Origin of the sequence: Sphingomonas sp. PWP1-2 (genome assembly GCF_049898305.1) — a bacterium.
GTDB classification, from domain to species: Bacteria; Pseudomonadota; Alphaproteobacteria; order Sphingomonadales; family Sphingomonadaceae; genus Sphingomonas; species Sphingomonas glacialis.
Map to the genome: position 1 here is coordinate 449,551 of NZ_JAFCXM010000003.1, position 57,671 is coordinate 507,221.

At 66.9% G+C, this 57,671-nt stretch carries 51 protein-coding genes (2 of these 51 only partly in view); 30 read left to right on the forward strand and 21 right to left on the reverse strand.

The window, feature by feature from the left end:
* Window positions 1-638, reverse strand: the 5' portion of a protein-coding gene (locus ACP7C5_RS10575; protein WP_133186791.1) for an RluA family pseudouridine synthase. It extends 313 nt beyond the left edge of the window; the window shows 638 of its 951 coding nt (coding positions 1-638); its start codon is at window positions 636-638; the stop codon falls past the left edge of the window.
* A gap of 16 nt (window positions 639-654) precedes the next feature.
* Here ACP7C5_RS10575 and ACP7C5_RS10580 point away from each other — a divergent pair, with 16 nt between their 5' ends.
* The gene (locus tag ACP7C5_RS10580; RefSeq protein WP_426264201.1) at window positions 655-1,059 is read left to right on the forward strand and encodes a M67 family metallopeptidase; all 405 of its coding nucleotides are present in this window, start codon (window positions 655-657) and stop codon (window positions 1,057-1,059) included.
* 8 nt (window positions 1,060-1,067) lie between these two features.
* Here ACP7C5_RS10580 and ACP7C5_RS10585 read toward each other — a convergent pair whose 3' ends face one another.
* The 3 genes from ACP7C5_RS10585 to ACP7C5_RS10595 all read right to left on the reverse strand — a co-directional run bounded on the left by ACP7C5_RS10585 (window position 1,068) and on the right by ACP7C5_RS10595 (window position 5,815).
* Complete coding sequence (locus ACP7C5_RS10585; protein ID WP_426264282.1) at window positions 1,068-2,852, reverse strand: AMP-dependent synthetase/ligase; 1,785 nt, start codon at window positions 2,850-2,852, stop codon at window positions 1,068-1,070.
* Window positions 2,853-2,909: 57 nt separating this feature from the next.
* Window positions 2,910-4,670 carry a gamma-glutamyltransferase gene (ggt, locus tag ACP7C5_RS10590; protein WP_426264202.1) on the reverse strand — a complete coding sequence of 587 codons (1,761 nt, stop codon included), beginning with the start codon at window positions 4,668-4,670 and terminating at the stop codon, window positions 2,910-2,912.
* 98 nt (window positions 4,671-4,768) lie between these two features.
* Complete coding sequence (locus ACP7C5_RS10595; protein ID WP_426264203.1) at window positions 4,769-5,815, reverse strand: quinone-dependent dihydroorotate dehydrogenase; 1,047 nt, start codon at window positions 5,813-5,815, stop codon at window positions 4,769-4,771.
* A 260-nt stretch (window positions 5,816-6,075) separates the two neighbouring features.
* On the opposite strand from ACP7C5_RS10595, the gene ACP7C5_RS10600 reads away from it, so the two are divergent.
* The 17 genes from ACP7C5_RS10600 to ACP7C5_RS10680 all read left to right on the forward strand — a co-directional run bounded on the left by ACP7C5_RS10600 (window position 6,076) and on the right by ACP7C5_RS10680 (window position 19,150).
* Complete coding sequence (locus ACP7C5_RS10600) at window positions 6,076-6,945, forward strand: helix-turn-helix domain-containing protein (RefSeq protein WP_426264204.1); 870 nt, start codon at window positions 6,076-6,078, stop codon at window positions 6,943-6,945.
* Between the two features lie 93 nt (window positions 6,946-7,038).
* On the forward strand, window positions 7,039-7,452 hold the full coding sequence (locus ACP7C5_RS10605; RefSeq protein ID WP_133186801.1) for an SUF system Fe-S cluster assembly regulator: 414 nt from the start codon (window positions 7,039-7,041) through the stop codon (window positions 7,450-7,452).
* A 38-nt stretch (window positions 7,453-7,490) separates the two neighbouring features.
* Entirely contained in the window at window positions 7,491-8,975 is a 1,485-nt protein-coding gene (gene sufB / locus ACP7C5_RS10610) for a Fe-S cluster assembly protein SufB (RefSeq protein WP_133186803.1), read from the forward strand.
* 31 nt (window positions 8,976-9,006) lie between these two features.
* Window positions 9,007-9,339 carry a hypothetical protein gene (locus tag ACP7C5_RS10615; protein ID WP_133186805.1) on the forward strand — a complete coding sequence of 111 codons (333 nt, stop codon included), beginning with the start codon at window positions 9,007-9,009 and terminating at the stop codon, window positions 9,337-9,339.
* A gap of 1 nt (window position 9,340) precedes the next feature.
* Window positions 9,341-10,084 carry a Fe-S cluster assembly ATPase SufC gene (sufC, locus tag ACP7C5_RS10620; protein ID WP_426264205.1) on the forward strand — a complete coding sequence of 248 codons (744 nt, stop codon included), beginning with the start codon at window positions 9,341-9,343 and terminating at the stop codon, window positions 10,082-10,084.
* Window positions 10,085-10,152: 68 nt separating this feature from the next.
* Window positions 10,153-10,455: a hypothetical protein gene (locus tag ACP7C5_RS10625; RefSeq protein WP_426264206.1), complete on the forward strand. Its 303-nt coding sequence runs from the start codon at window positions 10,153-10,155 to the stop codon at window positions 10,453-10,455.
* Window positions 10,452-11,201, forward strand: a complete 750-nt coding sequence (locus tag ACP7C5_RS10630; RefSeq protein ID WP_426264207.1) for a SufD family Fe-S cluster assembly protein — start codon at window positions 10,452-10,454, stop codon at window positions 11,199-11,201. The genes ACP7C5_RS10625 and ACP7C5_RS10630 overlap by 4 nt, the downstream gene beginning before the upstream one ends.
* The gene (locus tag ACP7C5_RS10635) at window positions 11,198-12,412 is read left to right on the forward strand and encodes an aminotransferase class V-fold PLP-dependent enzyme (protein ID WP_426264208.1); all 1,215 of its coding nucleotides are present in this window, start codon (window positions 11,198-11,200) and stop codon (window positions 12,410-12,412) included. Before ACP7C5_RS10630 ends, ACP7C5_RS10635 begins: the two co-directional genes overlap by 4 nt.
* Window positions 12,409-12,870 (forward strand): SUF system Fe-S cluster assembly protein, encoded by a 462-nt coding sequence (locus tag ACP7C5_RS10640; RefSeq protein WP_426264209.1) that lies wholly within the window; start codon window positions 12,409-12,411, stop codon window positions 12,868-12,870. Before ACP7C5_RS10635 ends, ACP7C5_RS10640 begins: the two co-directional genes overlap by 4 nt.
* 125 nt (window positions 12,871-12,995) lie before the next feature.
* Entirely contained in the window at window positions 12,996-13,349 is a 354-nt protein-coding gene (locus ACP7C5_RS10645; RefSeq protein ID WP_426264210.1) for a HesB/IscA family protein, read from the forward strand.
* Window positions 13,350-13,393: 44 nt separating this feature from the next.
* The gene (locus ACP7C5_RS10650) at window positions 13,394-14,575 is read left to right on the forward strand and encodes an NAD(P)/FAD-dependent oxidoreductase (RefSeq protein WP_426264211.1); all 1,182 of its coding nucleotides are present in this window, start codon (window positions 13,394-13,396) and stop codon (window positions 14,573-14,575) included.
* Between the two features lie 36 nt (window positions 14,576-14,611).
* The gene (locus ACP7C5_RS10655) at window positions 14,612-14,803 is read left to right on the forward strand and encodes a type II toxin-antitoxin system HicA family toxin (RefSeq protein ID WP_206365625.1); all 192 of its coding nucleotides are present in this window, start codon (window positions 14,612-14,614) and stop codon (window positions 14,801-14,803) included.
* 9 nt (window positions 14,804-14,812) lie between these two features.
* Window positions 14,813-15,229: a type II toxin-antitoxin system HicB family antitoxin gene (locus tag ACP7C5_RS10660; protein ID WP_426264212.1), complete on the forward strand. Its 417-nt coding sequence runs from the start codon at window positions 14,813-14,815 to the stop codon at window positions 15,227-15,229.
* Window positions 15,226-15,363 carry a hypothetical protein gene (locus ACP7C5_RS10665; protein ID WP_426264213.1) on the forward strand — a complete coding sequence of 46 codons (138 nt, stop codon included), beginning with the start codon at window positions 15,226-15,228 and terminating at the stop codon, window positions 15,361-15,363. Before ACP7C5_RS10660 ends, ACP7C5_RS10665 begins: the two co-directional genes overlap by 4 nt.
* A 204-nt stretch (window positions 15,364-15,567) precedes the next feature.
* Window positions 15,568-17,283 carry a DEAD/DEAH box helicase gene (locus ACP7C5_RS10670; RefSeq protein WP_322160111.1) on the forward strand — a complete coding sequence of 572 codons (1,716 nt, stop codon included), beginning with the start codon at window positions 15,568-15,570 and terminating at the stop codon, window positions 17,281-17,283.
* Between the two features lie 71 nt (window positions 17,284-17,354).
* A complete protein-coding gene (hisC, locus tag ACP7C5_RS10675; protein WP_426264214.1) occupies window positions 17,355-18,449 on the forward strand; it encodes a histidinol-phosphate transaminase in 1,095 nt (364 codons plus the stop codon).
* The gene (locus ACP7C5_RS10680; protein WP_426264215.1) at window positions 18,446-19,150 is read left to right on the forward strand and encodes a haloacid dehalogenase type II; all 705 of its coding nucleotides are present in this window, start codon (window positions 18,446-18,448) and stop codon (window positions 19,148-19,150) included. The genes hisC and ACP7C5_RS10680 overlap by 4 nt, the downstream gene beginning before the upstream one ends.
* A 4-nt stretch (window positions 19,151-19,154) precedes the next feature.
* Here the strand turns inward: ACP7C5_RS10680 and ACP7C5_RS10685 are convergent, their stop codons facing one another.
* The 10 genes from ACP7C5_RS10685 to ACP7C5_RS10730 all read right to left on the reverse strand — a co-directional run bounded on the left by ACP7C5_RS10685 (window position 19,155) and on the right by ACP7C5_RS10730 (window position 29,260).
* Window positions 19,155-20,399: an NAD(P)/FAD-dependent oxidoreductase gene (locus ACP7C5_RS10685; RefSeq protein ID WP_426264216.1), complete on the reverse strand. Its 1,245-nt coding sequence runs from the start codon at window positions 20,397-20,399 to the stop codon at window positions 19,155-19,157.
* Between the two features lie 73 nt (window positions 20,400-20,472).
* Entirely contained in the window at window positions 20,473-20,760 is a 288-nt protein-coding gene (locus ACP7C5_RS10690) for a DUF3325 domain-containing protein (protein WP_426264217.1), read from the reverse strand.
* On the reverse strand, window positions 20,757-22,298 hold the full coding sequence (locus tag ACP7C5_RS10695; RefSeq protein ID WP_426264218.1) for a PepSY-associated TM helix domain-containing protein: 1,542 nt from the start codon (window positions 22,296-22,298) through the stop codon (window positions 20,757-20,759). The genes ACP7C5_RS10690 and ACP7C5_RS10695 overlap by 4 nt, the downstream gene beginning before the upstream one ends.
* Window positions 22,295-22,597, reverse strand: a complete 303-nt coding sequence (locus tag ACP7C5_RS10700) for a hypothetical protein (protein WP_426264219.1) — start codon at window positions 22,595-22,597, stop codon at window positions 22,295-22,297. The genes ACP7C5_RS10695 and ACP7C5_RS10700 overlap by 4 nt, the downstream gene beginning before the upstream one ends.
* Before the next feature lie 18 nt (window positions 22,598-22,615).
* The gene (locus tag ACP7C5_RS10705) at window positions 22,616-24,748 is read right to left on the reverse strand and encodes a TonB-dependent siderophore receptor (protein ID WP_426264220.1); all 2,133 of its coding nucleotides are present in this window, start codon (window positions 24,746-24,748) and stop codon (window positions 22,616-22,618) included.
* Window positions 24,749-24,823: 75 nt separating this feature from the next.
* Window positions 24,824-26,071, reverse strand: coding sequence for an adenosylmethionine--8-amino-7-oxononanoate transaminase (locus ACP7C5_RS10710; RefSeq protein WP_426264221.1), 1,248 nt, complete (start codon window positions 26,069-26,071; stop codon window positions 24,824-24,826).
* Window positions 26,068-26,694, reverse strand: a complete 627-nt coding sequence (gene bioD, locus ACP7C5_RS10715; protein WP_189675667.1) for a dethiobiotin synthase — start codon at window positions 26,692-26,694, stop codon at window positions 26,068-26,070. The genes ACP7C5_RS10710 and bioD overlap by 4 nt, the downstream gene beginning before the upstream one ends.
* A complete protein-coding gene (locus ACP7C5_RS10720; RefSeq protein WP_426264222.1) occupies window positions 26,691-27,812 on the reverse strand; it encodes an 8-amino-7-oxononanoate synthase in 1,122 nt (373 codons plus the stop codon). The genes bioD and ACP7C5_RS10720 overlap by 4 nt, the downstream gene beginning before the upstream one ends.
* A 209-nt stretch (window positions 27,813-28,021) precedes the next feature.
* Entirely contained in the window at window positions 28,022-29,002 is a 981-nt protein-coding gene (locus ACP7C5_RS10725) for an aldo/keto reductase (protein ID WP_426264223.1), read from the reverse strand.
* A 57-nt stretch (window positions 29,003-29,059) separates the two neighbouring features.
* Window positions 29,060-29,260 (reverse strand): hypothetical protein, encoded by a 201-nt coding sequence (locus ACP7C5_RS10730; protein ID WP_426264224.1) that lies wholly within the window; start codon window positions 29,258-29,260, stop codon window positions 29,060-29,062.
* A gap of 158 nt (window positions 29,261-29,418) precedes the next feature.
* Between ACP7C5_RS10730 and ACP7C5_RS10735 the strand changes: the two genes are divergently transcribed.
* Window positions 29,419-31,527, forward strand: a complete 2,109-nt coding sequence (locus ACP7C5_RS10735) for an AsmA family protein (protein WP_426264225.1) — start codon at window positions 29,419-29,421, stop codon at window positions 31,525-31,527.
* 217 nt (window positions 31,528-31,744) lie between these two features.
* Here the strand turns inward: ACP7C5_RS10735 and ACP7C5_RS10740 are convergent, their stop codons facing one another.
* From ACP7C5_RS10740 to ACP7C5_RS10760, 5 genes are all read right to left on the reverse strand, one after another.
* On the reverse strand, window positions 31,745-32,206 hold the full coding sequence (locus ACP7C5_RS10740; RefSeq protein ID WP_426264226.1) for a hypothetical protein: 462 nt from the start codon (window positions 32,204-32,206) through the stop codon (window positions 31,745-31,747).
* A 35-nt stretch (window positions 32,207-32,241) separates the two neighbouring features.
* Window positions 32,242-34,314: a catalase gene (locus ACP7C5_RS10745; protein WP_426264227.1), complete on the reverse strand. Its 2,073-nt coding sequence runs from the start codon at window positions 34,312-34,314 to the stop codon at window positions 32,242-32,244.
* Between the two features lie 141 nt (window positions 34,315-34,455).
* On the reverse strand, window positions 34,456-34,671 hold the full coding sequence (locus ACP7C5_RS10750) for a hypothetical protein (protein WP_426264228.1): 216 nt from the start codon (window positions 34,669-34,671) through the stop codon (window positions 34,456-34,458).
* Window positions 34,668-35,279 (reverse strand): response regulator transcription factor, encoded by a 612-nt coding sequence (locus ACP7C5_RS10755; RefSeq protein ID WP_426264229.1) that lies wholly within the window; start codon window positions 35,277-35,279, stop codon window positions 34,668-34,670. Before ACP7C5_RS10755 ends, ACP7C5_RS10750 begins: the two co-directional genes overlap by 4 nt.
* On the reverse strand, window positions 35,258-37,012 hold the full coding sequence (locus ACP7C5_RS10760) for an ATP-binding protein (RefSeq protein WP_426264230.1): 1,755 nt from the start codon (window positions 37,010-37,012) through the stop codon (window positions 35,258-35,260). The genes ACP7C5_RS10755 and ACP7C5_RS10760 overlap by 22 nt, the downstream gene beginning before the upstream one ends.
* A gap of 489 nt (window positions 37,013-37,501) precedes the next feature.
* Here ACP7C5_RS10760 and ACP7C5_RS10765 point away from each other — a divergent pair, with 489 nt between their 5' ends.
* Window positions 37,502-39,586 (forward strand): sulfotransferase, encoded by a 2,085-nt coding sequence (locus tag ACP7C5_RS10765; protein ID WP_426264231.1) that lies wholly within the window; start codon window positions 37,502-37,504, stop codon window positions 39,584-39,586.
* A gap of 132 nt (window positions 39,587-39,718) precedes the next feature.
* Window positions 39,719-42,256: a TonB-dependent receptor gene (locus tag ACP7C5_RS10770; RefSeq protein ID WP_426264232.1), complete on the forward strand. Its 2,538-nt coding sequence runs from the start codon at window positions 39,719-39,721 to the stop codon at window positions 42,254-42,256.
* 139 nt (window positions 42,257-42,395) lie between these two features.
* Here the strand turns inward: ACP7C5_RS10770 and ACP7C5_RS10775 are convergent, their stop codons facing one another.
* Window positions 42,396-43,697 carry a spinster family MFS transporter gene (locus tag ACP7C5_RS10775; RefSeq protein WP_426264233.1) on the reverse strand — a complete coding sequence of 434 codons (1,302 nt, stop codon included), beginning with the start codon at window positions 43,695-43,697 and terminating at the stop codon, window positions 42,396-42,398.
* A 250-nt stretch (window positions 43,698-43,947) separates the two neighbouring features.
* Between ACP7C5_RS10775 and ACP7C5_RS10780 the strand changes: the two genes are divergently transcribed.
* The 8 genes from ACP7C5_RS10780 to ACP7C5_RS10815 all read left to right on the forward strand — a co-directional run bounded on the left by ACP7C5_RS10780 (window position 43,948) and on the right by ACP7C5_RS10815 (window position 55,142).
* Entirely contained in the window at window positions 43,948-44,850 is a 903-nt protein-coding gene (locus ACP7C5_RS10780; protein WP_133186865.1) for a LysR family transcriptional regulator, read from the forward strand.
* 52 nt (window positions 44,851-44,902) lie between these two features.
* Complete coding sequence (locus tag ACP7C5_RS10785) at window positions 44,903-47,260, forward strand: transketolase (RefSeq protein WP_426264234.1); 2,358 nt, start codon at window positions 44,903-44,905, stop codon at window positions 47,258-47,260.
* A 27-nt stretch (window positions 47,261-47,287) separates the two neighbouring features.
* Window positions 47,288-48,577, forward strand: coding sequence for an N-succinylarginine dihydrolase (locus ACP7C5_RS10790; protein WP_426264235.1), 1,290 nt, complete (start codon window positions 47,288-47,290; stop codon window positions 48,575-48,577).
* A complete protein-coding gene (locus ACP7C5_RS10795; RefSeq protein WP_426264236.1) occupies window positions 48,574-50,040 on the forward strand; it encodes an ArnT family glycosyltransferase in 1,467 nt (488 codons plus the stop codon). The genes ACP7C5_RS10790 and ACP7C5_RS10795 overlap by 4 nt, the downstream gene beginning before the upstream one ends.
* A gap of 272 nt (window positions 50,041-50,312) precedes the next feature.
* Window positions 50,313-51,185 carry a glycosyltransferase gene (locus ACP7C5_RS10800; RefSeq protein ID WP_426264237.1) on the forward strand — a complete coding sequence of 291 codons (873 nt, stop codon included), beginning with the start codon at window positions 50,313-50,315 and terminating at the stop codon, window positions 51,183-51,185.
* 94 nt (window positions 51,186-51,279) lie between these two features.
* Window positions 51,280-51,840, forward strand: a complete 561-nt coding sequence (locus tag ACP7C5_RS10805; protein ID WP_426264238.1) for an RNA polymerase sigma factor — start codon at window positions 51,280-51,282, stop codon at window positions 51,838-51,840.
* Window positions 51,830-52,783: a FecR family protein gene (locus ACP7C5_RS10810; RefSeq protein ID WP_426264239.1), complete on the forward strand. Its 954-nt coding sequence runs from the start codon at window positions 51,830-51,832 to the stop codon at window positions 52,781-52,783. The genes ACP7C5_RS10805 and ACP7C5_RS10810 overlap by 11 nt, the downstream gene beginning before the upstream one ends.
* Before the next feature lie 73 nt (window positions 52,784-52,856).
* Window positions 52,857-55,142, forward strand: coding sequence for a TonB-dependent receptor domain-containing protein (locus ACP7C5_RS10815; RefSeq protein WP_426264240.1), 2,286 nt, complete (start codon window positions 52,857-52,859; stop codon window positions 55,140-55,142).
* 4 nt (window positions 55,143-55,146) lie between these two features.
* Here the strand turns inward: ACP7C5_RS10815 and ACP7C5_RS10820 are convergent, their stop codons facing one another.
* Window positions 55,147-57,354: a penicillin acylase family protein gene (locus tag ACP7C5_RS10820; RefSeq protein ID WP_426264241.1), complete on the reverse strand. Its 2,208-nt coding sequence runs from the start codon at window positions 57,352-57,354 to the stop codon at window positions 55,147-55,149.
* A gap of 55 nt (window positions 57,355-57,409) precedes the next feature.
* On the opposite strand from ACP7C5_RS10820, the gene ACP7C5_RS10825 reads away from it, so the two are divergent.
* A protein-coding gene (locus ACP7C5_RS10825) for an amidohydrolase family protein (protein WP_426264242.1) crosses the window boundary here: on the forward strand, window positions 57,410-57,671 show its 5' portion. 1,007 nt of this gene lie beyond the right edge of the window; 262 of the gene's 1,269 nt are visible here — the first part of the coding sequence; it begins with the start codon at window positions 57,410-57,412; its stop codon lies beyond the right edge, outside the window.

A 57,671-nucleotide genomic window follows, 5' to 3' on the forward strand; every position in this document is an offset into this window, starting at 1 on the left:
TTTCCGCCGGGGACGATCGCTATTTTCTTGCGGTTCGACGGCGAGCGCGCGAGCGGGGCGTCGACCGAGCCCGCGGTGGGGGTAGGGCGGCCCGACACCATCGCCTTGTAGCGGCGGTCGATCGAATGGTCGTGGAACTGGCGAGCGAGGCCTTCGTGTGCGCGATCGGTCTTGGCAGCGACCATCAGCCCCGACGTGTCCTTGTCGATTCGGTGGACGATTCCGGGGCGCGCGACTCCGCCGATCCCCGACAGATTGCCCGCGCAGTGGTGGAGCAGCGCGTTAACGAGCGTCCCGTCGGCATTGCCCGCTGCCGGATGGACTACAAGCCCGGCCTGCTTGTCGATCACGATCAGATGCTCGTCCTCGAAGACGACGTTGAGCGCGATGTCCTGCGCTTGGTTGGTCGATGGCGTCGCCTCGGGAACAGACACAACATACAGGCCGCCGGCGACCGCCTTGCTCGACGGATCGCTCACCACCGCGCCGCGCGGATCGGTGACCGCGCCGCCGGCGATCAGCGCCTTGAGCCGCTCGCGCGAAACCTCTGGCAGCGCGTCGGCAAGCGCGCGGTCGAGCCGGAGGCCTAATGCCTTTTCGGACACGCGCGCTTCGATGGTGACGACCCCCCGGTTCATGCTCTAGAATCTGGGAATGGCGATGGAAATTTCAAGCACTCTCGTGGCGAGACTGCTAAACGATGCGCGATTATCGCCGGCGCGCGAGATTTGCGGGCTATTGTTCGGCACCGCCGAGACGATCGACAGCGCGCAACCCTGTCCAAACGTCGCGCCCGATCCAGGCCGGCATTTCGAGATCGATCCCGCTGCACTGTTTGCGGCGCACCGTGCGGCGCGGCTGGGCGGCCCCGCGGTCGTCGGGCATTATCATTCGCATCCGTCGGGCATCGCGACCCCCTCGGTGCGCGATGCCGAGGGGGCGATGGGCGACGGCGCGCTGTGGCTGATCGTGACGGCGAGCGACGCACGGCTGTGGCGGACGCCGTCCGCGGGCGCATTCGTGCCGGTCGACTATGTCGCGGTCGATAAGGCCAACTGAGCGTCCGCTCAGGCCTTGTAGAGCGCCTCTAGCCGCGGGCCGTAGACCGCCTTCAACACATGCCGCCGGATCTTGAGGCTCGGCGTCATCTGCTCGTTCTCTATCGCGAAGGGTTCGTCGGCGAGGACGAAGCGGCGGATTCGCTCGGTCACCGCCAGATCGGCGTTGACCCGCTCGACCGCCTGGCCGAGCGCGGTGCGATACGCGCTATTCTCGGCCAGCCGCGCGAAGTTGCAGGCGCTGCCCTCGCGCGCGCACCATTGCTGCGTCCACTCGGCATCGGGAACGATGACGGCGACCATGTAGGGCCGCCGGTCGCCGAACAGCATCGCCTGCGCGATCTCGGGCTGAAGCGTCAGCATCCCCTCGACCTTTTGCGGTGCGACATTCTCGCCCTTGTCGTTGACGATGATGTCCTTCTTGCGATCGGTGATCTGGATGCGGCCCTGCGCGTCGATCACGCCGATGTCGCCAGTGTGGAGCCAGCCGTTCTGCAGCACGCGCGCGGTCTCGGCGGGGTTGCGCCAATAGCCGTGCATGACGAGTTCGCCGCGCACGAGGATTTCGCCATCGTCGGCGATACGCACTTCGGTATCGGGCATCGGCGGGCCGACGGTGTCCATCTTCAGCCCGGCCTTGGGGCGGTTGCACGAGATCACCGGCGCGGTCTCGGTCTGGCCATAGCCTTGCAGGACGGTGATCCCGACCGCTTCGAAAAAGGTGCCGACCTCGGGCGTGAGCGGCGCGCCGCCCGATACCATCGCCTTGATGCGACCGCCGAAGCGCTGCTGGATCTTGGGGCGCAACGTCGCGCCGAGCAGGAAGTCGATCGGCTTGTCGAGCAAGCCCGCTTTGCCCGCCGCCTTCTTGCTGCCGAGCGCCTGTGCACGGCCGAGCAAATAGCTCGAGAGCTTGCCTTGCTTTTCGACCGCCTTGGTGATGCGCGTGCGGAGCAGTTCGAACAGCCGCGGCACGACGATCATCATCGTCGGGCGGACCTCCTCGATATTGGTGGCGAGCTTGTCGAGGCCTTCGCTGTAATAGATCTGCGCGCCGAGCCCGATCGGGAAATATTGCCCGCCGGTATGTTCATAGGCGTGGCTGAGCGGGAGGAACGACAGGAAGATCTCGTCGTCCCAGCCGAAATCCTCCGAGATGATCGTGCAGCAGCCCTGGACGTTGTGGAGGATTGCGCCGTGATGCTGCATCACGCCGCGCGGGGATCCGCCGGTGCCGCTGGTGTAGATCAGGCAGGCGGTATCGGCGCGCGTTGCGGTCGCGGCGATGGTCGACGGTGCGGCCGCATAGGTGGCGAGCAGCGCGTCCCACTGGTGGAATTCGAGCGCGCCCGACTGGTACGCGCGCAGATCCTCGATCCCGATCACGATCTGCGCGGTGCTCGCGCGGATGGCGGCGGGGAGCAGCGTCTTGGCGAGCTTCGCGGTCGAGACGATCACCGCCTTGGCGCCCGAATTCTCGAGGATGTGGATGTGATCGCGCTCGGTGTTGGTGGTGTAGGTCGGCACGGTGATGCAGCCCGCCGCCATGATCGCGAGATCGGCGATGCAGAATTCCGGACGATTCTCGCTGATCAGCATCACGCGGTCGCCGGGCACCAGCCCGATCGCCTTGAGCGCCGCCGCCATGCTCGCGACCTGGTGCGCGGTTTCGCTCCAGCTGCGCGACACCCAGCGGCCGCCCGCTTTGTGCCACAGGAACGGCGCATCGCCCTTTTCGGCAGCGCGCGTGAGGAACATCGCGACGAGATTGGGGAAATGTTCGAGGCGGCGGATGTCTGACATACTCTCTCTCCCGGGGAGGACGCGCCGTGTTCGGCTGCGGAATAACGGTTATTCGGCCGGACGCGGCGTTGCGCCGGCGCGGACGATCTGTGTGGTCTGGCCGTCCTCGCGGACTGCGACGCCCTCGCTGCGCGGATCGGCGGCGCCGACCCAGACGCCGTTGACGCGCTCGATCGCATTGGCTTTTAGCCCCAATGGCGCGATTTGGATATGCTCGCCGAGCGCTTGCAGGGCGGGCACCATCGCATCGAGCTGCGTGCCCTTTTCGGCAACGGCGTCGAGCTTGGGCGCGTAAAGCAAGCCCATCGCGATCGCATCCTGCGCGCTGAGCTTCCAGTCGAGCACGCCGACCAGGGCCTTGGCGACCTGCGCGATGATCGTCGATCCGCCCGCCGCGCCGATCGCGATGCGGACCTTGCCGTCGGCGCCATAGACGATCGTCGGCGCCATCGAGCTGCGCGGACGCTTGCCGCCTTCGACGCGATTGGCGACGAGATAGCCGTCCTTGACGGGCACGAAATCGAAATCGGTGAGCTCGTTGTTGAGCATCACGCCGTCGACCGACACGCCCGACCCGAAATAGCTTTCGATCGTCGTGGTGACCTCGGCGACGTTACCCTGCTTGTCGACCGCGACGAGGTCGCTCGTGCCGGGAACATCGGCGTTGGGGGCGAGTGTGCGCTGCGGTGCGCCGGGCGGGGTGCCGGCGGCGATGCTCGTCATGCTGTGCTCGGGCGAGATCAGCGCCGAGCGCCTGGCGAGATAGGCCGGATCGAGCAGGCCCTTGATCGGCACGGTGACATGGTCGGGATCACCGAGATAGAGATCGCGGTCGGCATAGGCCAACCGCTCGGACTCGGCGAAGAGATGCCAGGCGACGGGCGAATTCCTGCCGAGCTTGGGCAGGTCGAAGCGTTCGAGCTGTTTGAGGATCATCAGCACCGCGATCCCGCCCGACGAGGGCGGGCCCATGCCGCATACCTTGTAGACGCGGTACATCGTGCAGACCGGCGGGCGTTCCTTGGCGCGGTAGCCCGCAAGATCGGCGAGCGTCATCTTCGACGGGTTGCGCGCGGCGGTGTTGACCGCGGTGACGATCTTCTGCGCGACCGCGCCTGTGTAGAAATAGTCGGCGCCGTGCTTGGCGATCGCGGTGAACAAAGCGGCCTGTTCGGGGCTCTTGAGCAGCGTGCCGACGGGGAGTGGCGTGCCGTCTGCCGCAAGGAAGTGCGACCGCGCCCAAGGATCGATGTGCCCCCCGAAATTGGCGAGCCCATTATGCAGCCGCGGGGTGACCGCGAAGCCCTCCTGCGCGAGCTTGATCGCCGGGCCGAACAGCGTCGCCCAAGGCAACTTGCCGTAGCGCTGGTGCGCCAGTGCCATCATCCGCAGGTTGCCGGGCACGCCGACGCTGCGCCCGCCCGGAAGGGCCGCCATGAATGGGAGCGGCTTGCCGTCTGCGCCGTAGAACCATTTCGGGTCGGCTGCCGCTGGCGCGGTCTCGCGCCCGTCGAACCCGGCGACGGCGTTGGTCGCGGCGTCGTGGTGGAGCATGAAGCTGCCCCCGCCGATCCCGCTATTCTGCGGCTCGACGACATTGAGGGCGAGCATCGTCGCGATCGCGGCGTCGGTCGCGCTGCCACCCTCGCGCAGGATCTCGGCCCCGGCGGCGGCCGCGCGCGGGTCGGCGGCGCTGACCATTCCGAGCGCAGGGCTATGCGCTGGCCGTGGTGGCGGAGCCGGGCGCCGGGCTTCCGCAGCGGCGGGCGCGATCAGCAGGAGCAGGTAAGCAACAAGCGGTCTGGTCATGACGCGACCCTAGCGCGCTGTACCGTGCAGGCAAGAACGGGATCGAGCCAAGCTTGCGCTTCTCATATCCTCTCCGCGTCTCTGGCCGGCGCGCAGGCTCAGGCGGCTCGCGTGCCGACCGCCTCGGCGATGCAGGCAAACCCGTCGCGCGCAAGGTTTTTTGCGAGCCCGCGGAGAATCCGCTGCGCGAGCCCTGGACCGTGGAAAACCAATGCCGAGTACAGCTGGACGAGGCTCGCACCCGCGCAGATCCGCGCATAGGCTTCGTCGGCGCTGTCGATCCCGCCGGCCGAGACGAGCGGCATCGTCCCGCCGGTCGCGCTGCGGAAATTGGCGAGCCGCTGGCGGGCGAGGCTTGCCAGCGGCGCGCCCGACAGGCCGCCGGTTTCGCCGGCATGCGCCGATCGCAGCGCGGGGCGCGAGATCGTCGTGTTGCTGACGATCAGCGCATCGACATGGTGCGCCGCCGCGGCGCGCGCGATGAAGTCGATTGCCGACGGGTCGAGATCGGGCGCGACCTTGAGGAACAGCCGCGGCCGCTCGACCGGTGCGCGGCGCGCCTCGTCGGCGGCGGCGAGCACGTCGAGCAATTCGTTGCCGTGCTGCAAGTCGCGCAGACCCGGCGTGTTGGGCGAGCTGATATTGACCGTGACATAATCGGCAACGCGCGCGGCGGCGGCGACGCCGTGCGCATAATCGGCGACGCGGTCGGGCGCGTCCTTGTTCGCGCCGACGTTGATGCCGAGCACGCCGCGCCGCTTCGCCGCGACCGCACGCGGCAGTGCCGCGGCGATCCCGCCATTGTTGAATCCCATCCGGTTAATCACCGCCTGGTCCTCGACCAGCCGGAACAACCGCGGCTTGGGGTTGCCCGCTTGCGGCAGCGGGGTCAGCGTCCCGATCTCGACGCTGCCGAAGCCCAGCGCGAAGAACCCGTCGATCGCGCTGCCATTCTTGTCGACGCCGGCGGCGAGCCCGAGCGGGTTGGCGAAATCGAGCCCCGCGACGTTGGTGCGCAGGCAGGCCGGGCCTTCGCTCCGCGCGACGCCGGTGCGGCTCACCGTCGCAAGAAGCTTGAGCGTCATCTCGTGCGCGCGTTCGGCATCGAGCGCGAAGAGAGCGGGGCGGAGCAGGGGGAACAGCATGGCGGCGTGATGACAGCGCAGGGCGGCTGCGTCAAAGCGCTCCCGCGCTCGGGCAGACTTCTGTGTCACGCCGTTTGACGGGAAGTCCGGCGACTCTGTCCAATACTGACGACGGCGAATCACGGTATGAGAAAGTGCGACCCGGGGAGCCCCAAATTGGAGCTTCCTGCCTTGGGCCGGTCAGTTTGCTGACCGGCCCACTTTTCTTTGTTCGACGAACGCGATACGCTCTGTTCCCAAGAACAGAGGGGTCCGCAATCGTGGAGAACGTTCGGCTAGACTATGCCGTTCCGGCAGCGGATCTGGCCGACTATGTAACGCTATTTTATGATTTTTCCGCCGCCGTCGCCGTGTTCGATGATGTCGAGCGCGCCGACAACGCGCAGATTCGCTTTCGATTGTCCCCAGGCGGCGCCTGTTATCGCTTCGCCGACGGGACCGAGCAGGATTCGAGCGACATCCATGTGATCGGCCCGACCAGCGGCGCGGTCCATGTCCATGCCGAGGGACCGATCGCGCTCTTCGGGATGGGCGTGACCGCGGTCGGCTGGGCGGCGATGATCGGCGCGGATGCCTCGACCATGGTCAACCGCGTCGTCGATGCGGGCAAACTGTTCGGCCTCGGGCGGTTGCAGGTCGCGACCGCCGCGCTGCGCAAGACCGAGGGCATCGCCGCGCGCGCCGCGGTGGGCGAGGAATTGGTCCGCGACTTGATCCGCAGCGCCGATGGCCACTGTACGCTCGGCGCGATCGGATTCGTGCGTGAGGTCGATGCCTGGCTGGCGGCAAGCCCCTCGCCCGAAATGGAGGAGCTGCTTGCCACTACCGGTCTGTCGCGGCGGCAGGTCGAGCGCAAGTGCAACGCCCTGTACGGCGCGCCGCCCAAATTGCTTGCGCGCAAGTACCGCGCCTTGCGGGCCGCGGTGGCGATGGCGGCCGATGCCGAGACGATTGGCGACGCGGTCGACCGCGGTTTCTACGACCAGTCGCACATGATCCGCGAGATCAAGCAGTTCACCGGCCTGACCCCCGGGCAGATCCGCGCCGATCCGGGTGTCCTCCCACGATTGACGATCGCGCAGCGCACCGCGCTCGACGGTGTCGTCAGCCCCCTGGTGAGCGGAACCTAGCGCGTCTTTTCCAGGGGAGGGCAGGCGCAGGGGTTGACCCGACTCGTGCGCGCGCCCATTTGCAATCGGAGCAATTCCATCCGATTGGACCCGATGCGTCTTTCCAGCCTTGCCGACTATGCCGTCGTGATGATGTCCGCCGCTGCGCGGCATTGCGGTAGCGTGGGTCGGCTCAATGCGACGATGCTCGCCGAGGAGACCGGACTGCCGCTGCCGACGGTGCAGAAGCTCGTCAGCCGGCTGTCGGCGGGCGGGCTGATCGAGAGCGCGCGCGGCACCGGCGGCGGTTTCCGTCTGTCGCGACCCGCGGCGGCGATCAGCCTGGCCGATATCATCGAGGCGATCGAGGGACCGATCGCGCTCACCACCTGCGTCGACGAGGCGCGGCACGATTGCGCGCTCGAGGGCGATTGCCGGGTCAAACCGCATTGGGGCGTCGTCAACGGCGCGGTGCGCGGTGCGCTCGACGGGGTTTCGCTCGCGAGCCTGTCGAGGATCCCGGCATGACTGATTTTAACGAGCCGCGTGACGGCAGGGATGATGTAATGGCTACCAAGAACGCCGAAGCTTATGAAGCCGTCAGCAAGACCTACGAATGGGGCTTCCATTCGGACATCGAGCAGGACTTTGCGCCCAAGGGCCTGAGCGAGGACACCGTCCGCTTCATCTCCGCCAAGAAGGGCGAGCCCGCGTGGATGCTCGACTGGCGCCTCAAGGCGTTCCGCCTGTGGCTCACGATGGAGGCGCCCGATTGGGCCAAGCTCCAGATGGACCCGATCGACTATCAGGACGCCTATTATTACGCCGAGCCCAAGGTAAAGCCCAAGCTCGGCTCGCTCGACGAGGTCGATCCCGAGATCCTGCGCGTCTATGAGAAGCTCGGCATTCCGATCGAGGAGCAGAAGATGCTCGCCGGCGTCGAGGAGCTCGATGCCGAGGGCAACCCCAAGCGCCGCGTCGCGGTCGATGCGGTGTTCGACAGCGTCTCGGTCGCGACCACCTTCCGCAAGGAGCTCGAGGCCGCGGGCGTGATCTTCCGGTCGATCTCCGAGGCGATCAAGGAATATCCCGATCTCGTGCGCAAGTGGCTCGGCAAGGTCGTGCCGCAGCACGACAATTATTTTGCGACGCTCAATTGCGCGGTCTTCAGCGACGGGACCTTCGTCTACATCCCCGAGGGCGTGCGCTGCCCGATGGAGCTTTCGACCTATTTCCGCATCAATGCCGAGAATACCGGCCAGTTCGAACGCACGCTGATTGTCGCCGACAAGGGCGCGTACGTCTCGTATCTCGAGGGCTGCACCGCGCCGATGCGCGACGAGAACCAGTTGCATGCGGCGGTGGTCGAGCTGGTCGCGTTGGACGACGCCGAGATCAAATATTCGACGGTGCAGAACTGGTATCCTGGCGACGAGAACGGCAAGGGCGGGATCTACAACTTCGTCACCAAGCGCGCGCTGTGCCAGGGCAAGAATTCGAAGGTGTCGTGGACGCAGGTCGAGACCGGCAGCGCGATCACCTGGAAGTACCCGTCGTGCGTCCTCGCGGGCGAGAACAGCGTCGGCGAATTCTATTCGGTGGCGGTGACCAACAACCGCCAGCAGGCCGATACCGGCACCAAGATGATCCATCTCGGCAAGGGCTCGCGCTCGACGATCGTGTCGAAGGGCATTTCGGCGGGGCGTTCGGACAACACTTATCGCGGGCTGGTGCGCGTCGCGCCGACCGCGGAGGGCGTGCGCAACTTCACCCAGTGCGACTCGCTGCTGCTCGGCGACCAGTGCGGGGCGCATACCGTGCCGTATATCGAGGTGCGCAACCCGTCGGCGCAGATCGAGCATGAGGCGACCACCTCGAAGATTTCCGACGACCAGATGTTCTACGCGATGCAGCGCGGGCTCGATTCCGAGGCGGCGGTGGCGCTGATCGTCAACGGCTTCGCCAAAGAAGTGCTGCAGCAGCTGCCGATGGAGTTTGCGGTCGAGGCGCAGAAGTTGCTGGGGATTTCGCTGGAGGGCAGCGTGGGGTAACCACGGGTGTCGGTCGAGGGAGTTTGATCTGATGTCGATGGCGCAGATTTTGCGATTGAAGCCCGCTTTCACCGACGAACAGGCGCAGGCGCTTGCCGGGCTGTTCGACGAGGAAATCGCTACCAAACGCGATCTCGAAGCGCTCAGGATTGCCGCGAAGACAGACCTCGACGCGGTCAAATTTGAACTGAAAGCAAGTCTCGAGGCGGTTAAGGCCGAACTCAAAACCGATATCGAAAAGCTTCACCTCAAGGTGCAACGCGACATCAAGGGTACCGAAGCAAAACTTGTGACTTGGGTGGTCGGACAAGGCGCGGCGACGATCGGTATCCTCTTCGCGCTGCTACATTTTTTTGGGAAATAACGTGCTGAAAATTACCGACCTCCACGCCGAAATCGACGGCAAGGAAATCCTCAAGGGCCTCTCGCTCAGCGTCAATGCGGGCGAGGTTCATGCGATCATGGGGCCGAACGGCGCGGGCAAGTCGACGCTCGGCTATATACTCGGCGGGCGGCCCGGGTATGAGGTCACCGCGGGCTCGGTCGAGTTCGACGGGAAGGATTTGCTCGAAATGGCGCCGCACGAGCGCGCTGCCGCCGGGCTGTTCCTCGGTTTCCAATATCCGGTCGAGATCCCCGGCGTGTCGAACTTGCAATTCCTGCGCGAGGCGCTAAACGCCCAACGCCGCGGGCGCGACGAGAAGCCGCTGTCGGGCGCTGAGTTCCTGAAGCGCGCGCGCGAGCAGGCGGCCGCGCTGTCGATGGATGCCGAGATGCTCAAGCGTCCGGTCAATGTCGGCTTCTCAGGTGGCGAGAAGAAGCGCAACGAGATGGTGCAGATGGGCATCATCGACCCCAGCCTCGCGATCCTCGATGAAACCGACAGCGGGCTCGACATCGATGCGCTGCGCGTCGTGGGCGACGGAATCAACCGGATCATGCGCAAGCCCGACAAGGCGGTGATCCTGATCACCCACTATCAGCGCCTGCTCGATTACGTTGCGCCTGATTTCGTCCATGTGCTGGCCGGCGGGCGGATCGTGCGCTCGGGCGGACCGGAACTGGCGCTGGAGCTGGAGCGTGAGGGATACGCCGGGGTGGCGGCGTGATCTTCGCCTTGGCCCTGCTCCAAAGTGTCGCCCCGTCGCCGCCACCAGCCGCCGACCCCGATATCGTCGTGATCGCCCGCAAGCTGCAGGATTGGCGCGCGTCGGTCCGGATGAAGAAGGGCAAATATGTCTGCGCGGTGACCCGATCGACCGGTGACCCGGAGATCGACGGGGTTGCTTGCGAGGCGATGCGCGTCTGCGCGATTCCGGCGATGCCGCGCTATACCGCGACACGCGCCAAGGGCGTGGATGCGGCGACGCGCCAGCGGCTCATCGAAGGGATCAATGGGGAGATGGCTATGTGCGTGCGCGACCAACGCCATCAACTGATCGCCGAGTTGGCCGATCGTCGGGCGGGAGCGGTGCAATGACGCTGGCTCTTCCCACCCGCCGCGATGAATCCTGGCGGTATTCCGATCTCGAAGCCGTCGCCTCGGTGTGGCCAGTGCCTGCGGCCGAAGTGATCGAGGTCCCCGCCGGCCAGTCCATCGCCCGCGTGATCGTGCAGGATGCAGCGATCGACGCCGTCGCGATCCGCGATTTCCAGGTCATCCTGCGCGCCGGTGCGACCGCGACCTTCCACGTGCTTAACGTCGGCGGGCAGCTCGGCCGAGTGACCATCGACGTGACGTGCCACGAAGGCGCGCACTTCGAGCTTGGCGCGGCGATGCTCGGCGGTGGCGACCAGACGCTCGAGATCGTCACCGTGCTCAACCATATCGAGCCCAATGCCACCTCGAACCAAGTGGTGCGATCGGTGCTCGGCGGACGCGCGACGGGGTCGTATCTCGGCAAGGTCGCGGTCGCGCGGCATGCGCAGAAGACCGATGCGTCGCAATCGGTCAAGGCGATGCTGCTCAGCCGCACCGCGACCGCGAACGCCAAGCCCGAGCTCGAGATTTTCGCCGACGACGTGAAGTGCGCGCATGGCGCGACGGTCGGCGAGCTCGATGCGAATGCGCTCTTCTATCTTGCGTCGCGCGGGATCGCGCCGCCGCAGGCCAAGGCGAGATTGCTGCGGGCGTTCATCGGATCGGTGTTCGAGGGGATCGCGGACGTTGCCGAACGCGAGCGCGTCGAGGCGGTGGCGCAGGCGGCGTTGGAGCGGATGCTGTGAGCGCGCTGATCCAGACCCGTCCGCTAGACCATGTCGCCGATTTTCCGGCGATCCCGGCCGGCTGGGCGTATCTCGACACCGCCGCCACTGCGCAGAAGCCGCAGGAGGTGATCGACGCGATCACGCGCGCCTATGACACCGATTACGCCACGGTGCACCGCGGCGTGTATCAGCGCTCGGCTGATATGACGCTCGCTTATGAGGCGGCGCGTCGCAAGGTGGCCCAGTTCCTCAACGCCGGCTCCGAAAACGAGATCGTCTTCGTCCGCGGCGCGACCGAGGGGATCAACCTCGTCGCGCAATGCTGGGCGGGAACGCAGCTCAAGGCCGGCGATCGCATCCTGCTCTCGCAGCTCGAGCATCACAGCAACATCGTGCCGTGGCAGATGGTCGCCGAGCGGATCGGTGCGCAGATCGACGTGCTCCCGCTTACTGCCGACCATCGCATCGACCTCGACGCGATGGCCGCGATGATCACGCCGCAGCACAAGCTCGTCGCGTTGGGGCATGTCTCGAACGTGCTCGGATCGGTGCTCGACGGCCGCCGGGCGGCGGACATCGCGCATTCGGTCGGGGCGAAGATCCTGCTCGACGGCTGCCAGTCGGTCCCGCGCATGACGGTCGACGTCGCCGCACTTGATTGCGATTTCTACGTCTTTTCGGGCCACAAGCTCTACGGCCCGACCGGGATCGGCGTGTTGTGGGCAAAGCCAGCATTGCTCGAGGCGATGCCGCCGTATCAGGGCGGTGGCGCGATGATCGACAAGGTCAGCTTTGCGGGCACCACCTACGCGCCGCCGCCGGGCCGCTTCGAGGCGGGGACGCCGCATATTGTCGGCGTGCTCGGGCTCGCCGCCGGGATCGACTATGTGACGCGGATCGGGCTTGAGCGCATCCATGCGCACGAGACCGCGCTGGTGAAACTGACACGCGACGCGCTGTCGCAGTTCAACTCGCTGACTTTGTTCGGCCCCGAGGATTCCGCAGGAATCGTCAGCTTCAGCATCGCGGGGGTGCATCCGCACGACATCGGCACCATCTTGGACGAAGCCAAGGTGGCGGTGCGCGCGGGCCATCACTGCGCGCAGCCGCTGATGGAGACGCTCGGCGTCGATGCGACGGCGCGCGCGAGCTTCGGGGTCTATAATAGCGCCGCCGACGTCGAAGCGCTGGTGCGCGGAATTGAAAGAGTAACGAGGATTTTCGGATGAGCGACCGGATCGAGATTCAGGAAGTCGGCGCCGTCGAGCAGCCGCCGCGCGCGCGCGTCGAGGATGTCGCGGTCGAGGCAGGGACGCGCAAGCGCGACTATCTCGAGGGTTTTCTTAGCCAGAAGCCCGCAGGCGATGTCGCCGGCGAACCGGGCGGAGCGCTGTACGAGGCGGTCGTCGACGCGCTTAAGGAGATTTATGATCCGGAGATTCCGGTCAATATCTACGATCTCGGACTGATCTATGGCGTCGAGGTGACCGAGGCCGGCCACGCCGTTGTTACGATGACGTTGACCACGCCGCATTGCCCTGTCGCCGAATCGATGCCGATGGAAGTCGAACTGCGCATCGGCGCGGTGCCGGGCGTCGGCTCGGCCGAGGTCAATCTGGTATGGGACCCGGCATGGGATCCCGCCAAGATGTCCGACGATGCCAAGCTCGAATTGGGCATGCTGTAATGCACTAAGCCCCTTCCTTTCAGGGGAGGGGCTGGGGTGGGGAAGTCCCATACGCAGGTCTCTGCGAGGCTTCCCCCACCCCCTACCCCTCCCCTGAAGGGGAGGGGCTTTGGAGGAAGAAGCCGATGACCACCATGACCCGCGTTCGCCCTGCTGCGCTGATCCTCACGCCCACGGCCGAGGCGCGGATCGCCACGCTGATGGCCAAGGCGCCCGCGGACGCGATCGGCGTCAAGCTGTCGACGCCGCGGCGCGGCTGTTCGGGGCTTGCCTACTCGGTCGATTACGTCACCGAAGCCAAGCCGTTCGACGAGCGGATCGATACGCCCGGCGGGACTTTGTTCGTCGACGGCGGGTCGATCCTGTATCTGATCGGCTCGACGATGAATTGGGTCGAGGACGATTTTGCGGCAGGCTTCGTGTTCGTCAATCCCAACGCCAAGGGTGCATGCGGGTGCGGCGAAAGCTTCACCGTCTAAGCCGTGCACTGGCTTGAGCGCCGATTTGCGTCCACAGGCGGGCGATGACGACCCAAACGACCTACGACACTATCATTCTCGGCGCCGGCGCGGCCGGGCTGATGTGCGCTTTCACCGCCGGCCAGCGCGGGCGCCGCGTGCTGCTGCTCGATCATGCCGAGGCGATCGGCAAGAAGATCCTGATCTCGGGTGGCGGGCGGTGCAATTTCACCAATGTGCACACGGCGGCCGATCGCTACATTTCGGCCAACCCGCATTTCGCCAAGTCGGCGCTCGGGCGCTACACCGCGCAGGATTTCCTGGCGCTGGTCGAGGCACACGGGATTGCGTGGCACGAGAAGACGCTCGGGCAATTGTTCTGCGATGGGTCCGCCAAGCAGATCGTCGCCTTGTTGCAGGACGAGTGCGACAAAGGCGGGGTGGAGATCGCGCTGGGTGAAGCGATCCGCGACATCGACCACGCCGATGGACAGTATCGCGTTAGTTTCGGCGATCGCACCGCGAGTGCGCCGTCGCTCGTCATCGCCACCGGCGGCCCGTCGATTCCGCAAATGGGCGCGACCGGCTTTGCCTATGATCTCGCACGGCGCTTCGGGCTGAAGGTGGTCGAGCCCCGCCCGGCCCTGGTGCCGCTGACGCTCGGTGGCGACGAAACCTTGTTCCGCTCGCTTTCGGGTGTGGCGGCGGAAGTGGTCGCCAAGGCGGGCAAGACCAAATTCCGCGAGGCCGCGCTGTTCACGCACAAGGGGCTGAGCGGGCCCGCGATCCTGCAGGTCTCGTCTTACTGGCGCCATAGCGAGCCGGTCGGGATCGACTTCCTGCCCGATCTCAAGCCCGGCTGGCTGGTCGGCGTGAAGCACGCCCGGCCGCGCGTGTCGCTCGCGTCGGTGCTGTCGAACCATCTGCCCGGGCGGCTTGCCGAGACGCTCGCCGATCGGCTCGGGATCGAGGGCGAACTGGGCGCGGCGACCGACAAGGTGGTCGATGCGGCAGCGCGGCAGTTGGCCGATTGGCGCTTCAGTCCGAACGGCACCGAAGGCTTCGCCAAAGCCGAGGTGACGGCAGGCGGCATTTCAACCGCTGAACTGTCGTCGCAGACGATGGAGGCGCGGAAGGTGCCGGGGCTGTACGCGATCGGCGAGGCGGTCGATGTGACCGGGTGGCTCGGCGGCTATAACTTCCAATGGGCCTGGGCGAGCGGCTGGGCGGCGGGGCAGGTGGTGTAGGTCGTCTACCGAATTGCTTTTTAGCTGGCGGTGTGTATGATGCGCACGATGAAAAGCGCCGATCTCATTCGTGAGTTGAAATCGGCAGGGTGGACACTCGATCGGGTGCGGGGATCGCACCACGTTTTCACCCATCCACAGCACGGCGGGCATATCGTCGTGCCGCATCCCAAGAAGGATCTCGGGCCGGGGCTGGTCGCTGCGATCCGCAAGCAGGCAAAGGTCTAGGTGTTCTCCATGCGGTATCCCATCGCCATCGAACCTGGTAGCAACAGCACCGCCTTCGGCGTCGTGGTGCCCGATCTGCCGGGGTGCTTTTCCGCGGGTGATACGCTCGACGACGCGCTCGTCGGCGCCGAGGAAGCCGCAGCGGCGTGGATCGATGCTGCGCTCGACGCGGGCACGGCAATTCCGCCGGCGCGAAGCCTCGATACGCTGCGGCTGGATCCGGACTTTGATGGCTGGGCGTTCGGCGTGATCTCGGTCGACCCCGCGCTTCTCGAAGACACGATCGAGCGAGTCAACGTAACCCTGCCAAGGCGAGTCCTGAAGCGCCTCGACGCGATGGCACGCGCTGCGGGGCAGAGCCGGTCGAGCTATATCGCTTCGCTGACGCTCGACTCGCCGGTCCCGTCGGTCGAGCGAGCCGCGTGACGCTCGCGTTGATGCCTGCCGATATCGCGCGCGTCATTTTCTACAAGCGCGACGAACTCACCACCGATCTGATCTGCTGCGACATTGAGGCGCTCGGGCAAACATGGATCTTCCATGAGGAAATGCGCGAATGACCGGGTCTGATTGCAACCCTCGAGACGCTTCCCGGATTCCGCAGCGATTGGTTCGCAGCCGTCAGCCAGCCGCCTTTCGCCACGAATGCGACGCTCGCCTACCAACGCGTCTGACGGAATCCACACCCCCCGTGCTTTTCTCCAGCACCCGTGCTAAGGGCCCTTTTTGGCGCGCGAACCCGCCGCCCCCATATTCGGAATACCATGCCCTTTTCACACCTCCCCACGCTTCTTGCCGAAGCGCTCTCTGCCCGTGGCTATGAAGCCCCGACTCCTGTCCAGGCCGCCGTCATCCAGCCCGAGGCCGAAGGCCGCGACGTCATCGTCTCGGCGCAGACCGGGTCGGGCAAGACCGTCGCATTCGGCCTCGCCATCGCGCCGCAGCTGCTGACCGAGGACGGCCTGCTCCCGCCGCCGCGCGCGCCGCTCGCGCTCGCGATCGCGCCGACGCGCGAACTCGCGCTGCAGGTCAGCCGCGAGCTCGAATGGCTCTACGGCAAGGCCGGCGCGCGCATTTCGACTTGCGTGGGCGGCATGGACGCGTCGCGCGAGCGCCGCAGCCTCGCGCATGGCACGCATATCGTCGTCGGCACGCCGGGCCGTCTGCGCGACCATATCGAGCGCGGCGCGCTCGATCTGTCGAACCTCAAGGCGGTCATCCTCGACGAAGCCGACGAGATGCTCGACATGGGCTTCCGCGAAGATCTCGAGCTGATCCTCGACGCTTCGCCGTCCGAGCGCCGCACGCTGCTTTTCTCGGCGACGATGCCCAAGTCGATTGTCGCGCTCGCCAAGCGCTACCAGAAGGATGCGTTGCGCATCTCGACCGTCGGTGAGGACCGTGGTCATGGCGACATCGAATATCAGGCAGTGACCGTGGCGCCGGCCGATATCGAGAATGCTGTCGTCAATCTGCTCCGCCTCCACGAGGCCGAGACCGCGATGCTGTTCTGCGCGACGCGCGACAATGTCCGTCATCTTCACGCTGGCCTGATCGAGCGTGGGTTCGCCGCGGTCGCTCTCTCGGGCGAGCATAGCCAGAACGAGCGCAACGCCGCGATGCAGGCGCTGCGCGACAAGCGTGCGCGGGTTTGCGTCGCGACCGACGTCGCGGCGCGCGGGATCGATCTGCCGTCGCTGTCGCTCGTCGTTCACGTCGAGCTGCCGCGCGATGCCGAGACGATGCAGCACCGCTCGGGTCGTACCGGTCGCGCGGGCAAGAAGGGCACCGCGATCCTGATCGTGCCGTATCAGCGCAAGCGCCGCGTCGAGATGATGCTGCGCGGCGCGCGGATCGCGGTCGAGTGGATGAACGCGCCGACCGTCGACGACATCCGCAAGGCCGACAAGTCGCGGCTGATGACGATGCTAATGGAAGACGTCGAAGTCGACGAGGACGATCGCGCATTGGCGGCACAGCTGCTCGAGAAGAAGACCCCCGAGGATATCGCGGCGGCGCTGGTGCGCAGCTATCGCGCGCGGATGCCGGCGCCCGAGGAAATGATCGAGGCGAGCGGATCCGCGCCGCGCGAGGCGGGCAAGGAGCATCACCGCGAGGGCTTCGACGATATCGTCTGGTTCCGCATGGACATCGGGCGTCGCCAGAATGCCGATCCGCGCTGGATCCTGCCGCTGATCTGCCGTCGCGGGCATATCACCAAGAACGAAGTCGGCGCGATCCGCATCGCCGCCAACGAGACGATGTTCCAGGTGCCGAGCGGCATCGCGGGCAAGTTCATGGCGGCGGTAAAGCGCACCGCCGGCGAGGAAGCCGAAGGCGGCGTGCAATTCGAGCAGGTCCAAGGCGGCCCGGTCGAGGCCGAGCGCAGCCCGCGGCGTGCCAATGGGCCGGCACCGGTGCGGCATCAGCCGCGGCCGACATTGCGGCCCGGTGGGCCGAACAAGCGCCCGCAACGCTAACCCCGTAAATCCTCCCTCGCTGCGCGAGGGAGGATTTGAAGTGTCGCTCTTTCCCCGCTAACCCACGCGGCATGAACGCACCCCAGCCCAAGCCATGGATCATGGCCATCGCCCCCTATGTGCCCGGTCGCTCGACGAGCGAGGGTGGGGCGCCCGTCATCAAGCTGTCGTCGAACGAGAATCCGCTCGGCACCAGCCCGCAAGCGGTCGACGCCTTCGCCGCCCATTCCGCCGATCTCGCACGCTATCCCGATGCCGGCGCCGCACTGCTGCGCGAGGCGATCGCGGCGCATCACGATCTCGATCCCGCCCGCGTTATCTACGGCACCGGATCGGATGAAGTGCTCCACCTCATCGCCGGCGCTTATGCCGGGCCGGGCGACGAGATCATCCAGGTGCGCTACGGCTTCGCGGTCTATGAGATCGCCACGCGTCGTGTCGGCGCGACGCTCGTCATCGCCGACGACCGTGACTATGCGACCGATGTCGATGCGATCCTCGCTGCGGTCACCGAGCGCACGCGCGTCGTGTTTGTCGCCAACCCCAACAATCCGACCGGCACCTTCACGCGCAAGGAAGAGATTGCGCGCCTCCATGCCGGGCTTCCGGCACACGTGATGCTCGTGCTCGATCAGGCCTATGCCGAATATCTCGCGCCCGAGGATGACGACGGCGGGCTCGACCTCGCGCGGAACGCGCCGAACGTCATCGTGACGCGCACCTTCTCGAAGATCCACGGCCTTGCCGCCGAGCGAATCGGCTGGGGGTACGGGTCGGAGGACGCGATCTCGGCGATGCACCGCATCCGGGCGCCGTTCTGCTGCACGACCGCGGGGCAGGAAGCCGCGATCGCGGCGCTCGGCGCGGCCGATTTCATCGCCGCCTCGCGCGAGCACAATCGCGAATGGCGCGCGTGGTTCGGCGCGGAGATGGGCAAGCTCGGCAACGCGGGCCTGCGCGTCGTCCCGAGCGAAGCCAACTTCCTGCTCGTGCTGTTCGAAGGCGCCGTCACCGCCGAGACCGCGTACAAGGCGCTGCTCAGCCGCGGCTATATCGTGCGCTGGCTGCCGGGGCAGGGGCTCGCCAACGGCTTGCGCATGACGATCGGCACCGAGGCCGAGACGCGTGGTCTCGCCGAGGCGCTGCGCGAGATCGTCGCCGGGTGACGATCAAGGCGCTCGCCTTCGACGTGTTCGGCACCGTCGTCGATTGGCGGACGAGCATCGCGCGCGAGGCTGCGGCGGTTTTCGCGAGGATCGGGCGCGAGGATATCGATCCCGCGCGCTTCGCCGATGACTGGCGCGGGCTGTATCAGCCGGCGATGGAAGCGTGCCGTTCGGGCCGGCGCGCTTATACGCGGCTCGACGTGCTCAACCGCGAGACACTCGACGTGCTGGTCGAGCGGCTCGGGATCGCGGCGGATGAAGCGACGCTCGCCGATCTCGCGCTGGCGTGGCGGCGGCTCGATCCGTGGCCCGATGCGGTCGCGGGATTGACGCGGCTCAAGACGCGCTTCCCGGTCGTCACGCTGTCGAACGGCAATGTCGCGCTCATGCTCGCGCTGGCGCGGCATGGCGGGCTGCCGTGGGATGCGATCCTCGGGGCCGAGGCGACCAGGATCTACAAGCCGTTGCCGCAGGCCTATCTCGGCACCGCCGATATTCTGGGAATTGCGCCCGAAGCGCTATGCCTCGTCGCCGCGCATCACAGCGATCTTGCCGCGGCGCGGGCGTGTGGGTTGGCGACCGCCTATGTCGATCGGCCGATGGAATTGGGCGGCGCGCCCAAGCCCGACCGCGCCGCGGAACAGGCGTGGGATTACAGCGCCGAGTCGCTGACCGAATTGGCCGACCGCCTCGGCTGCTGACGCGTCAGCCCGCCGCCAGCATTTCCTTCAACGGCACGTCCGCATCGGCCAGCAATGCGGGATCGATCACGGCGCGTGCCATCACCAGCGCACGGCCCTGGACGTAATCGCGCGTCATGTTGACGCAATCGAGCGCGATCACCTTGCCGCGCTTGAGATAGACGACCGAGAAGCGCCGCGTGGAGACATCGCCGCGGAGCACCGCCGTATCGAAGCCGGTCGAAAGCCCGACGGTCTGCAGCTTCAGATCATATTGGTTCGACCAGAACCACGGCACCGCATCATAGGGCTGCGGATCGCCCGTCAGCACGCGCGCGACGACCGTCGCCTGATCGTTGGCGTTCTGGACCGATTCGAGCCGGATCGTCGCGCCATCGGCATAGGGGTTGGAGTGCGCGGCACAGTCGCCGATCGCGAACACGTCGGGAAGCGAGGTGCGGCAGAAGGCATCGACCGTCACGCCATTGCCGCCAGCGGCGCCCGCCTCGATCAGCGGCGCGACCGCTGGGACGATCCCGATCCCGACGACCACCATGCTACCCGCCACCACGCTGCCATCGGCGAGCCGTACCCCCGTCGCAGCGCCGTCTTGGCCCTCGATGCTTGTGACCGTGACGCCGGTGCGCAGGTCGACGCCGTGCGCGCGGTGCTCGGCCTCGTAGAAATGCGAGAGCGCTTCGCCGGCAACGCGCGCGAGCACGCGCGGCGCGGCCTCGAGCACGGTGACGTGCTTGCCGAGCTTGGTCAGCACCGCCGCCGCCTCAAGCCCGATATAGCCGCCGCCGATCACGATGACGTGGCGCACGTCGGGCAGTTCGGCGATCATCTGGTCGACATCGGCGCGGGTGCGCACGCCGTGGACGCCGCGTAGGTCATGCCCCGCGCACGTCAATCGGCGCGGCGGACCGCCGGTCGCCCAGATCAGGCTCGAATAGCCGATGGTCGCACCCTCGGCGGTGGTGACGACGTGCGCGGCAGGATCGACCGATACCACCGTGCGGCCCGGCAGTAGCGTGATCGTGCGCTCGACCCAGAAGGCCGCGGGTCGGATCAGGATCCGCTCGAAGGGCTTTTCGCCAGCGAGATAGTCCTTCGACAGCGGGGGGCGCTCATAGGGAGGCTCGGGTTCATCGCCGAGCAGCGCGATCGTCCCCTCGAAACCGCGCTGGCGTAGTGCGATCGCCGCTTGCGCCCCGCCATGCCCCGCACCCACGATCAAAACATCGAACGAAAGCGCGGTGTCGGTCATGTCGGCCCCTCTTGATCCTCGTGGCGGCTGACGTGCGGGCAACGCGCCGATCTGTCCAGCCCGAAGCGCGATATCAGCCGCGAGGCCGCCGCGCCGGGAGCGGGATGAAGTTCAAGGCGGCAAAGGCCAGCGCGGCCCCGCTGATGATCGACGCGAACCAGCCGATTGGGCCGAACACCGCGCCCCACGCGATCATCGACAGCGCGAATGCCAGCGAGAGGAGCGTCCACGCGGTTGCGCGCAACCTAGTGGCGCGGCCCCGCGGGCACGCGCGCCGGAAGCGCTTGCCGTGATGCTGGTCGGTCGCCAGCCCGAACAGCACGAAGGCGAGGATAGCGGCAAGGAAGGGGAGCGCGGTCATCCGCGCGCCTGGCTGCGCGATCGGCGTCGCGCGGGCACATGCCGGTGAACGCCGCGCGCGATCGCGGCATAGGCAAGCCCGAGCGCGATCAGCGTCAGGTCGACACCGGCGAGCGTGGCGTCCCCCGCCGCGATCATCGCCGGCAAGCCGCGCGCCGTCGCCAGCATGTCGAACAGCGGGAGCGCGAGCAGCAGCGCTGCGGTCAGCGCGAGTTGCTCGACCCAGGCACGCCGCGGGCGGCGGAGAAAGGCGTGGAGCAGCAGCGCTCCCCAGAGCACGAACATCGCATTGATCTCGGCCTCGGCGCGCGCCGGGAGGGTGAGCGGCAGGAGGCGGTTCGCCCACAGGAAGCCGACCATCGCCGCCGGGAAGCCCGCGACGAAACCGATATTGAGCCGCTCGACCAATCGGAAGCCGAACGGCGGGCATGCTGGATCGGGCAATTTCTCGCGGCGTTTGACGCTCCACAGCAGCAGCCCGCTTGCGACCATCACCGATCCGCCGATGCCGCACAGGAAATAGACCCAGCGGATCGCGGCGTCGGCGAAGCGCCCGGCATGGACCCCGATCATCGCGCCCGCCGTCACTGCGGCCGCGCCCGGCAGCGGCGAGGCCCAGAGCAGGCGTCCGCTCACGCCGTCATAGGTCAGCCGCGGCGTCAGGCTCGACAGCGTGCCGTGGTTGCTTTGCGACAGCAGGATCCGCGCCGAGGCATCGCCCGGTGCGGTGACGCTGATGACATCGACCGGCGCGCGGAGCCGCCGCTCGCCATCGCGCAGCACCGCGGCAAGATCGACCAGCCGGGCGGGCCGGTCGGCACGCGGGACTGCCGGAGCCTCGGGATAGAGCAGGCGACCCAAGCTGAAGGGGGCGCTGTAATTGGCGACCGCCGCCCACGGCATCAGCAGCGTCATCAGCGTGACGAGCCCGGTATAGGTGATCATCAAGTGAAACGGCAGGCCGAGCACCGCGACGGCATTGTGCCCGTCGAGCCACGAGCGTTGCCCCTTGCCGCCGCGAAAGGTGAAGAAATCGCGGAAGATCTTCTTGTGCGTCACGATCCCGCTGAGGATCGCGACGAGCATGAACATCGCGCAGATCCCGACGATCCAGCGCGCGACATAAGACGGCACGTAATGCAGGTCGAAGTGGAAGCGGTAGAAGAAGTCGCCGCCGAGCGTCGCGCGCGCCACGACCTTGGCGCCATTGGCATCGATGCGCGCGCTGGTCTCGCCGGGCGTGGGCGGCGCTTTGGCGCCCGGCATCCAGAAGACGCTGCCGCTCGCCGAGCGCGTGCTCGGCACGGTGATGAACCAGCTTGCGGCGTCAGGGGCTTCGCGGTGCAGCAGCAGCTGCGCGCCGCGGACGACGCGCGCTGGCTGCTCGATCGGCGGGAGTTCGGGTTGCGCCCAGCGGTTGATCGCCTCGCGCCAATAGGCGGCGGTGCCCGTCACGAAGACGATGAACAGCACCCAGCCGACGAGCAGCCCCGACCAGGTGTGGAGCGTCGCCTGGCTCTGCCGAAAGCCCTTGCTCACGCGCGACCCGTCAGCGCGATCGACCCGAACGCGATCGCGGCGGCGATGCCGCCGCCTATCAGCGTCGTCCATGCCGCGCGCCAGCCGCTGCGCGCGGCGAATGCCCACATCGCGGTGAAGGCGCACAGCGCGAACGCGACGAGCGTCGCGGTGAAGGTCGCCTCGGCTGGCCCGCCGGGCAGGATCCGCGCGAGCGCCATCGCCCACAAGCTCGCCACCGCATAGCCGCCGGGCATGGCGACGACGACGCGCAGCGCGGTGTCGGCGCGGTGTCGCCAAACGCGTCGGTCGTGCTTCATGCCCTGCCGCATCTGCCCTCAGAACCGATAGGCGATCGTGCCCTGCACGGTGCGGCGGTTGCCGTACCAGCACCAGGCATAATCGAGATAGCAGGTCGTGACATATTTCTTGTCGAACAGGTTGGCGGCGTTGACCCCGAGCGACACGCCGGCGAAGCGCGGCGCGATCGTGCCGAGATCGAAGCGCACCAGCGCATCGACCAGCGTGAAACCCGGCGTGCTCGTCCGCGCAGCACCACCGGCATAGATGCTGTCGACATGGCGCACCGCGCCGCCGATCGCGAAGCCCTGCCACTTGCCGCCGCGCGGCGCCCATTCGAGATTGCCCGACACGCCGCCGCGCCCGACGCCGAGGATCCCCGCGCCGATATTGGCGGGGTTGGCGTCGGCGGTGGTGCGGACCTTCTGCCGGCTATAGGCGAGCTTGGCGTTGAAGCCGTAGGGCAGCGGCGCGCTCGCCTCGACCTCGACGCCGCTCGAGCGGACCCGGCCGCTCTGCGTCGAGACGTTGGTGAGCGGGTTGGTGGTGATGAGGTTGGTCTGGTCGATCTGGAACCACGCGCCGGTGACGAGCATCTGCGTGCCCGGCACGGTATATTTCGCGCCGGCCTCGATCTGCTTGCCCTCGGATGGCTTGGCGACGGTGATCACGCCGTTCGGCTGCGACAGCGTGCCGTTGGGCTCGAACGAGGTCGAGTAGCTGACATAGGGTGCGAGCCCGAACGGCAGCGTGTAGAGCGCGCCGGCGCGATAGGTGAACTTCTGCGAGTCCTGCGACGCGGTGCCTGGCGCGGTGCGGACCGACGCCCAGTCCTGTCGCCCGCTGAGCAGCACGCGCAACGCGCCGTACGAGAGCTGATCCTGCGCATAGACGCCCGCCTGGTTTGAGCGGGGCTTGTTGTCGTTCAGGCTGAAAGAGTTCGGCACCGCGGCAGGGCTCTGCGGCACGACCATCGTGCCATAGACGGGGGCATAGCCGTTGAGCGGCGTCGCCGAGCCGAAGGCGTTGATCGAGCGCGCGTTGCCGGTCTGGTAATCGACGCCGAACAGCACGTCATGCTTCACCGCGCCCGTGGCGAAACGGCCGTGGACCTGATTGTCGAACACCCACGAGTCGCTGCGCTCGCGCGTCGCATAGGACGCGCGGTTGTAGAGCGTCGAATTCGGGTTGCCGACATCGACCAGCGATCCCGATGCGTAGACGATCCCGAGCCGCGAGGTGCCGTGCTGGTAGCGGCCCGACGCGCGGATGTTCCAGTCGGGGTTGATCTCGTGCGTCAGGATATAGGTCGCGGCGACCTGCGCGCGCTTGAAGTAGTTGCCGGGCTCGCCGAAGTCGGTCGAGGTCGACAGCTTGCCGTTAGGGTTGGCGAGGAAGGTGCCCGATGCCGGGAACACGCCGTAGCTGCCGTTCTGCGGATCGTTCGAATAGGCGCCGAGCAGGGTCAACTTGGTCGCGTGGTCGAGATTGAAGGTCAGCGCGCCCGAGACGGTCTGGCGCTCGCGCGCGCTGAAGGTTTGCTGCGTGTGTGCGCCGTTGACGCTGCCGTTGACGCGCCACAGCACCGCATCGCCGATCTTGCCGCCGACATCGGCGTCGGCGCGGTACAGGTCGTAGCTGCCGTAGGTCCCCGACACCGCACCGTAGAACGGCTTGTCGAGCGGGAGCTTGCTCGACAGCGCGACGAGGCCGCCCGGGCCCGACTGGCCGTAGAGCACGGAGGCGGGGCCCTTGATCACTTCGATCCGGTCAAGCCGCGAGACGTCGATCTGGGGCTCGAGATAGCTTGCCCCGCCGATCAGCTTGAGCCCGTCGAGAAATTGCGGCGCGTCGAACCCGCGCAGCTTGAACTGGTCATAGACTTCGGCGCTCGACCCGCGCTGCTCGGTGGTGACGCCGGCGACGAAACGCAGCGCCTGGTTGAGGTTCGACAGGCCGAGGTCGGCGATGTCGGCGGCGCTGATGACGCTGATCGATTGCGGCGTCTCGGCGATCGGTGCCGAGCTCTTGGTGCCGGCGGTGGCCTCGCTGCTTGGGCGCGCGCCGGTGACGACGATCGCGGGGCCGTCCTCGGCTTCGTCCTCCGCCATCGCCGGTGCGGCATAGACGGCGGAGCTCAGCAGCACTGCGGAGATGACAAAACGCTTCATTCACTGGTCCCTTTGGTGTCGCGGGGCCTAGTGACGTATTTGCGAACGCTTATCAATAGCGTTATCAAGAAGGCGTCAAAGCGTCTCGCTTGCCTCGGCGATCGCGCTGTAGATTTCGCCCAGGCTGGCATCGTCGATGCAGTAGGGCGGCATGACGTAGACGGTGTTGCCGAGCGGACGGAGCAACAGGTCGCGCTGCTTGAAGAACGCGAGCAACCGCGGGCCGAGGCCATCGAGATAGGTGCCCGTCGCGCTCGCCAGTTCGAATGCCGCGATCGTCCCGCAGACGCGGGCATTGTGGATCGTCGGCAGTAGGCGCAACTGCTCGGCCCAGCCCGCCTGGCGCTGCGCGAGATCGGCGATGCGATCGAGCACGGGCTCGGTGCGCCAGATTTCGAGATTGGCGTTGGCGGCGGCGCACGCGATCGGGTTCGCGGTGTAGCTCGACGAGTGGAAGAACATCCGCGAGCGGTCGTCCGAATAGTGCGCGTCGAAGATTTCGGCGGTTGCCATTGTCACTGCGAGCGGAACCGCGCCGCCCGTCAGGCCCTTCGACAGGCACAGGATGTCGGGCACGACGCCGGCTTGCTCGCACGCCAGCAGCGTGCCGGTCCTGCCCCACGCCGTCATCACCTCGTCGGCGATGAACAGCACGCCGTGGCGCGCACAGATCGCGCGCATCTCTGCGAGCACGCGAGGCGGATAGAAGAGCATCCCGCCCGCGCCGAGCACCAACGGCTCGACGATGAACGCGGCCGGGGCGGCGCGGCACGCTTGCTCGAGCGCATCGAGCGTCGCCTGCTCGGCGCCCGCGGCGGGGTAGGGGATCGTGCCGACATCGAACAGCAGCGGCGCATAGGCCTGGTTGTAGACGCCGCGCGCGCCGACCGACATCGCGCCGATCGTGTCGCCGTGATAGCTGTGCTCGAGCACGAGGATGCGGTTGCGCGGTTCACCGCGATTGGCGAAGAACCCGAGCGCCATCTTGAGCGCGACCTCGACCGCGGTCGATCCCGAATCCGAGAAGAAGACATGCTCGAGTGCGGGCGGCATGATCTCCACCAGGCCTTGCGCGAGCGTCTCGGCGGTCTCGTGCGTCCAGCCGGCGAAGATGATCTGGTCCATCTTGCTCGCTTGATCGGCGATCGCCGCCATGATCGCGGGATGGCAATGGCCATGCGTCGTCACCCACCACGACGAGATCGCATCGATGATCCGGCGGCCGTCATCGGTGTAGAGAAACGCGCCCTCGGTGCGCGTGACACGCGGGATCGTCTCGCCGAGGCCGTGCTGCGTGAAGGGGTGCCAGACGGGCGAGCTCATCGGAAATCCTCGAGCGAGAAGTGCGCAGCAAAGGCGGCGGCAAGCGTCGCGCGGTCGAGCGTCGGCAGCAACGGCAACCGGCCGAGGCGGCGGACGCCCCCGATCCGCGCGATCGTCGCCTCGCTGTCCTCGACCGGCTCGCCGATAAAGGCCACGCCGAGGATCGGCACGCCGCGCGCGCGCAGCGCCTCGATCGAAAGCAGGCTGTGGTTGATCGTGCCGAGCGCGGTGCGCGCGACGAGCACCACGGGATCGCCCCAGCGCGCGAAGATATCGGCGTAGAGCGTCGTGTCGTTGACCGGCACGAGCACGCCGCCCGCGCCTTCGATCACCAGCGTGCCATCGTGCGGCGGCGGATCGAGCGCGTCGGCATCGATCGTCACGCCGTCGATCCGCGCGGCGCGGTGCGGCGAGCACGGTGTGACGAGCCGATACGCCTCGGGCAGGATATGGCTCGCGGGCAGGCCGCTCAGCGCCGCGACGCGCGCGGCATCGCTGCCGTCGTCGAGCCCGGCTTGCACGGGTTTCCAATAGGCCGCGCCGAGTGCGCCAGCGAGCGCGGCGGCAAAGACGGTCTTGCCGATGTCGGTATCGGTGCCGGTGACGACGATGCGGGGGATCATGACAAAGCTTCCAGGCAAGTGGCGAGACGGTCTATATCGGCGATGTCGACGTTGAGCGTGATCGAGATGCGCAGGCGCGCGCTTCCCGGCGGCACCGTCGGCGGGCGGATGCCGCGCACGTCGAAGCCCGCCGCCTGCAGGCGCGCGGCGAGCGCCATCGTCGCTTCGGGGTCGCCGACGATCAGCGGAACGATCTGCGAGCCCGTCACCGTCGCGCCGAGCGGCGCGAGCACTTGGCCGGCATGGACGATCAGCGCGTCGAGCCGCGTACGGCGCTCGGGTTCGTCGGCGAGGATGGCGAGCGCGGCGCGCACCGCGCTCGCCATCAGCGGAGAGGGGGCGGTCGAGAAAATGAAGGCGCGTCCGCGATTGATCAGGAAGTCGCGCACGATCGCGGGCCCGCACACGAGCGCGCCTTCGCAGCCGAGCGCCTTGCCGCAGGTGCGCATCGTGATCACGTCGGCGCGTCCGTCGAGCGCGGCAGCCAAACCGCGGCCGTCGGGGCCGAACACGCCGGTGGCATGTGCCTCGTCGATCAGCAGCATGGCGTCGTGGCGTTGCGCGATACCGGCGAGATCGGCGAGCGGGGCCTGGTCGCCGTCCATGCTGTAGAGGCTCTCGACCGAGATCCACGGCGTGCCCGTTCCGCCTGCGCGGCGCCAGGCGGAGATCGCGTCGTCGAACGCCTGTGCGTCGTTATGGGCGACGCTTTGCGCTGGCGCACGCGCGAGCCGCATCCCGTCGTGCGCGCTGGCGTGGATCAGCGCGTCGTGGACGATCAGGTCGCCGGTCTGCGGCAGCGTGGCGAACAGCGCGGCATTGGCGGCGAAACCGCTGGAGAAATAGAGCGCTGACTCGCTCCCGAAAAAGGCCGCGGCTTCCACCTCGAGCGCTTCGTGCTCGGGATCGTTGCCGCGCAGCAGGCGCGATCCGCCCGAGCCGATCGGCACGCCGCGCGCCAGCGCCGCCGCCACGGCTTCGCGCAGCCGCGGCGACGCGGCGAGGCCGAGATAATCGTTCGAGGCGAAATCGAGCCCGGTGCGCGGGGTCAGCGTGCGTCGGCGGTGGGTCTGCCCGAGCGACTCAAGGTCGCGGGCGTGGGCGGCGAGAAGGGACATCGCGCACGCCCTAACGCGGTTGGCGGCGTCGCGCGATGGGGTTGCGCTTTTGGGGCGGGGTTCACCCGCGTTCCCCCCGTCATCCCCGCGAAAGCGGTGATCCCGCTTCTGGCCCGCGGCGCGCAGAAGAAGCGGGACCCTCGCTTTCGCGAGGGTGACGGCGGGAGTGTATGACGGGGCAGGCGGGATGACGGAAGGCGCGGGGCCCGTTAGGAAAAACCAACGACCGCGTGCGGGACGTACGGCTCTTCGAGCCGCGCGATCTCGGCCTCGGTCAGCCCGGTCTCTAGCGCCGCCAGCGCATCGTCGAGATGCGCGACCTTCGACGCCCCCACGATCGGCGCCGAGACCTCAGGTTTCGCCAGCACCCAGGCGAGCGCGATCTGCGCGCGCGGCACGCCGCGTTCCTTGGCGATCTCGGCGACGCGCTCGACCACGCGGCGATCGGCGTCGGCGGTGTGGCTGTAGAGCGTCGCGCCGAATGTATCGGTCTGCGATCGCTCCGTCGCATCGTCCCAGTCGCGCGTCAGCCGGCCGCGCGCGAGCGGGCTCCACGGGATCACGCCAATCCCTTCGGCGGCGCAGAGCGGCAGCATCTCGCGCTCCTCCTCGCGGTAGAGCAGGTTGAGATAATCCTGCATCGTCGCAAAGCGCGTCCAGCCATTCGCCTCGGACGTGTGAAGCATCGTCGCGAACTGCCAGGCGAACATCGACGAGGCACCGATATAGCGGGCCTTGCCGGCCTTGACGACGTCGTGGAGCGCCTCGAGCGTCTCCTCGATCGCGACCTCGGGGTCGAAGCGGTGGATCTGGTAGAGATCGACATAGTCGGTGCCGAGCCGCTCCAGGCTGGCATCGATCTCGGTCAGGATCGCCTTGCGGCTGAGCCCGGCGCCGTTCGGGCCGGGACGCATCCGGCCGTGCACCTTGGTCGCGATCACGACCTCGTCGCGGCGCGCAAAGTCCTTGAGTGCACGCCCGACGATCTCCTCCGACGTGCCGTCCGAATAGACATTGGCGGTGTCGAAGAAATTGATCCCGGCTTCGACCGCCTTTTGCAGGATCGTGCGGCTGGTCGCTTCGTCGAGCGTCCAGGCGTGGGTGCCGCGATCGGGGACGCCGAAGGTCATGCAGCCGAGGCACAGCCGCGAGACGTCGAGCCCGGTCGCGCCGAGTTTGATATAATCCATGTGCGTTCCTCGGTTGGTGTCGGATGGCCAACGAACCAGCGGCGAGAGCGCTCCGGCTTATTTCTTCGGCGTGACCCACACCGAAACCGGCACGACGAACTTGCCGGGGGCAGGCTTGCCGACATCGACGCGGTCGGCGGTGACGAGTTCGCCCGAGCTGAGCGTGAAGGACGCCCAGGGCTTGGGCATGCGGCCGAAGACCATCTTCTGGATAGGCTCGCCGGTGGCGGAATTCATAATCGTTGCGGTGACACTCATAGCGGCGCGTTAGCGAGCGAGCGGCGCGCCTGTCCAGCGGTGTGCGACGAGCCGGCACTTTTCCGGTCAAGCGGCGTTCAGTTGCCGCGGCTATGGCTGTGTTCAGGACCAGGGCGAATGCCCGAAACGAAGAAGCCTCGCGCCATGCAGACCAAACCGTGACCGAGATCCCTGCCGCCACGGCCAACACGCCCGAGGGCGACCGCGCGACCGTCGAGACACCGGCGCGGCGCCGCTGGCGCCTCGTGCGCAACGTACTGCTCGCGATCCTGGCCGTGCTCTTCGCGATCTGGCTGGTGCTCTACATGACCAAGGGGCGCTTCCTGAAGCCGACCTTCGAACGCGTGGTGGGATCGCTGACGCATCGCACCGTCGGCGTGCGGGGCGATTTTCAGCTGTTCTTCGACCCGTTCCAGATCAAGTTCCTCGCCGAGGGGCTGACGATCTCGAACCCGTCCTGGGCGAGCAAGCCAAATCTGTTCGAGGCGAAGAAGATCGACACGCGGATTGCGCCGCTGTCGCTGCTGTTCGGCAAGCGTCGGCTCTATTTCCTCGATCTCGCCGACGGCGCGGTCGATCTCGAATGGAGCCCCGACCATAGCACCAACAGCTGGACTTTCAGCCAGACCAAGGGCGGCAAGCCGCTTGCCTTCCCGACGATCGACCGCGCGACGCTTGCGGGGACGACGGTGCGCTATCGCGACACGCGGATGCGGCTGCTTGCCGATCTGAGCTTCGCGACGATCAAGTCGACCGACGCGAAGATCGGCGACAAGGTTGATTTCACCGGCAATGGCGTGGTGCGCGATACGCCGTTCACGCTGAGCGGCGCGTTGCTCTCACCCGACCAGACCGTCGCGCGTGGCGCCAACACGCTGACGATGACCGCGCACGCCGCACACAACGTGATCGATGTCGCGGGCACGCTGCCGAGCCTGGCCGAGATCGAGAAGGTGCCGCTCGACGTGACGGCGCGTGGGCGCAACATGGCCGAACTGCTTCATATCATCGGCGTCACCATTCCGCAGTCGCGCACCTATGTCCTCAAGGCGCAGCTGGTGAAGACCGGCACCACCTATGCCTTCACGCATCTGCGCGGCCGCTTCGGCGCGAGCGATCTGGCAGGGCGCTTCACGGTCGAGAATATTGCGCCGCGCATCCACATCGATGCGACGCTGGCGAGCAAGAAGGTCGACATCATCGATCTCGCGCCGTTCATCGGCTACAATCCTGATCTGATCGCGGCCAAGGGCGTCCAGGCGGCAGCCGCCGCTACGGGTGCCGCACCGGCGCGCCTGCTGCCGGACGCGTCGCTCGATATTGCCGCGCTCCACGCGTTCGATGCGGATCTGAAATGGACGGTCGGCACGGTGCGGTCGAAAAACGTGCCGGTCTCGAACATCGACCTGACGCTCGCGCTCAAGGACAGCGTGCTCAAGCTTTCCCCGCTGACCTTCTCGATGGCGCGGGGCAATGTCGCGTCCGACATTATCCTCGACACGCGCCGCCGACCGACCAAGGCAAGCTATGACATCCGCCTGGCGTCGACCCCGATGGCGCGGCTGCTCGCCGGCTTCGGTGTTGCCGAGGCGGGGACGACGGGGACGATCAAGGGGCGGATCCAGCTCGTCGGCAGCGGCGACAGCCTGCATGATTCGCTCGCCAATGCGAACGGGCGGATCGCGTTCGTGATGCCCGCCGGCAGCTTCTGGACGCGCAATGTTCAGTTGAGCGAGCTCGATATCGGCACCTTCGTCCAGAAGATGTTCCAGGACAAATTGAAGGAGCCGGTGCGGATCAATTGCGGGCTGGTCGCCTTCACGGTGCGCAAGGGCGGGGCGGCGGCCGATCCGATCCTGATCGACACGAGCAAGAACGTCATCGCGGCGACAGGCGGGTTCAGCTTCGGGACCGAGGCGCTCGATCTCGCCTTCCGCGCCGATGGCAAGAAGTTCAGCCTGCTTTCGGCGCAGTCGCCGGTCGGCCTCAACGGCCATTTCGCCAAGCCGGGGATTTCGGTGATCAGCCCCGATTTGATCGGTCGCGCGGGGACCGGGCTTGGGCTGGCGCTGCTCGCGACGCCGCCGGCAGCGTTGCTCGCGTTCATCGACGTGGGGGATGCCAAGGCCGCAGCCTGCGCGCCGATCCTTGCGGCGAAGCCCGCTGCTGCGCAACGCACGACCAAGGGGAAGCCGCGGGATGATGTCGGCAACGGCACGCCTGAAAAGGGCGCGGGCAAGCGGAAGAAGTTCCTGGGGATTTTTTGAGGATGGGGGGCGGAGTGCGGACCGCTGTCTCGCCACCGCTCAGATCGGGGTTTCGCCGAGCCGAGTCCCGACGCGCGTCGCCCCAGCGAAAGCTGGGGTCTCCATGGGGTGGGGGTAGCGCTCGACACTCGGGAGACCCCAGCTTTCGCCGGGGTGACGCCTGGGGGTGGTGGAGCGGGAATTACGCCGCATAACCGCAGAAGGCGCTCGGAATTGCTTACCGCGCCTCGCGCAGCCGCTTCGCATTCCCCGTTGCAGCCTTATGTACGGGCGCGACGACGTCGCGGCCCATCTTCGCGCTCGTTTCGAGCGCGGTCAGCGCGTGCATGCTAGAGCGTTCGGACAGCGCCGCCAGCTCGAACAGCGTCGGTGGGCGGCCGCGCAGCCACATCGCGCCGAGCTCTTGTGCCTGCGCAACATAGCCCGCCTGCAGCGCCATCAACGCCTGCATGCCCGCCGTCCCGGATGCCGAGAACGCGGCGAGTTTCTCGGGCACCATCCGGCCGAGCTCGGCATAATCACCACTGAGCGGCGCGCGCATCGCTTCGCCGATCGTGTTGGTGCGCGAGGCGATCACCGCATGTGAGGCGGTCGCCGTTTCGCTCAATCGCTCGCCGGTCGCACCGACCGACCCCCATGCCGACATGACACGCGTCCAATAGGCAAAGGGGTCGATCATAGGTGCATCCCGATAAAGGGCCGCAGCCCTCGCGGTTAGGCGAGGGTGCGGACGTTGGGTTCGCGCGCGTAGAAGCGCTTGGCCGCAGCGGCGATGAAGCCGTCGTCGAGCCCCGTCACGCCTTCATCGGCCTCGACGCCGGCCTTGTCGAGCAAAGGCTTTGCCGCGTCGCTCGCGCCGACTGCCTTGAGATGCCCGAACGCGTCCATCACCCACTGGACGGCAGCGCCTTCCTTGAGCATCGCCGCGGCTCCGTCCTTCGACAGCACGACCGCTGCCGCATCGAACAGCTGCGACGGCGAACCGGGGAGCTGGCCATCGGCCTTCTTCATCGTCCCGTCGGACAGCTTTGCGCCGCCGACCTTGGGCGCGACGAGGAAGGGTTTCGCCTTCGCCTTGGTGATTGCCGCGACCAGCGTCTCGAGCTCGCCCGCATCGGTGCCATCCGCGATCAGCACGCCGACGGTCCGCCCTTCGAGCGTCGCCTTCATGTTCTTGTGGATCGACAGCGCGTCGGACGGCTTCATGTCCACCGGCTCGCGCGCGGCTTTCGCCTTCTTGGGCAGCGGGATGCCCAGCCCGTCGGCGACGCGCTTGGCGAACGCCTCGTCGACATTGCGCAGGTTCGCCAGCATCCGCGGCGGGACCTGATCGAGCGTCCCGACCTTCGACAGCTCGAACACGAACGACGATGCGATATGTGCCTGCTCGCTCTCGGTCTGCGAGTTCAGGAACAGCCGTGCCTGGCTGTAATGGTCGCTGAACGTCTCCGAGCGGATGCGCAGCTTGTCGCCAGTCTCGTTCGGACCCGTCGCGGCGTTGACCGTGGCGAACCCCTTCGGGCTCTCGCGCGGGCCGCCTTCTTCGCCATGTGCGCCGAGGCTGTTGGGCTCGTAATTCGCCCGACCCTTCGGCACTTGCGTCTGCATCATTCCGTCGCGCTGGAAGTTGCCGAACGGGCAACGTGGCGCGTTGATCGGGATCTGGTGGAAGTTGGTCGTGCCCAAACGCGACTTCTGCGTGTCGAGATACGAGAACAGCCGGCCCTGGAGCAGCGGATCGTTCGAGAAATCGATTCCCGGCACGATGTTGGTCGGCAGGAAGGCGACTTGCTCGGTTTCGGCAAAGAAGTTGTCGACGTTGCGGTTGAGCACCATCCGACCGATGATCCGCACGGGGATGTCGTCCTCGGGAATCAGCTTAGTCGAATCGAGCACGTCATAGGGCTGCGCGTCGGCGAAGGCCTGGTCGAATACCTGGATGCCGAGCTCCCATTCGGGGAAGTCGCCACCATCGATCGCCTCGAACAGATCGCGGCGGTGATAGTCGTTGTCGGCCGCCTGAAGCTTGAGCGCCTCGTCCCAGATCGTCGACTGAATGCCGAGCTTGGGCTTCCAGTGGAATTTGACGAAGCTCGCCTTGCCCTCGGCATTGACCAGCTTGAAGGTGTGGATGCCGAAGCCCTCCATCATCCGCAGCGAGCGCGGGAGGGTACGGTCGGACATCGCCCAGAACAGCATGTGCGTCGCTTCGGGGGTGAGCGAGGCCCAGTCCCAGAAGGTGTCGTGCGCGCTGCCGGCCTGCGGATAGCCGCGATCGGCCTCCATCTTCACCGCGTGGATCAGATCGGGAAACTTGATCGCATCCTGGATGAAGAACACCGGGATGTTGTTGCCGACCAGATCCCAATTGCCTTCGCGCGTGAAGAGCTTGACCGCGAAACCGCGTACGTCGCGCGGGGTATCGACCGAACCCGATCCGCCCGCGACGGTCGAGAAGCGGACGAACACTTCGGTCTTCTCACCCTTGGTGAAGACGGCGGCCTTCGACAGATCCGAAATGTCGTCGGTCGCCTCGAAATAGCCGTGCGCGCCCGACCCGCGGGCGTGGACGATCCGCTCGGGGATGCGCTCATGGTCGAAATGGAAGATCTTCTCGCGCAGCACGAAATCCTCGAGCAGCGTCGGCCCGCGCTCGCCCGAGCGCAGGCTGTTCTGGTTGTCGGAGATCGGCACGCCGTGGTTGGTGGTCAGCACGGCATCGCCCTCGCTGGCCTGTTGGTGGGTCTCGCCCGCGTTGCCGCGGATTGTCTCGGGGGTGGTGGCCATCTCATGTCTCCGGGAAAAATATCGTGCGCTGTCGACAAGCGCGCCAGCGCGCCCATTCAGAAAACCTCGCGGTCAAGGAACGACCCGGCCGCGGATTCTTTCCGCCGCAATCGCAATATAGTACCAAAGGCTCGCCTCGCCTCAGCGAGCGAGGGCATCGTGCAGGCGGTCGACCACGGCGCGCGCTCGCGCCGTCTCGCACACGGCAGATCCGAGCAGATTTGCGATCGTTTTGCACGCATCGCCATGGTCGATCGCAATTTGCATCGCGGCGAGGTAGTTGGTCAGTGCAGTCAATGGCTGGCTGAGATCGTGGACGATCTCGGCCAAGTCTGCGTCGTCGTCGATCGTGCTCAATGGACGAGCCCGGCGGCGAACGCGATGCGCAGCGCGTCCGGCAGCGATTGGACGTGAAGCTTGGTCATCATGTGCGCGCGATACACTTCGACCGTGCGCGGGCTGATGGCGAGGTCATGTGCGATCACCTTGTTGACCTTGCCGGCGATCAACCCACACAGCACATCGACTTCGCGCGGCGCCAGCCGGGCGATTTGTTTCTGCGCCGCGGCGATGCGAGCGGCATCCTCGCCAGCGCGCGTCAGCCGATCGAACGCGCGTTCGACCGTTTCGAGCAGCGTCATGTGGTCATACGGCTTTTCGAGAAAGTCGATCGCGCCGCGTTTCATCGCCTCGACGGCGACGGCGATGTTGCCGTGCCCGGTGACGATCACGCACAGAAAGGGCAGCGCTTCGCGGCGCAAGGTAGCGAGTACCTCGAGCCCGGTCAGTCCGGGCATGCGCAAGTCGAGCAGGACGATCCCGGGATCGAGCTTGGGCGTCGCGTCGAGAAAGGCGTCGCCCGAGGCGAAGCATTCGGCATCGAAATCCCTGCGGAGGGTAAGCAATGTCAGCAGCGAGCAACGGACCGGTTCGTCGTCGTCGACTATGTAGATGCGCTTCGCCATGGAGCCTCGCTTGCGGGAGTGGAGTGCGACAGGTTGGGGGAAGGGGGGCCAGAAACTGGCCGAGCGACGGGGAACAGCAGATCGAACCGCGCGCCCTGGCCCAGGTTGCTCTGGACGGAGATCACCCCGGAATGGGTCTGGACGATACGGCGGACGATCGCCAGACCGATCCCGCTTGCCTCATTGCCATCCTTGGAGCTGGCGAACGGCTCGAAGATGTGATCGATGATCTCCGGCCGAATCCCCGCGCCATCGTCGCAGACAAACAGCCGGACCGACCGCGCGCGCGCATGCCCGCTTGGCTCAGCCGCAGTGCCAATCGTGATCGTGCCACCGCGCGGGCCGATCGCCTGTGCTGCGTTGACCGTCAGGTTGAGGACGATTTGATAAAGCTGGCACACGTTTCCTTCGATCGCGGGCACGGGTGCGAGCGCGTCGACGATCGTGATCCCGGCAGGGAAGCGCGCGCGCAGCAACGCCAGCAAATCGCGGACCAGTTCGTCGAGCCGGACCCGCTCGAGCGCGGTGGGTTCCTCGCGCGTAGAGGCCAGCATGGCGCGCGCCAGTTCGCGTGCGCGCGTCGCCGATTCGATGATCAGGTCCATGCTATGCCGATCGGTTGGGTCGGTGATCGTCTCCAGCACGAGCGGCGCGAGGGTTCCCAGCGGGACGAGCGTGTTGCTGAGGTCGTGCGCCACGCCGCCGGCCAACAGGCCCAGCGTTTCGAGCTTCAGAGCGTCGTCCAGTTTGGCGCGTAACTCGGCACTGCCGCGTTCGCATTTTCGCTGCAGGGTCACATCGTGGACGATGCCGGTCAGGCTGACGATCACCCCGTGCGTGTCGCGCGTCGGCACCCAGCGCAGCAGCGCATCTCCCGTTTCGCCGTCGGGGCGCTGGAAGCTGTATGCGACAGCGTCGGTGCCCCGGCCGTGATGCGCCGCGGCAAGGCTGGCCGCCAGCGCGGCCTGTTGCTCGACGGGAATGTACGCTGCGACGAACGATCGCCAATCGTTGCGCACCCGTGCGGTCCGGCCGTGGAGCGAATCGAACGCGGGACTGGGGACGAAGGCCATGCTTGCCAGATCGAGTTCGAAGCACGTCGTCGCCGTCATCTGCTGTATCGCGGCGAAACGCTCGGTCATTTCGCGATGGTCTTGTCGCGCCTGCCACTGCCGATCGACCAGCACTCCTGCCAATACGATCGCGCCGATCGCCAGGGCGGCGTCGAGGAGGCTGGCGACGCTCGCACTCTCGCTCCGTTGCGATGCCACCAAGCCGAACAGTGCAAGACCGACCGATACGGTGGTCAGCACGCGCACGAAGACGCGTTGCGGGAGCAGCAAGCCGCACGCGACGACCAGGACATACCCCCATCGCGCCGCGCTGCTGTGCGTCGCGAGCAGATCGGTGCTGGCGATCGCTACCGCCAACACCACGGGCAGCCACAGCCTCGGTGCAGCGGCCAACGCCGCATCGTGCCGGAGCCCATACGCACCCATCGCGCCTGCCAAGAAAACCAGCGAGGCTGCCATCGTGAGGAGCGTCAGGTTCGACGAGTCCAGTCCGGCGACGAGCATGACGAGCGCTTCGGCGGTGAGCGCGATCGGAACGAACAGCATCAGCGCGATGCGGAGGTCGCGCGATCCGTGAAGCCGGTCGAGGCCGAGTTCGAGACAGGCAATACCGACCACGATCTGCAGGAGCGCCGCGCTCGGGAGCAGGCGGCCCGGCATGGCCGCGGCAAGCCAATGAGAGAACTGGCCTGGACTGACGAACATCTCCGAAACGGTCGCCCAATCCCGCAATATGAAGGCGCCGAACAGCACGACAACGCCAGCGACGGGTGCCGCGCGACGCGGGCGATCGAGCAGTAACGGTACGACCGCGACCGCGCAGCCAGAAAATCCGACTGACGCGGCAAGGCTGTAGCCCGCATGAACTCCAAAAAATGGAGTATTTTCAATTATATAAATTGTCTCATTTAAGACAATTGCGATTGTAAGTCCTATTGAAACTATCGCAAAGGTAAGACCAGTTGCTTTCATGGGGTCCTATTTATCATCCGCCGTCTGTGTTTTGAAACTATTGGCGAATGAATTGGCAAAATTTATCACAAAGACTGCCAATTGATATGTGTTAATTTATTTCTAAAGAGCAAATTTAAACTAATCTATTATAAGTTTTCCCGCAGTTTCAGCCGGTGCCAAGGGCGGGTCAAATCCGTGGCGGGTCTGCGCCTTGGCATCGGGAGCCAACTCGCGTTCGATGGATTTGGCGCGGCGGTACGGCTAGGCTCGCCGAACGGTATCGCAGCGGGGACCAAGCGGCTGGACAATTCGACGATGCAATCCGCGCTGGCGGACGCCAAGCGCTTGCTGGGTCACGATCCGCTAGCAGCGCTTGCTCGTGTCGACGGCGTCTTGGCGGGGGGACGTGATTCGGTTGAAGCGCGCGTCCTGTTGGGCGCGGCGCTGCGCCGGGTCGGAAAGATCCGCGAGGCGCGCGATGTGTTAGCGCCGCTTGCCGCCGCCATGCCGCAGGCGTGGGGGATTCATTACGAGTTCGGCATGGCGCTTGCCGCACTGGGGGCGGGGGAGGCCGCCGCCGATGCGCTCGACCAGGCCACGCGCGCCAATCCGCAATCCTCGCTCGCATGGCACGCGCTTGGCGACCAGTTGCTGCTGCTCGGGCGCCCGATCGATGCGAACGCGGCGCAGGCGCGGATGGTGCCTGGCTGCGTCGCCGATCGCGCACTCGACGAGGCGGCTGCGGCGTTCTTCGAGCGGCGCGATACGGCGGCGCGCGGCGCGCTCCAGCGGCGGTTCGGGATCGATCTCAACGATCTCGGCGCGGTGCGCCTGCTGTCCGATATCGGGCTGCGGCAGGGAAATTTCGCGGCGGTCGCGGACTTGCTGGACCAGGCGCGCCGCGCTGCGCCCGACTTCGTCCCCGCGCAGTTCGCACACGCGATCGCGCTTCACCGGCTCGAGCGTGGGCAAGAGGCGCTTGCGGCGATCCATCTCGCGCTCAAGGCGCTGCCGGGTCTTGCCGCTTTCCTTATGCTCGAAGCGGCGATCCACATGCAGCTTGGCGATGCGGCTGCGGCGATCCGTGCCTATCAGGCGGTCCTGGCGGCGACGCCCGACGATGCCGAGGCCTGGCATGCGTTCGGCCACGCGCTCCGCGCGGTTGGCCGGCAGGACGAGGCAGTCGCCGCCTACCGCCGTGCGGTCGCACTCCGGCCGGGCTACGGTGAAGCATATTGGAGTCTCGCCAACCTCAAGACCGTCCGCTTCGACAGCACCGAGGTCGCGCACATGCTCGCGCTTCCGGCGGAGGCGAGCTCCGATCCGGCCGACCGCGCGTATCTCGACTTTGCCTTGGGCAAGGCGCTCGAGGACGAGGCACGCTACGCCGAGTCGTTCGTCCACTATGCTCGCGGCAATGCTGCGCGCGCCGCGCTCGAGCCGCATGACGCCGCAGCGTTGCATCGCTTCGTGACCGACTCGATCGCGGCGTTCGACGCCGAGCTGTTCCGCCGCAACGCCACCGCGGGGTGCGCGGAGGCCGGGCCGATCTTCGTGCTCGGCATGCCACGGTCGGGATCGACGCTGGTCGAGCAGATCCTCGCCAGCCACAGTGCGGTCGATGGCGCGTCCGAACTGCCCGACATCACCACGCTCGCGCGCGAACTGGCGCAGCGCCACCCGGGCTATCCGTCGTCGATCGCGCACGTTCCCGAAGCCGTCTTTGCCGCGCTCGGCACCGCCTATCTCGAGCGGACGGCAGTCCACCGCGCGGGGAAGCCGTGGCTGGTCGACAAGTTTCCGGGCAACTTCCTCCATACCGGGCTGATCCACCTGATGCTGCCGGGCGCGCGGATCATCGATATCCGGCGCGATCCGATGGCGTGCTGCTTCTCGCTGTTCAAACAGGCGTTCGCGCGCGGGCAGGCCTATAGCTACGACCTCGGCGATCTCGGGCGATATTACGCCGATTACGTCGCGCTGATGGCGCATTTCGATGCGGTGCTGCCGGGCCGGGTATACCGCATCGACTATGAGGCGCTCATCGACGATCCCGAGACCGAAATCCGCCGGTTGCTCGCGTATTGCGGCCTGCCGTTCGAGCCGCAGTGCCTGCGGTTCTTCGAGAGCGAGCGGACCGTCCGCACGCCGAGCTCGGAACAGGTCCGCCAGCCGATCAATCGCGACGGCCTCGACCAGTGGCGCCCTTTCGAAGCGTGGCTCGCCCCGCTCGTCGATGCGCTCGGACCGCTTGCCAAGGCGACCGCCAATCGGCATTGATGCCTAAATTGGATGCCCCTATCCGATTTTTGGTATCGAACGGGGATCAAGGACAGCGTCGAAGGCATGAGCCGGCAATGGCTTGCACGACGGCTGCCTTGGTGGGGCAGCTGGGTTGCAAAGGGGACTTTCGTGGTGAATCTTTCTGTCGGTCACAGCGTTTCGGCGCGTCCTGCGCGGATCGTCGCGCGGCTCATGGCGTCGGGGGCAGCGCTTGCGCTGATCGCGCCGGGCATCGCGCGCGCCGCGCCCGAGCCGCAGGCGCCTGCCGGTGCGCCGCAAGCCGCGCCGCAAAGCGAAGGACTCAACGATATCGTCGTCACCGCGACGCGTTCGGGCGCGCAATCGCTGCAGACGGTGCCGATCGCGGTGTCGGTGGTGAACGTCGACCAGATCACCAAATCGGGGCAGGGCAATCTGTCCGATCTCGCGAAGTTCACGCCGTCGCTTGTCATCACCGAGGGCGCGCCGGGGTTCAACAAGTTCAACCTGCGCGGGCTTGCGACGGGCGGCTATGTCACCTCGGATACGTCGGATCGCCCACTCGTCGCGGTCTATCTCGACGATACGCCGATCTCGGTGCAGGGCCAGACGCCCGACCTCAAGGTCTATGATCTCGACCGCGTCGAAGTGCTGCGCGGGCCGCAGGGCACGCTGTTCGGCGCGGGCTCGATGGCGGGCACGGTGCGCTTCGTCACGGCCAAGCCCGATGCGCGCAGCGTCTTCGGCACCGCCGAAGCGAGCGGATCGACCACCGAATATGGCGCTGGCAGCTATAACGTCCGCGGGATGGTCAACATCCCGCTGATCAAGGATGAGCTCGCGGTTCGCGGCAACATCTTCGTCGGCAACGATGGCGGCTTCATCGACAATATCGGCCAGCACCGTGTCGACAATGCCAACAGCAACCGCTCGACCCAAGGCCGCGTCGCGGTGCGCTGGACGCCGACCGACAGACTGACCGTCGACGGTAGTTTCACCTATGAAAACAGCCGTGCCAAGGGCCTCAACACCGGGCTCGATGGGCTGAAACCGTATCAGTACGAGAGCAACGGGGCCGAGGGCACGCGCGATCTGTTCAAGCTCTACACCGGCGGGTTCGATTATGACGCGGGCTTCGCCAATTTGATCGTGACCGGCGCCTATACCGACCGCAAGATCGGCTTCAACGCGAGCCCCGATCCGCAGATCGGCTATTACTTCGCCAATTATTACGCGCCCTATACCGGCGCGGGGAAGTATCCGCTCTACGCTCCGCCCGCACGCTACGACCATGCGGTCACGAGCCTGATCCCGGCCGAGAACTATACGATCAACCAGAAGCTGAACGACTTCATGGCCGAGGCGCGGCTCGTCTCGAAGAACGACGGCCCGGTCAAATGGACCGTCGGCGCGTTCTACGAGAAGCAGAACCGGCATCTGATCCAGGACATTCCGGTCGCCGGGTTCGACACGCTGTCCTATCAGAACACGGCGTTCGGCCCGTTCGCGACGCCGACCGGCCGCTACGATTCGAAGACCGTCGACGGCGCGTTCAGCTCGAACGACATCTTCTCGGGGCTGCAGGACGTGCACGAGCATCAGTTCGCTGCCTATGCCGATGGTACGTGGCACGTCACCGACCGGCTCGATCTGACCGCAGGCCTGCGCTACTTCAACTTCAAAGAGAGCTATTATCTCTACGAAGGCGGCGCGTTCGGCGTGCTGCTCGGCAAGGACGCGCAGGGGCGCACGACCGGCATCACCCAGTCGATCCGCTCGACGCTCAAGTCGAACGGCGTCAACCCGCGCGCCAACATTTCGTACAAGCTCAACGACAATGTGCTGATCTATGCCGAAGCCGCCAAGGGCTTCCGCTATGGGGGTGCGAACCAGCCGGTGCCGCTCGGCACCGCGGGGCTTGCCGGGCGCTGCACGACGCAGCTCAATTCGTATGGGTATAGCGCGGCACCGGGGACGTTCGGGCCCGACAAATTGTGGAACTACACGATCGGCGAAAAGGCCAAGTTCGCGGGCGGTCGCGTGACGCTTAATGCGAGCGCGTATTATATCGACTGGTCCGACGTGCAGACGCGGTTGCGGCTCAACTGTTCGTATTTCTTTACCGACAACAAGGGCAAGATCGCGAGCAGGGGCGTCGAGCTCGAGGCGGCGGTCAAGGCGACGCGCAACATCACGCTCAACGGCAGCTTCTCGTTCAACGATTCGGCCGCGCGTGGCGACATCCCGACGGTCGGCGCGTTCGACGGCGACCGCACGCCCTATTCGCCGCGCGTGACGGCGTCGGCGGGGGCGTTCTACGATGCCGATCTTGGGCGCGGGTCGCTCCATCTGCAGGCGACGTACAAATATATCTCGTCGCAGCAGACGACCTTCAACGACTTCTCGACCACGCTCGACCCGACGTCCAAGAAGCTGATCGTCGACCGCGCGAGCAATGGCGGGCGTAGCCAGACCTATGCGGTGATCCCAGAGAGCCACAATGCCAGCGCGTCGATCGCCTATGACATCGGCAATTACGAGTTCGGTATCTTCGGCAACAATCTGTTCGACGGCGTCAAGGTGATCGATATCCAGCGCGCGACCTATTACGCGATCTACCAGGCCGGCTCGCGGGTGACCTACGCGCGGCCACGCACGATCGGGGTGCGCGCGAAGGTGAAGTTCTAATTCTCCCACGTCACCCCGGCCTTGTGCCGGGGCCCACCGGGCGGCACGCGCTTACGGCGTAGCACGCGTGGCACGGTGGACCCCGGCACAAGGCCGGGGTGACGGTGGTGGCGCGTGACCACCGCCTTTCGTGCTTGCCTCAAGCGGTAACGCCCGTCCCCTGGATCCGTGCATCGTCGGCGGCATAGGTCCGCACGCTCGTCCAGTAATGATACGCCGCCCAGAAGCCGGTCAGCGACAGCGCCAGCAGCGCATACCGCAGCGACTCGGCATTGCTGCCGAGCCGCCCGGCAAGCGTGTCGCTGAGCCAGCCGACCGCGGTCGGCGCGATGATCAGATTGGCGACATTGGCGGTGAGCAAGCTGATCGCCATCCCCTGCGCGCGCATGTTGGCGGGCAGGAAGTTGAGCAGCAGCGCCATCGTCGGGCCGACATAGAGATAGATCGCCGGCACGACGATCCACAGCATTGCGGTCGCGAGGCTGAGCGAGTGCGTCCAGTAGATGACGAACGACGGGATCGTCGACAGCGCGACAATTGCGGCGAGGCCGTAGGCGATGCGCTTGGGGTCCTGCATCTGCGGCAGCGCGAGGATCGCGCCGGTGGCGATCGTCGCGGCGGTCCCCGCCCAGAAGTAGATCGTCCCGAGCCGCGCGCCCGCCTCGGCGGTCGACAGGCCATAGGCGCGCTCGAAATAGGTCTGCGTCCAGAACAGCAGGCCCCAACCCCACAGGCAGATGACCGTGCCCGCCGCATTGATGTGCCAAGCCGAGCGTTGCGACCAGAGGAAGGCGCAGGTTTCGCGGAAGGTCGCGCTCGGCACCTTGGCTTCGCTGATCCGCTCGAACCGCCCGCGCACGGGCTCGCGCACGGTGAGCAGGATGATCAGACCGAACACCACGCCAGGAACGCCGAGCGCGATGAAGCCCGCGCGCCAGCTGTGGAAATGCTCGACGATCGCGCCTGCGACGCTCGACCCAAGCCACGCGCCAAGCGGCAGCCCGAGCGCGTAGACCGTCAGCGCGAACGCGCGTTGCCGACGCGGGAAGTTATCGGCGACGATCGAGGTCGAAGGCGGGGTGCCGCCCGCCTCGCCGACGCCGACCGCGATCCGCGCGACGAGGAATTGCCAGTAATTCTGGGTGAGCCCGAGCACCGCAGTCGCCGCCGACCACAGGATGATCGCGGCGGCGACGATGTTGCGGCGGTTGGCGTGGTCGGCAAGCCGCGCGATCGGCAGCCCGACAAAGATGTAGAAGAACGCGAGCGACACGCCGGTCAGCCATGCGACGCCCGAATCGGACAGGCCGAATTCCTTGCGGATCGGCTCGAGCACGGTCGACACGACATAGCGGTCGGCGATGTTGAGCGCGTAGACGAGCCCGAGCACGAGCACGACATACCAGCGCGCCGATTCGAGCCGCGGTGTCGTCGTCATCATTCGGGGCCCCATCTTTTCGTCGTCCGTCACGCCTTGCGGGCTGCCACACGAGCGCGCCGCAAGATCGACCTTCGTAGCGGCGGAAGCGCGTGGCAGATAGACCTTGTGCACCCTCCCGGACCGATCGGCGCGGTGCGACGCCGTTGCATCGCGTGGCGAAACGCGCTTGGTATTTCCCATCGGCATGGCCCGCATCGCTCAGGAGTTCGCTATTCCTCGCTCATCCCCGGACAATCGGCGCTGGCTTCCGTTGAATGCGCTCCGCGCATTCGATGCGGTCGGCCAGCGGTTGAGCTTCACCGCCGGCGCGCAGGCACTCGACGTCTCGCAAAGCGCGGTAAGCCGGCACGTCATCAGCCTCGAGGAGCAGCTCGGCCACAAACTGTTCGACCGCTCGGGGCCGACACTCGCGCTGACCGCGGCGGGACGCACGCTGTTGCCCGAAGTGCGCAAGGCGTTCGACCGGATCGAACAGACGATGGATGCGATCAGCGGCAATCCCGACACCAGCCGCCCGATCCGCCTCCACATCCCGCCGACGCTATTGCAGCAAGTCGCGATGCCGATGATCCAGGCGTTCCACGCCGAGCATCCCGCGATCCGGATCGACATTTCGAGCTCGCCCGCGGTCGGGCTGCCGAGCGGCGAGACCGACATGGCGATCGTGTTCGACCGGCCCAACATCGATGATCGCGTGACCGATCTGCTGTGGATGGTGCGCGTCGCGCCGGTCTGCTCGCCGCAGGTGGCGCAGCGCAACGCGGGCAAGACGCTCGAGCAGTTCCTGGCGGACAATCCGCTGCTCCACGTCAAGCTCGAGGGGCAACCGCGCGGGTTGTTGTGGAGCACTTTTGCGAATCAATGCCGGATCAGCCTCGACGTCGAGCGCGGGCTTGCCTTCGACGCGAATGCGCTCGCGGTCGGCTATGCGATACATTCGGACGGCGTTGCGCTCGCCGATATCGACATGTTCGCGCCCGAAATCGCCGCCGGGCGGCTCGTTTTGCCGTACGACAGCGTGATCAACGACGGCTTTGGCTATTACCTCAAGTTGCGCGCGGAGGATCTTGCCGATCCGACGATCAGCCTGGTGCGCAGCTGGTTGATCGCACAATTCGCCGCGCGCCAGGGGGTACCCGTCGCCGCGGGATGACGCCGCGCCAAAAGGGGCCTCGCGGTCGCGCGCCAATCGGCTATGGGGCGGCATGGATATGATCGCTACCCCGCCGGCGCACCCCGCCGATCCCGCCACCATCGCCGTGCTCGAGACGATCGAGACGCGGCTGCGCTGGCTGTCGTCCTGGACGATCCACAACGCCAACCATCTGCGCGACAGCCGCGACGGGCTGAAGGTCGGCGGACATCAGGCGAGCTGCGCGTCGATCACCGCGATCATGACCGCGCTCTATTTCGGCGCGCTGCGCCCGAACGACAAAGTCGCGGTCAAGCCGCATGCCGGGCCGGTGTTGCACGCGATTCACTATATGCTCGGCCAGCAGAGCCAGGACGCGCTCGAACGCTATCGCGGGATGGGCGGCGCGCAGAGCTATCCGAGCCGCACCAAGGATTCGATCCCGGTCGATTTCTCGACGGGCTCGGTCGGATTGGGCGTCGCGATCACCGCGTTTGCCTCGCTGATCCAGGATTATCTGATCGCGCATGGGGAGATGGCCGAGGCCGATGCCGGCCGGATGATCGCGCTGATGGGCGATGCCGAGCTCGACGAGGGCAATATCTACGAATGCCTGATCGAGGCCTATAAGCACGACATCCGCAATTGCTGGTGGATCGTCGATTACAACCGCCAGTCGCTCGACAGCACGACGGCGGACCGCATGTTCCGCCGCTTCGACGATATCTTCGAGACGTGTGGCTGGCGCGTCGAGACGCTCAAGCACGGCAAGAAGCAGCGTGAGGTGTTTGCGCAGGCCGGCGGGCAAGCGATCGCCGACTGGATCGACGCGTGCCCCAATGCCGAGTTCGCGGCGCTGACGTATCAGGGCGGAGCTGCCTGGCGCGCGCGGTTGAACGCCGATCTGGCCGGGCAAAGCGAGACGCTCGCGCTCATCGCGGCGCAGGACGATGCCGCGCTTGCGGCGTTGATGACCAATCTCGGCGGGCATTGCATCGCGACCTTGCTCGAGGCGTTCGCGCGCTGCGACGATGACGTGCCGACGCTGTTCATCGCCTATACCGTCAAGGGCTACGGGCTGCCGTTTGCGGGGCACAAGGACAACCATTCGGGGCTGATGAACCCCGGCCAGATCGCGCAATTGCGCGGCGACCTCGGCATCGTCGAGGGCGAGGAATGGGCGCCGTACGGCGGGCTCGGCGACAATGCCGCCGCTTCGGCGCGCGCGGTGGTCGAGGCGAGTGCGCTGGCACAGGCGGTCAAGGCGAAGCCGGCTCAGGCGGTGGCGGTGCCCGAGCGCCTGCCGGTGCCCGATGGGGCCGAGCTTTCGACCCAGGCGGCGTTCGGGCGGATCCTGCTCGATCTCGCCAAATCGGGGCATCCGCTCGCCGACCGGATAGTCACGACGTCGCCCGACGTGACGGTCTCGACTAATCTCGGCGCGTTCGTGAATCAGCGCGGGCTGTTTAGGCGGCAGGAACTGAAGGACGTCTTTTCCGCCGCGCGCATCCCGACCGCGCAGAAATGGGCGGGGCACGGCGCGGGCCAGCATATCGAGCTGGGCATTGCCGAGAACAATCTGTTCCTGATGCTCGCGGCGCTCGGGCTTGCCGCGCCGCTGTTCGGCACGCGGCTGATGCCGATCGGCACGGTGTACGATCCGTTCATCGCGCGCGGGCTCGATGCGCTCAATTACGCTTGCTACCAGGACGCGCGCTTCCTGCTGGTGGCGACGCCGTCGGGGCTGACGCTCGGGCCCGAGGGCGGGGCGCACCAGTCGATCAATTCGCCGCTGATCGGGATCGGTCAGCCCGGGCTCACCTATTTCGAGCCTGCCTTCGCCGACGAACTCGCGCTGATCATGCGCTGGGCCTTCGCGCACATGCAGGCGGAGGACGGCGGATCGGTCTACCTGCGGCTGACGACGCGCGCGATCCCGCAGATCGAGCGGGCCGACGATGGCTGGCAGGACGATGCGCTGCGCGGCGGCTATTGGCTGAAAGCACCTTCCGGCGACGCCGACATCGCGATCGTCTTCACCGGCGCCGTGACGCCCGAGGTGCTCGAAGCGGCTGCCCTGCTCGCCGACGACGTGCCGGGTCTGGGGCTGCTGTTGGTGACGTCGCCCGATCTGCTGCATCGCGGTTGGTCGGCGCGGCATGCCGGGCGCTGGACCGGGGCGGGCGCGTCGAGCCATGCCGACACGCTGCTCGGCGCGCTCGCGCCGCACGCCAAGCTTGTCACGATCATCGACGGCGCGCCGTCGACGCTGTCGTGGCTCGGCAGCGTGCGCGGGATGCGCGTGAGCCCGCTCGGCACCGATCGCTTCGGCCAGACGGGTGATCTGCCAGATCTGTTCCGCGCGTATCGGCTCGATGCCGAAGCGATCGTCGATGCGGTCGCCGAGCTGTGCCTCGGGCCAGTGGATTAGCGGCGGCGATTGCGGTAGCTGCCGAGCATGCGCGAGATCAATTTCGACGGGCTGGTCGGGCCGAGCCACAATTATGCCGGGCTGTCGTTCGGCAACATCGCCTCGGCGAGCAATGCCGGTGCGGTGTCCTCGCCGCGCGGGGCGGCGCTGCAGGGCATCGCCAAGATGCGCCACATGCTGGCGCTCGGCTTGCTGCAAGGTCTTTTGCTGCCGCACGATCGGCCCGATGCGACGTGGCTGCGCCAGCTCGGCTTTGCCGGCGACGACGAGGCCGTCCTCGCTGCGGCATGGCGCGAGGATCCGGGGCTGCTGCGCAACGTGATGGCCGCATCGGCGATGTGGACCGCCAATGCCGGCACCGTCTCGCCCGCGCCCGATACCGGCGACGGCCGCTGCCACATCTCGGTCGCCAATCTCTCGACGATGCTCCACCGCAGCCTCGAAGCGCCACAGACCGCGCGGCAGCTGCGCCTCGCCTTTGGCGACACGCGCCACTTCGCGGTGCACGACGCGCTGCCATCCCCACTCGGCGACGAGGGTGCGGCGAACTTCATGCGGATGGCGCCGCGCCACGCTGCGCGCGGAGTCGAGCTGTTCGTCTATGGCGTGCGGCAGGAGAGCGGCTTTCCCGCGCGCCAGAACCGCACCGCGAGTGCGGCGGTCGCGCGACGCCATGGCCTCGATCCCGCCGACACGCTGCTCATCCAGCAAAGCGCCGCCGCGATCGCCGCGGGCGCGTTCCACAACGATGTCGTCGCGGTCGCCAACGAAAGCGTGCTGTTCACGCACGAGCAGGCGTTCGAGGATCCGGCATCTGTCTATGCCTTCATCCGCAGCCGGTTGCCCGAGGCGATCATCCTCGAGGTGCCCGCGGCGCAAGTGTCGCTCGAGGCGGCGATCCGATCGTATCTGTTCAACTCGCAGCTGGTGACCCTGCCCGACGGTGCGATGGCGCTGATCGTGCCGGGCGAGTGCCGCGAAGTGCCGGCGGTGTGGGCTTGGCTGCAGACGATGCTCGCGGGCAATGGGCCGATCCGCTCGGTCGAGGCGCTCGATCTGCGCGAGTCGATGCGCAATGGCGGCGGGCCGGCGTGCCTGCGGCTGCGCGTCGCGGTGGAAGATGCGGACTATGCGACGATCGACCCGCGCTTCCTGCTCGAACCGGCGCGCTGCGATCTGCTCGCCGATCTGATTGAGCGGCATTGGCCCGAACGGATCGCGCCCGACGATCTCGGCGACCCGGCGATGTGGCGGCAGTGCCGTGCGGCACGGGCTGCACTGCTCGACGGACTCGGCTTCGGACCCGGCGAGCTTTGAGCCTCGCCGAGCGGCTGCGTTCGGCGGGTCCGTTGCTGGTGCTCGGGCTACTCGCGCTTGCGCTGCGGGGCGCCGATTTCGGCAATCCGATCATCCACACCGACGAGCAATATTACGCGCTGGTCGGCAGCCGGATGTGGCACGGCGCGCTGCCGTATATCGACCTGTGGGACCGCAAGCCGATCGGGCTGTTCCTGATCTATGCCGCGACACGGCTCCTGCCGGGCGACGGGATCGTCGCCTATCAAGGCGTCGCGCTGCTTTTTGCGGTGGGGGCGGCCTGGGCGATCGGCCGCGCGGCGCGGATCGCGGGGGCGAATGCAGCGGGCGCGCTGATTGCGGGGGCGGCGTACCTCGTATGGCTGCCAATGCTCAGCGGCCGCGCCGGGCAGTCGCCGGTGTTCTTCAACCTGTTCATGGCGCTCGGCGCGGTCCTGCTGCTGCGGCTCCCGGCGCTTGCGGAGCGACGCGACAGGCGTGCGATCGTCTGGAGCGGGGCGGGGGCATGCCTGCTCGCCGGGCTGGCGATCCAGACCAAATACACGCCTGCGATCGAGGGCGCGCTGTTCGGTCTCGCGCATCTTTTCTATTTGCGGCGCGCCGGGGCAAAGCTCGGCATGCTCGGAGTGGCGGGGCTGGTGTGGCTGGCGCTGGGGCTTGCTCCGACGCTCGCGGCGATCGGCTTTTACTGGCAGCTCGGCCCCGCGGCCTTCCGCGCGTTCTGGTACGATAATTTCAGCTCGATCTTCGCGCGCGGCCATTACAGCTATCCGATCGACCTCACGCTGCGCCGGCTCGCCGGGATCAGTGCGCAACTCCTGCTGCTCGTGCTGTGTGCCGCCGCGGCGCTGCGGCGCGATTGGCAGCGGCCCGAAATCCGCCTGGCGGCAGCGTGGCTCGGCGCTGCGTTTGTGCCGTTCGTGCTGCTCGGCGTGTTCTTCGATCATTATGCGCTGCCCTTGCTGCCACCCCTGCTGACGCTGGCGGCGGTGACGTTCGGGCGGCATCGCCGGATCGCGCTCGCGATCGTTGCCGCCGGGCTCACCGTCTTCGCGGTCGAGGCGGCGATCCGCCCCGACGACGCGCCCAGCGTCCGTGCGCTGGCGCGCGTGGTGAAGGCCAATAGCGGACACGAATGCCCCTATGTCTTCATCGGCGACGCGATCGTCTATCAGCTCGCGGACGCCTGCATCCCGACCGCTTATGCCTTCCCCTCGACGCTCGCGTATGCGCCCGAGCAAGGCGCGACGGGGATCGACGAGGCCGCCGAGGTCCGTCGTATCCTCGCGCACCGTCCGCCGGTGATCGTCAGCGCCAGCCGCCCGCTTGCCGATTGGAACGAGCAGAGCCATGCCGCGGTCGAGGCAGCGCTTGCGCGCGATTATCGGCCGGTGTTCGGCACGGCCCGGAACGACTATCGCGCAGTCGTCTATCTGCGCAACGATCGTCCCTTCCGACGGTGATCGCACGCCTGACGTAAGAAAAAGTTCCGCAGCGCAATATTTCCCGTCCGGTTATCCGGCATCGGTATCGTTCTGTTAACGAGGAGATCTCGTTTGCCGATGCCGACCGCGAACCAGTTTATGGGACTTAACGCCCGTATCGCGTCCGGCATCGTGTGCGGTTGGCCGGGGGGCGGCCGCATTATCGCAAACCGAGCGCGGGCCATTCCGGCGATCCGCGCTCTCTCCGCTTCTTTCTAAGACCGTCTGACAGACGCTTACAGGAAACGGCCATGTTGCTCGAATCGCAATACTATCCCGAGTGGGGAGCTCCGGGTCAGCGTCCGGCCGCGACCGCTTTGCCGCGCTGGAGCGTTCTGATCCCGTTCTTCAACGAACGCGATTTCCTTGACGGCACGCTCGCCAGCCTCGCTGCGCAGGACGTGCCGTTCGAACTGATCCTGATCGACAATGGGTCGACCGACGGCAGCGGCGCGGTCGCCGCGGCGACGTGCCGCCGGCTCGGTCTCGCCTTCACGCTGTTGGTCGAGCGGCACCCCGGCAAGGTCAACGCGCTCCAGACGGGCGTCCAGCGCGCCCGCACGCGGTTCGTCGCGACGTGCGACGCCGATACGCTGTATCCGGTCGACTATCTGCGCCAAGCCGAGCGTCTGCTCGAAACCGGCGCAGTCGCGGGCGGCGCCTATTTCGTCACGCCGACTGCCACGGAGCAGGATCATGTCGAGGCCGCCAAGCGCATGGCGCGGGCGGCACGGCTGTTTCCCGCGCAATGCCACACGGGTGGGGCAGGGCAGGTGTTCCGCACCGACGTGTTGCGCCGTGCGGGGCAGTTCGATGCGCTGCGCTGGGGGTACGTGCTCGAGGATCACGAGATCATGCACCGCATGGCGAAGTTCGGGCGGCTGGCATATGGCGAAGGCCTGTGGTGCGCGCCCTCGCCGCGCCCGCGCGACCGTGAGTCGATCCGCTGGACGCTCGCCGAGCGGATTCTCTATCATGCGACGCCCGAGCCTGCGCGCGACTGGTTCTTTTATCAGTTTCTTGCGCGCCGCCTTGCCGCCCGGCGCCTGTCGAGCGATCGCATTCGCGAACGACAATTCTACGCCGAGCCCGACTGCGCCGTCAAGCTGCAAAAAGCCGCGTAATCGGACGCTGCCGGACTGTCCGCGCGGCACGGGGGTTGCGGGCGGGGACGTTCGGCGCTTTAGGCTATAGTATGTTGCAAACCCCAGCGATTCGGTGACCGAAAGCGGTCTCAAGGCCGTCTTTTTGGCCGAGCAGCCGATGTTGCTGCGTTTGCTCGTGGCGCGGCTCGGCAATCGCGCCGATGCCGAGGACGCGCTGCAGGACATGTGGATCAAGCTCGACCAGCTGCCGACGTCGCAGCCCGTCGCGCAGCCCGCGGCCTATCTCTACCGCATGGCGTCGAACCACGCGTCCGACCGGCGGATCGCCGCAACGCGGTCGGGCGCGCGCGATACCGCGTGGATGGAGGTCCAGCCCGCCGCCGACGAACAGCCGACGATCGAGCGCGCCTTGCTCGACCGCGAACGGCTGACGCGGCTCGAGAATGCATTGGCGGCGATGCCCGAGCGGATGCGCACCGCGCTTCGGTTGTACCGGCTCGAGGACGTGCCGCAAAAGGAGATCGCCGCGCGGCTCGGCATGACGTTGAGCGGGGTCGAGAAGCTGTTGCGACGCGCCGTCAAGGAAATACAAGCGTACAAGATCGCGAGCGAGGCGGATTCGGAAGCGCCACATCGTCTACCCAGCGAAGAGGAATCGAATCGTGACCGCTGAGCCAGCGCACATCGTCGATCGCGCCATCGACTGGCAGATGCGCCAAGCCGATATGGACGATCAGGAATGGCATGCCTTCGTGGCATGGCTCGAGGAAGATCCTGCGCATGCGCGCGCGTTCGACGCTGTCGCGCTCGATATGGCGCTGCTCGCCGATCATCCCGAACTGTATCCCGCCGATCCTGTCGTGGCACCGATCGAGGTTCCGATTGTCGCGTCGCCGCGGCGCCGTGTCTGGGCCTGGGCAGGCGGCGGCGTGGCTGTCGCGGCCGCAGCGTGCCTGACGCTGGTGCTCGTGCCCGCCGGCGGTGGGCCCGCCCCCTATGCGATCGAGACGAAACCCGGCCAGCGGCAGGACATCGCGCTCAACGATGGCACGCGGATCGAGCTCAACGGTGCCAGCTGCTTGGTTCTCGATCACAACAATCCGCGCGTCGCGACGCTCGATTCGGGCGAGGCGACGTTCCATGTCCATCACGACGCGGGTGCGCCGTTCACCGTCCGCTCGGGCGCGCAGGTAGTCCAGGACGTCGGCACGGTGTTCAACGTCGAGCGCGACGGCAAGCGGCTCGACGTGCAGGTCGCCGAAGGATCGGTGCTGCTTCAGCCGCAGCGCGAGGCGGTGGCGTTGCGCGCGGGTGCGGCGGCGACGGTGCATGAGGATGTCGGCAGCATCGTGCTGTCGAAGGTCGATGTCGCCAAGGTCGGGGCGTGGCGCAGCGGTGCGATCGCGTTTGCGGGCGAGCCGTTCGGTCGCGTCGCGAGCGCGGTCAACCGGATCGACGGCGTCACGCTTTCGATCGACGCAAGCTTGTCGCAGCGTCCCTTTAGCGGCATGGTCCGCCTGACGGGGACGGCGGCGCGGGATGTTCCGCATCTGGCCGCATTGGTTGGGGCTGAGTGGCATCACGATGGCGAGCGATGGTCTATCTCGCCTAACTAAGAGTCTGCGCACCGCTGCTCCGTTTGCGCTCGCCGTCTGCGCCGTGCCTTCGGCGCCGGCGAGCGCGCAAAGCGTGCGGATCACGATCGCACCAGAACCGCTCGATCGCGCGCTCACCTCGCTCGCGCGTCAGAGCGGGTTCGACATCATCAGCACCGAGCCAGGGCTCGCGCGGATCCAGGCGCGCGCGGTGCGGGGGCAGATGGCGCCGCGCGAAGCGCTGCAGCGCTTGCTCGACGGGACGGGCTATCGCGCGGTCGCGATCGATGCGCGCAGCTACCGCGTCGTCCGCGCGCCCAAGACGGTCGGCGCGCTGATCCGGCGCGTCGCCGTCCGCAAGCACGCCGACGTGACCGAGCCAGGCGGCGACATCGTCGTCACGGCGAGCAAGCAGGGATCGACGCTGCTGCGTTTTCCGGGCAGCGCGTTGCTGATCGGCGGGTTCGCGCCGGGATCGCTCGCCGCGCGATCGGTGACGATGGACGATGTCGCGCGCGATACCCCGGTGCTGCAGAACACCGAGCTCGGCGAGGGGCGTAACAAGATCTTCATCCGCGGGATCGCCGACAGCAGCTTCAACGGCCCGACGCAATCGACCGCGAGCCTCTATTTCGACGAGGTTCCGCTGGGTTTTGCGGGGCCCGAGCCGAGCCTCAACCTGTACGACATGAAAAGCGTCGAGGTGCTCGAGGGGCCGCAGGGTACGCTGTACGGATCGGGTGCGATCGGCGGGATCATCCACCTCGAGCCCAACCCGACCGATCTTGCCAAGACCGCGGCATCGCTCAGCGCGGGCGTTACGCTGACGCAGGGCGGCGCGGCGGGCTATGATGCCGCGGGCATGGTCAATCTGCCGATCCTGAAGGATCGCATCGGCTTGCGTGTGGTCGGCTATAGCGAGCGCGACGGCGGCTACATCACCGACTCGATGCGTCGGCTCGGCAACATCAACCGCGCCGATCGGATCGGCGGCCGCGCGAGTCTGGTGATCGCGCCGGGCGATGGCTGGAGCATCGAGCTCGGCGCGCTCGGCCAGAAGATCGATGCCGCCGACGGGCAATATGCCGAGACGATGAGCGGACCGCTTGAGCGTCGCTCGGTGCTCGCGCAGCCCTATAGCAGCCATATCAAGCTCGCGCGTGGCGTGGCGCGCAAGCATTGGGACAGCGGTCTCGATCTGGTGTCGGCAACGGGTTACGTCGATCTGCGCACCTTCGACACGTTCGACGCCTCTCGCACGATCGGCGCGACCGGGCCGACCGTCTACACCACCGAGCAAAGCGACAAGCTGTTCGTCCAGGAAACGCGACTGTCGCGCGCGGTGCCCGATAAGATCGGCTGGCTGGTTGGCCTCGCCTTTCTCGAGGATCGCGACGTCCAGGCGCGCACGCTCGGCATGCCCAACCAGACTCGCGACATCATCGGCGTCAGCAACCGTACCGACAGCGTCTCGGTGTTCGGCGAGGCGAACTGGCCCGTTACTGAGCGGCTGACGGTAACTGGTGGCGCGCGCGTGACGGCGGCGCGGACCGATGGCGAGCCCTCGGTCACGCCGCGCAGCAACAGTTTCGTCAAGGGGCGCGCGACGCGACGGATCGATCCGACGCTGGCGCTGTCATGGCTGGTCGGGCCGCGCCTTGCGCTGTTTGCGCGTGTGCAGTCGGGCTATCGCACCGGCGGGCTGGCGGTTGCGAGCGGGGTCGGGCGCGTCCAGGATTTCGGCTCGGACTCGATCACGGTCGGTGAGCTTGGCTTACGCAAGCAACGCACCGGCGCGACCGGGCTGGAGCTCACGGTCGCGGCCTCGTACGCGCGCTGGCGCGACATCCAGGCGGATCTCTACACGCGGCGGGGCCAGCCCTACACCTCCAATATCGGCAATGCCGACATCATCGGGCTCGAAGCTACGGGGGATTGGGTGCCGGTGCGCGGGCTGCACGCCAATTTCGCCTTTCTCTACACGCACAACGTCGTCGACGGGCCGCTCGCGCAATCCTCGACCAAGGCCAATCGGCGCTTGCCCGAGACGCCGGCGTTCGCTGGCAATGCCGGGCTGAGCTATCGTTGGACCCTGCGCGATGCGTCCATGTTGAGCATCGCGACGTCGGGGCGCTATGTCGGGCGATCGGTGCTGGGGACCGGGGATTTTCTCGACGTCAGCCAAGGCAATTACGCCGTGCTCGACGCGCAGATCGCGTGGCATTGGCACACGTTCGACGTGACGCTGGCGGGCGACAATCTGACGAACGCGACCGCCAACCGCTTCTCGCTCGGGAACCCGCTGATCCTCGCCTCGCGCCAGCAGACGACCCCGCTGCGCCCGCGCAACGTGCGCTTGGGCGTGTCGGTCGCCTGGTAGCCGCTCAGCGGTCGCCCGGGCGATAGCGGCGTTCGATGTGCCCTGCGAGATCGTCCGGATAGAAATAGACCGGCCGCAACGCACCCGCGGCATAGCGCTCGGCCTGGTCGTTGAAATGCGGCGAGGCGGGGTCGCCGCTTTCACCGCCCGCGGTCACCGCCCAGGCGCGCAGCTTGGGGCCGAATTCGACCACCGCGACGAAGCTGTTGCCGCTCGAGCCATAGAGCTTGGTCGTGCCGGGATAGAATTTCGCGCCGAACGAAGCGAGGCTGCCCCATTGCGCCGAGGCGAAGGGGACGGGGATGCTTGGCTTGGCGTCGTCGAAGTGTGGTTGGATCGAATCGTCGATCCGCTGGAAGCGGTTGATCCGGCCCCAACCGACGCGCCAATCGCCAAAGTCGCGCGTCAGTTGGTCGACCGCCGCGCCGAGCGCATCGAGCTTGGCGCTGTCGGACACGCGCGTGGCGATGTAGCGCGGCACGTTGATCTGTTCGGAGAGGATGAAGCTGCCGACATCGCGCCACATCTGCCCGGCCCACAATATGCCGAGCGTGGTGGGGACCGAATCGGTGCCCCAGCGATTGTCCCAGCCGCGCAGCATCGCGATCGGCGCGGCGAGCTTCGCACGGCGCGGGTCGCTTGCCGGGAGCGCGTCATACGCCTTGACGAGCGGCGGGATCAGCGTCGCGAACGCAGGCATATAGCTGTCATAGGCAGCCGTGATCAGCCGTTCGGGCGTGAAATCGTGGCGGTCGGTGAGCAGCAGGTCGGCGTGCACGCCGCGCTGATTCTCGCCCGCGCTGTCCATGTAGCGCGGATAGTCCTTCGCCTTGGGGCTATCGGGCCCGGCAGCACTCCACGGCCAGTCATTGGTATTGCGCGCCCAGCCGACCTGCGGGTTGATCGCATTGGGCAAGCTCGCGACGGTGTGGAGCCCATGCCAGTCGGTCGCGGGATCGGCGCCGTCGACGGGCTTGGAATAATCGAAGCGGTCGTCGCGCAGCGGCACGAATTGCGGGTGGAGATAGGCGATCTCACCGTGTGAGTCGGCGAACAGCGTGTCGTTCGACGAATTGGCCTTTCGCTCGGCGACCTTCATGTAGCTTGCGAGATCGTGCGCCTTGGTGCGCAGCCAGCTTTGCTCGAGCGCGGGGATCGGTTTCCACATCAGGCCTTGCGCGATCCATTTGCCGTTCTGTTCGGTAACGATCGGGCCGTGGTGCGAGGCAAAGGTGGTGAAGCTGCGCGCTGCCATCGTTCCATCGGGCTTGCGATAGGAGAGCGTCACCACCGCAGTCCGCAACGGACGCATCGCCTTGCCGTAGCGATACGCGGCGGTCTTGCCCGAGCGGCTGATCTCCTCGGCGAAGCTGTCGACGTTATCGACGCCCGACGAGGTGTGCATCCACCCGGCTTGCTCGTTGAAGCCCTGATAGATGAAGAACTGCCCCCAGGTCGACGCGCCGTACGCGTTCAGCCCTTCGCCGCTCGTCATCTGGAGTTCGGAGCGGAAATAGAAGCTGGTGTGCGGGTTGATCAGCAGCAGCGCATGGCCGTCGACCGTGTTCTTCGGCGCGATCGCAATGCCGTTCGATCCGCGCGGTTCGCGCGGGAGCGGGCCGGTATTCTCCGACGCGATGGTGATCGGCCGGCCGCCGTAAAAGGAAGCGAGGTCGGACAGCGAGATCCGCTCGATATCGCCGCCGATGCTGCCTTCGGTGAAGGACAGGGCCATCCACGGCTCGAACCGCGTGAGGACCTTGGGGCGGACCTGCGGGTGTGTCGCGAGGTAATAATTAAGCCCGTCGGCCCAGGCGGTCATCAGCGTCTGGAGATAGGCGGGGCTCGCCCGGTATTGCGCCTGGAGTGCGAGCGGATCGACATAGAGCCGCTGGCGCAGGTCGGCCCAGATCGCGCCTTCGCCCTCGGCCTCGGCGGTGCGCCCCAGCGCGGTCAGATAATTCGCCTCGATCCGGCTGAAATCGTCCTCGGCCTGCGCATAGATCGCGCCGAACACTGCATCGGCATCGCTGCGCCCGACGACATGCGCTATCCCCCAAGTGTCGCGCGTGATCGTGACGCGCGCCGCCTCGGCGCGCCAGCGGGCCTGCTCGGGCTGGGGCGGGGCAGGGGCCGCAGCGACGGCCAGCGAGGGCGCGAGCAGTGCGGCAAGAGCGAACAGGTTGCGCGGGCGGCGGGCGAGTCTATCCATGGGCACACGCTATCGGGCATCGCTCGCGGCGACAATGTTGATGGGAGCCGCACCGATGAAATGGCCGATTGCCGCCCTTCTGTTCGCCCCGCTCGCGCTCGGCGGAGCCGCGTCCGAGCCCGTGGCGCCGCACGCGACGCTGCTACGCCCGGCAGCGGTGTTCGACGGGATCGACCCCGTCGCGCATCCCGGCTGGCAAGTGCTCGTCACGGGCGAGCGAATCACCGCGGTCGGCCCGGCGCTCGCGGTGCCGGCGGGGACCGAGACGATCGACTTGCCCGGCGACACGCTGATGCCTGGGATGATCGAAGGCCACG

What these genes read in the sequence shown, in the direction of transcription:
- ACP7C5_RS10580 (WP_426264201.1), top strand. Translation starts at nt 655, where the DNA reads ATGGCGATGGAAATTTCAAGCACTCTCGTGGCGAGACTGCTAAACGAT.
- ggt (WP_426264202.1), bottom strand. Translation starts at nt 4,670, where the DNA reads ATGACCAGACCGCTTGTTGCTTACCTGCTCCTGCTGATCGCGCCCGCC.
- ACP7C5_RS10595 (WP_426264203.1), bottom strand. Translation starts at nt 5,815, where the DNA reads ATGCTGTTCCCCCTGCTCCGCCCCGCTCTCTTCGCGCTCGATGCCGAA.
- ACP7C5_RS10605 (WP_133186801.1), top strand. Translation starts at nt 7,039, where the DNA reads ATGCGTCTTTCCAGCCTTGCCGACTATGCCGTCGTGATGATGTCCGCC.
- sufB (WP_133186803.1), top strand. Translation starts at nt 7,491, where the DNA reads ATGGCTACCAAGAACGCCGAAGCTTATGAAGCCGTCAGCAAGACCTAC.
- ACP7C5_RS10615 (WP_133186805.1), top strand. Translation starts at nt 9,007, where the DNA reads ATGTCGATGGCGCAGATTTTGCGATTGAAGCCCGCTTTCACCGACGAA.
- ACP7C5_RS10630 (WP_426264207.1), top strand. Translation starts at nt 10,452, where the DNA reads ATGACGCTGGCTCTTCCCACCCGCCGCGATGAATCCTGGCGGTATTCC.
- ACP7C5_RS10640 (WP_426264209.1), top strand. Translation starts at nt 12,409, where the DNA reads ATGAGCGACCGGATCGAGATTCAGGAAGTCGGCGCCGTCGAGCAGCCG.
- ACP7C5_RS10645 (WP_426264210.1), top strand. Translation starts at nt 12,996, where the DNA reads ATGACCACCATGACCCGCGTTCGCCCTGCTGCGCTGATCCTCACGCCC.
- ACP7C5_RS10650 (WP_426264211.1), top strand. Translation starts at nt 13,394, where the DNA reads ATGACGACCCAAACGACCTACGACACTATCATTCTCGGCGCCGGCGCG.
- ACP7C5_RS10655 (WP_206365625.1), top strand. Translation starts at nt 14,612, where the DNA reads ATGATGCGCACGATGAAAAGCGCCGATCTCATTCGTGAGTTGAAATCG.
- ACP7C5_RS10660 (WP_426264212.1), top strand. Translation starts at nt 14,813, where the DNA reads ATGCGGTATCCCATCGCCATCGAACCTGGTAGCAACAGCACCGCCTTC.
- ACP7C5_RS10670 (WP_322160111.1), top strand. Translation starts at nt 15,568, where the DNA reads ATGCCCTTTTCACACCTCCCCACGCTTCTTGCCGAAGCGCTCTCTGCC.
- hisC (WP_426264214.1), top strand. Translation starts at nt 17,355, where the DNA reads ATGAACGCACCCCAGCCCAAGCCATGGATCATGGCCATCGCCCCCTAT.
- ACP7C5_RS10685 (WP_426264216.1), bottom strand. Translation starts at nt 20,399, where the DNA reads ATGACCGACACCGCGCTTTCGTTCGATGTTTTGATCGTGGGTGCGGGG.
- ACP7C5_RS10690 (WP_426264217.1), bottom strand. Translation starts at nt 20,760, where the DNA reads ATGACCGCGCTCCCCTTCCTTGCCGCTATCCTCGCCTTCGTGCTGTTC.
- ACP7C5_RS10700 (WP_426264219.1), bottom strand. Translation starts at nt 22,597, where the DNA reads ATGAAGCACGACCGACGCGTTTGGCGACACCGCGCCGACACCGCGCTG.
- ACP7C5_RS10705 (WP_426264220.1), bottom strand. Translation starts at nt 24,748, where the DNA reads ATGAAGCGTTTTGTCATCTCCGCAGTGCTGCTGAGCTCCGCCGTCTAT.
- ACP7C5_RS10710 (WP_426264221.1), bottom strand. Translation starts at nt 26,071, where the DNA reads ATGAGCTCGCCCGTCTGGCACCCCTTCACGCAGCACGGCCTCGGCGAG.
- bioD (WP_189675667.1), bottom strand. Translation starts at nt 26,694, where the DNA reads ATGATCCCCCGCATCGTCGTCACCGGCACCGATACCGACATCGGCAAG.
- ACP7C5_RS10720 (WP_426264222.1), bottom strand. Translation starts at nt 27,812, where the DNA reads ATGTCCCTTCTCGCCGCCCACGCCCGCGACCTTGAGTCGCTCGGGCAG.
- ACP7C5_RS10725 (WP_426264223.1), bottom strand. Translation starts at nt 29,002, where the DNA reads ATGGATTATATCAAACTCGGCGCGACCGGGCTCGACGTCTCGCGGCTG.
- ACP7C5_RS10730 (WP_426264224.1), bottom strand. Translation starts at nt 29,260, where the DNA reads ATGAGTGTCACCGCAACGATTATGAATTCCGCCACCGGCGAGCCTATC.
- ACP7C5_RS10740 (WP_426264226.1), bottom strand. Translation starts at nt 32,206, where the DNA reads ATGATCGACCCCTTTGCCTATTGGACGCGTGTCATGTCGGCATGGGGG.
- ACP7C5_RS10745 (WP_426264227.1), bottom strand. Translation starts at nt 34,314, where the DNA reads ATGGCCACCACCCCCGAGACAATCCGCGGCAACGCGGGCGAGACCCAC.
- ACP7C5_RS10755 (WP_426264229.1), bottom strand. Translation starts at nt 35,279, where the DNA reads ATGGCGAAGCGCATCTACATAGTCGACGACGACGAACCGGTCCGTTGC.
- ACP7C5_RS10760 (WP_426264230.1), bottom strand. Translation starts at nt 37,012, where the DNA reads ATGCCGGGCCGCCTGCTCCCGAGCGCGGCGCTCCTGCAGATCGTGGTC.
- ACP7C5_RS10775 (WP_426264233.1), bottom strand. Translation starts at nt 43,697, where the DNA reads ATGATGACGACGACACCGCGGCTCGAATCGGCGCGCTGGTATGTCGTG.
- ACP7C5_RS10785 (WP_426264234.1), top strand. Translation starts at nt 44,903, where the DNA reads ATGGATATGATCGCTACCCCGCCGGCGCACCCCGCCGATCCCGCCACC.
- ACP7C5_RS10790 (WP_426264235.1), top strand. Translation starts at nt 47,288, where the DNA reads ATGCGCGAGATCAATTTCGACGGGCTGGTCGGGCCGAGCCACAATTAT.
- ACP7C5_RS10800 (WP_426264237.1), top strand. Translation starts at nt 50,313, where the DNA reads ATGTTGCTCGAATCGCAATACTATCCCGAGTGGGGAGCTCCGGGTCAG.
- ACP7C5_RS10820 (WP_426264241.1), bottom strand. Translation starts at nt 57,354, where the DNA reads ATGGATAGACTCGCCCGCCGCCCGCGCAACCTGTTCGCTCTTGCCGCA.